Origin of the sequence: Paenibacillus sp. IHBB 3054 (assembly GCF_051594305.1) — a bacterium.
Classification (GTDB): domain Bacteria; phylum Bacillota; class Bacilli; order Paenibacillales; family Paenibacillaceae; genus Paenibacillus_AQ.
In genome coordinates, this window is sequence record NZ_JBOFBG010000004.1 from 173014 (window position 1) to 230684 (window position 57671).

Annotated in this window: 49 protein-coding genes (2 of these 49 only partly in view); 12 read left to right on the forward strand and 37 right to left on the reverse strand. The window is 48.6% G+C overall.

Features of this window, described 5'->3' with window-relative positions; all coding sequences use genetic code 11:
- Positions 1-804, reverse strand: partial view of a family 78 glycoside hydrolase catalytic domain gene (locus tag ACQ76X_RS07555; RefSeq protein ID WP_438492698.1) — the start only. The gene continues 1869 nt to the left of window position 1, outside the view; only the first 804 of its 2673 coding nucleotides appear in the window; the start codon lies at positions 802-804; the stop codon falls past the left edge of the window.
- Positions 805-938: 134 nt separating this feature from the next.
- On the opposite strand from ACQ76X_RS07555, the gene ACQ76X_RS07560 reads away from it, so the two are divergent.
- Complete coding sequence (locus tag ACQ76X_RS07560; RefSeq protein WP_438492700.1) at positions 939-1811, forward strand: helix-turn-helix domain-containing protein; 873 nt, start codon at positions 939-941, stop codon at positions 1809-1811.
- A 1001-nt stretch (positions 1812-2812) separates the two neighbouring features.
- Here ACQ76X_RS07560 and ACQ76X_RS07565 read toward each other — a convergent pair.
- The 6 genes from ACQ76X_RS07565 to ACQ76X_RS07590 form a co-directional block, all read right to left on the reverse strand.
- Positions 2813-5074: an amylo-alpha-1,6-glucosidase gene (locus ACQ76X_RS07565; RefSeq protein ID WP_438492702.1), complete on the reverse strand. Its 2262-nt coding sequence runs from the start codon at positions 5072-5074 to the stop codon at positions 2813-2815.
- A gap of 33 nt (positions 5075-5107) precedes the next feature.
- Entirely contained in the window at positions 5108-6955 is a 1848-nt protein-coding gene (locus tag ACQ76X_RS07570; RefSeq protein ID WP_438492704.1) for a glycoside hydrolase family 13 protein, read from the reverse strand.
- Positions 6956-6987: 32 nt separating this feature from the next.
- On the reverse strand, positions 6988-8181 hold the full coding sequence (locus tag ACQ76X_RS07575; RefSeq protein WP_438492706.1) for an MFS transporter: 1194 nt from the start codon (positions 8179-8181) through the stop codon (positions 6988-6990).
- Between the two features lie 152 nt (positions 8182-8333).
- Positions 8334-8636: an ArsR/SmtB family transcription factor gene (locus ACQ76X_RS07580; protein WP_438492707.1), complete on the reverse strand. Its 303-nt coding sequence runs from the start codon at positions 8634-8636 to the stop codon at positions 8334-8336.
- Between the two features lie 30 nt (positions 8637-8666).
- Positions 8667-9866: a PdaC/SigV domain-containing protein gene (locus ACQ76X_RS07585; protein WP_438492709.1), complete on the reverse strand. Its 1200-nt coding sequence runs from the start codon at positions 9864-9866 to the stop codon at positions 8667-8669.
- Positions 9867-9946: 80 nt separating this feature from the next.
- On the reverse strand, positions 9947-10852 hold the full coding sequence (locus ACQ76X_RS07590) for an NAD(P)/FAD-dependent oxidoreductase (RefSeq protein WP_438492710.1): 906 nt from the start codon (positions 10850-10852) through the stop codon (positions 9947-9949).
- Between the two features lie 235 nt (positions 10853-11087).
- Here ACQ76X_RS07590 and ACQ76X_RS07595 point away from each other — a divergent pair, with 235 nt between their 5' ends.
- Both ACQ76X_RS07595 and ACQ76X_RS07600 read left to right on the forward strand, forming a co-directional pair.
- On the forward strand, positions 11088-12137 hold the full coding sequence (locus ACQ76X_RS07595) for an ArsR/SmtB family transcription factor (RefSeq protein ID WP_438492712.1): 1050 nt from the start codon (positions 11088-11090) through the stop codon (positions 12135-12137).
- A 148-nt stretch (positions 12138-12285) separates the two neighbouring features.
- Positions 12286-13998 carry an ABC transporter ATP-binding protein gene (locus tag ACQ76X_RS07600; protein ID WP_438492714.1) on the forward strand — a complete coding sequence of 571 codons (1713 nt, stop codon included), beginning with the start codon at positions 12286-12288 and terminating at the stop codon, positions 13996-13998.
- Positions 13999-14133: 135 nt separating this feature from the next.
- Here the strand turns inward: ACQ76X_RS07600 and ACQ76X_RS07605 are convergent, their stop codons facing one another.
- Together ACQ76X_RS07605 and ACQ76X_RS07610 are read right to left on the reverse strand one after the other, a co-directional pair.
- On the reverse strand, positions 14134-14949 hold the full coding sequence (locus tag ACQ76X_RS07605; RefSeq protein WP_438492716.1) for a GNAT family N-acetyltransferase: 816 nt from the start codon (positions 14947-14949) through the stop codon (positions 14134-14136).
- Positions 14946-17138 (reverse strand): PEP/pyruvate-binding domain-containing protein, encoded by a 2193-nt coding sequence (locus ACQ76X_RS07610; RefSeq protein WP_438492718.1) that lies wholly within the window; start codon positions 17136-17138, stop codon positions 14946-14948. Before ACQ76X_RS07610 ends, ACQ76X_RS07605 begins: the two co-directional genes overlap by 4 nt.
- Positions 17139-17535: 397 nt before the next feature.
- On the opposite strand from ACQ76X_RS07610, the gene ACQ76X_RS07615 reads away from it, so the two are divergent.
- Together ACQ76X_RS07615 and ACQ76X_RS07620 are read left to right on the forward strand one after the other, a co-directional pair.
- Positions 17536-18333 (forward strand): YheC/YheD family protein, encoded by a 798-nt coding sequence (locus ACQ76X_RS07615; protein ID WP_341093042.1) that lies wholly within the window; start codon positions 17536-17538, stop codon positions 18331-18333.
- Positions 18334-18472: 139 nt separating this feature from the next.
- Positions 18473-19063: an AAA family ATPase gene (locus ACQ76X_RS07620; RefSeq protein ID WP_341378542.1), complete on the forward strand. Its 591-nt coding sequence runs from the start codon at positions 18473-18475 to the stop codon at positions 19061-19063.
- An 83-nt stretch (positions 19064-19146) separates the two neighbouring features.
- On the opposite strand, the gene ACQ76X_RS07625 is transcribed toward ACQ76X_RS07620, so the two are convergent.
- A complete protein-coding gene (locus tag ACQ76X_RS07625) occupies positions 19147-19968 on the reverse strand; it encodes an AraC family transcriptional regulator (protein WP_438492720.1) in 822 nt (273 codons plus the stop codon).
- Positions 19969-20133: 165 nt separating this feature from the next.
- Between ACQ76X_RS07625 and ACQ76X_RS07630 the strand changes: the two genes are divergently transcribed.
- A complete protein-coding gene (locus tag ACQ76X_RS07630) occupies positions 20134-23247 on the forward strand; it encodes a glycoside hydrolase family 2 TIM barrel-domain containing protein (RefSeq protein WP_438492722.1) in 3114 nt (1037 codons plus the stop codon).
- Between the two features lie 159 nt (positions 23248-23406).
- Positions 23407-24042, forward strand: coding sequence for an acetylglutamate kinase (locus ACQ76X_RS07635; protein WP_438492724.1), 636 nt, complete (start codon positions 23407-23409; stop codon positions 24040-24042).
- A gap of 76 nt (positions 24043-24118) precedes the next feature.
- Here the strand turns inward: ACQ76X_RS07635 and ACQ76X_RS07640 are convergent, their stop codons facing one another.
- The 9 genes from ACQ76X_RS07640 to ACQ76X_RS07680 all read right to left on the reverse strand — a co-directional run bounded on the left by ACQ76X_RS07640 (position 24119) and on the right by ACQ76X_RS07680 (position 34813).
- Entirely contained in the window at positions 24119-25897 is a 1779-nt protein-coding gene (locus tag ACQ76X_RS07640) for an ABC transporter ATP-binding protein (protein WP_438492726.1), read from the reverse strand.
- A complete protein-coding gene (locus ACQ76X_RS07645; RefSeq protein ID WP_438492728.1) occupies positions 25878-27650 on the reverse strand; it encodes an ABC transporter ATP-binding protein in 1773 nt (590 codons plus the stop codon). Before ACQ76X_RS07645 ends, ACQ76X_RS07640 begins: the two co-directional genes overlap by 20 nt.
- A complete protein-coding gene (locus ACQ76X_RS07650; RefSeq protein ID WP_438492730.1) occupies positions 27647-28099 on the reverse strand; it encodes a hypothetical protein in 453 nt (150 codons plus the stop codon). Before ACQ76X_RS07650 ends, ACQ76X_RS07645 begins: the two co-directional genes overlap by 4 nt.
- A 222-nt stretch (positions 28100-28321) precedes the next feature.
- Positions 28322-29200 (reverse strand): metal ABC transporter permease, encoded by an 879-nt coding sequence (locus ACQ76X_RS07655; RefSeq protein WP_076109369.1) that lies wholly within the window; start codon positions 29198-29200, stop codon positions 28322-28324.
- Positions 29197-30120 carry a metal ABC transporter permease gene (locus ACQ76X_RS07660; RefSeq protein WP_342440174.1) on the reverse strand — a complete coding sequence of 308 codons (924 nt, stop codon included), beginning with the start codon at positions 30118-30120 and terminating at the stop codon, positions 29197-29199. The genes ACQ76X_RS07655 and ACQ76X_RS07660 overlap by 4 nt, the downstream gene beginning before the upstream one ends.
- Complete coding sequence (locus tag ACQ76X_RS07665; protein WP_342440173.1) at positions 30120-30848, reverse strand: metal ABC transporter ATP-binding protein; 729 nt, start codon at positions 30846-30848, stop codon at positions 30120-30122. Before ACQ76X_RS07665 ends, ACQ76X_RS07660 begins: the two co-directional genes overlap by 1 nt.
- A gap of 1 nt (position 30849) precedes the next feature.
- Positions 30850-31815: a metal ABC transporter solute-binding protein, Zn/Mn family gene (locus tag ACQ76X_RS07670; RefSeq protein WP_438492732.1), complete on the reverse strand. Its 966-nt coding sequence runs from the start codon at positions 31813-31815 to the stop codon at positions 30850-30852.
- A gap of 292 nt (positions 31816-32107) precedes the next feature.
- Complete coding sequence (locus tag ACQ76X_RS07675; RefSeq protein WP_438492734.1) at positions 32108-32881, reverse strand: DUF817 domain-containing protein; 774 nt, start codon at positions 32879-32881, stop codon at positions 32108-32110.
- Positions 32882-33025: 144 nt separating this feature from the next.
- Positions 33026-34813, reverse strand: a complete 1788-nt coding sequence (locus ACQ76X_RS07680; protein ID WP_438492736.1) for an ABC transporter substrate-binding protein — start codon at positions 34811-34813, stop codon at positions 33026-33028.
- A 112-nt stretch (positions 34814-34925) separates the two neighbouring features.
- Here ACQ76X_RS07680 and ACQ76X_RS07685 point away from each other — a divergent pair, with 112 nt between their 5' ends.
- Positions 34926-36170, forward strand: a complete 1245-nt coding sequence (locus ACQ76X_RS07685) for an MFS transporter (RefSeq protein WP_438492737.1) — start codon at positions 34926-34928, stop codon at positions 36168-36170.
- A gap of 7 nt (positions 36171-36177) precedes the next feature.
- Here ACQ76X_RS07685 and ACQ76X_RS07690 read toward each other — a convergent pair whose 3' ends face one another.
- Positions 36178-36786 (reverse strand): hypothetical protein, encoded by a 609-nt coding sequence (locus tag ACQ76X_RS07690; protein WP_438492739.1) that lies wholly within the window; start codon positions 36784-36786, stop codon positions 36178-36180.
- 15 nt (positions 36787-36801) lie between these two features.
- Entirely contained in the window at positions 36802-38781 is a 1980-nt protein-coding gene (locus tag ACQ76X_RS07695; protein WP_438492741.1) for a sedoheptulokinase, read from the reverse strand.
- A gap of 179 nt (positions 38782-38960) precedes the next feature.
- On the opposite strand from ACQ76X_RS07695, the gene ACQ76X_RS07700 reads away from it, so the two are divergent.
- Positions 38961-39719: an SDR family oxidoreductase gene (locus tag ACQ76X_RS07700; RefSeq protein WP_438492743.1), complete on the forward strand. Its 759-nt coding sequence runs from the start codon at positions 38961-38963 to the stop codon at positions 39717-39719.
- 258 nt (positions 39720-39977) lie between these two features.
- Here the strand turns inward: ACQ76X_RS07700 and ACQ76X_RS07705 are convergent, their stop codons facing one another.
- On the reverse strand, positions 39978-40760 hold the full coding sequence (locus ACQ76X_RS07705; protein ID WP_438492744.1) for a SagB/ThcOx family dehydrogenase: 783 nt from the start codon (positions 40758-40760) through the stop codon (positions 39978-39980).
- Between the two features lie 128 nt (positions 40761-40888).
- Between ACQ76X_RS07705 and ACQ76X_RS07710 the strand changes: the two genes are divergently transcribed.
- Complete coding sequence (locus tag ACQ76X_RS07710) at positions 40889-41764, forward strand: LysR family transcriptional regulator (protein WP_438492746.1); 876 nt, start codon at positions 40889-40891, stop codon at positions 41762-41764.
- Positions 41765-41942: 178 nt separating this feature from the next.
- Here ACQ76X_RS07710 and ACQ76X_RS07715 read toward each other — a convergent pair whose 3' ends face one another.
- The 5 genes from ACQ76X_RS07715 to nirB form a co-directional block, all read right to left on the reverse strand.
- On the reverse strand, positions 41943-42263 hold the full coding sequence (locus tag ACQ76X_RS07715; protein WP_038591606.1) for an iron-sulfur cluster biosynthesis family protein: 321 nt from the start codon (positions 42261-42263) through the stop codon (positions 41943-41945).
- 132 nt (positions 42264-42395) lie between these two features.
- Positions 42396-43163, reverse strand: coding sequence for a uroporphyrinogen-III C-methyltransferase (gene cobA / locus ACQ76X_RS07720; RefSeq protein WP_438492748.1), 768 nt, complete (start codon positions 43161-43163; stop codon positions 42396-42398).
- Positions 43160-44032, reverse strand: coding sequence for a formate/nitrite transporter family protein (locus ACQ76X_RS07725; RefSeq protein WP_438492750.1), 873 nt, complete (start codon positions 44030-44032; stop codon positions 43160-43162). Before ACQ76X_RS07725 ends, cobA begins: the two co-directional genes overlap by 4 nt.
- A 29-nt stretch (positions 44033-44061) precedes the next feature.
- Entirely contained in the window at positions 44062-44373 is a 312-nt protein-coding gene (gene nirD, locus ACQ76X_RS07730) for a nitrite reductase small subunit NirD (RefSeq protein ID WP_076109413.1), read from the reverse strand.
- 19 nt (positions 44374-44392) lie between these two features.
- Positions 44393-46822, reverse strand: a complete 2430-nt coding sequence (gene nirB, locus ACQ76X_RS07735; RefSeq protein WP_438492752.1) for a nitrite reductase large subunit NirB — start codon at positions 46820-46822, stop codon at positions 44393-44395.
- Positions 46823-47154: 332 nt separating this feature from the next.
- Here nirB and ACQ76X_RS07740 point away from each other — a divergent pair, with 332 nt between their 5' ends.
- Together ACQ76X_RS07740 and ACQ76X_RS07745 are read left to right on the forward strand one after the other, a co-directional pair.
- A complete protein-coding gene (locus ACQ76X_RS07740; protein ID WP_438492754.1) occupies positions 47155-47751 on the forward strand; it encodes an ANTAR domain-containing response regulator in 597 nt (198 codons plus the stop codon).
- A 12-nt stretch (positions 47752-47763) separates the two neighbouring features.
- The gene (locus tag ACQ76X_RS07745; protein ID WP_438492756.1) at positions 47764-48798 is read left to right on the forward strand and encodes an anthranilate phosphoribosyltransferase; all 1035 of its coding nucleotides are present in this window, start codon (positions 47764-47766) and stop codon (positions 48796-48798) included.
- Positions 48799-48884: 86 nt separating this feature from the next.
- Here ACQ76X_RS07745 and ACQ76X_RS07750 read toward each other — a convergent pair whose 3' ends face one another.
- The 10 genes from ACQ76X_RS07750 to ACQ76X_RS07795 all read right to left on the reverse strand — a co-directional run.
- Entirely contained in the window at positions 48885-49379 is a 495-nt protein-coding gene (locus ACQ76X_RS07750; RefSeq protein ID WP_438492757.1) for a DMT family transporter, read from the reverse strand.
- Positions 49380-49430: 51 nt separating this feature from the next.
- Entirely contained in the window at positions 49431-50129 is a 699-nt protein-coding gene (locus ACQ76X_RS07755; RefSeq protein WP_438492759.1) for a Crp/Fnr family transcriptional regulator, read from the reverse strand.
- Between the two features lie 20 nt (positions 50130-50149).
- Positions 50150-50575 (reverse strand): DMT family transporter, encoded by a 426-nt coding sequence (locus ACQ76X_RS07760; protein WP_438492761.1) that lies wholly within the window; start codon positions 50573-50575, stop codon positions 50150-50152.
- 173 nt (positions 50576-50748) lie between these two features.
- On the reverse strand, positions 50749-51150 hold the full coding sequence (locus tag ACQ76X_RS07765; protein ID WP_438492763.1) for an NUDIX hydrolase: 402 nt from the start codon (positions 51148-51150) through the stop codon (positions 50749-50751).
- 103 nt (positions 51151-51253) lie between these two features.
- Positions 51254-53218 carry a GTP-binding protein gene (locus tag ACQ76X_RS07770; protein WP_438492765.1) on the reverse strand — a complete coding sequence of 655 codons (1965 nt, stop codon included), beginning with the start codon at positions 53216-53218 and terminating at the stop codon, positions 51254-51256.
- A gap of 9 nt (positions 53219-53227) precedes the next feature.
- Positions 53228-54211 carry an aldo/keto reductase gene (locus ACQ76X_RS07775; protein ID WP_438492767.1) on the reverse strand — a complete coding sequence of 328 codons (984 nt, stop codon included), beginning with the start codon at positions 54209-54211 and terminating at the stop codon, positions 53228-53230.
- Between the two features lie 99 nt (positions 54212-54310).
- Entirely contained in the window at positions 54311-55129 is an 819-nt protein-coding gene (locus ACQ76X_RS07780) for a GNAT family N-acetyltransferase (protein ID WP_438492769.1), read from the reverse strand.
- 21 nt (positions 55130-55150) lie between these two features.
- Positions 55151-56440, reverse strand: a complete 1290-nt coding sequence (locus ACQ76X_RS07785) for a sensor histidine kinase (RefSeq protein ID WP_438492770.1) — start codon at positions 56438-56440, stop codon at positions 55151-55153.
- Complete coding sequence (locus ACQ76X_RS07790; protein WP_438492772.1) at positions 56427-57188, reverse strand: response regulator transcription factor; 762 nt, start codon at positions 57186-57188, stop codon at positions 56427-56429. Before ACQ76X_RS07790 ends, ACQ76X_RS07785 begins: the two co-directional genes overlap by 14 nt.
- Positions 57160-57671: the 3' portion of an ABC transporter ATP-binding protein gene (locus tag ACQ76X_RS07795; RefSeq protein ID WP_438492773.1), read on the reverse strand. 265 nt of this gene lie beyond the right edge of the window; only the last 512 of its 777 coding nucleotides appear in the window; its start codon lies off the right edge, out of view; it ends in the stop codon at positions 57160-57162. Before ACQ76X_RS07795 ends, ACQ76X_RS07790 begins: the two co-directional genes overlap by 29 nt.

Below are 57671 nucleotides of genomic sequence, written 5' to 3' on the forward strand. Positions count from 1 at the left end.
AGTCTCACCCATATAGATATCCGACATGCGGATCGCGCTTTCTGCCGCCTCCCAGCCTTGCCCGGTATGGATGCGCTGCGTACTGCCATCCGTGTATTTTATATGAAGTTCCAGTAAAAGCGCTGTTGTTGATCCATAGATTTTTTTCTCCTTTTTCCATCCCAGATATCCCTTGTACCAGCCATTCCCCAGCAGTGCGCCTAGCACATTTGTCCCCCCGGACAGGAGATTGGTTACGTCATACGTTTGATACTGTAAGCGTTTGCCGTAACTCGTCCAACCAGGAGTGAAATAGTGATTTCCGACACGCCGGCCGTTCAACTGCAGCTCGTACAGACCCAATGCGGTAACATAAATTCTTGCACTTGCAACCGTCCCTTTAAGCTCAACGAATGTACGAAGCTGCGGGCAAACCTCGGAATCTTCAGTGAAATACTCGGTTGGAGCACTGATCCACTCTCCCTCCCATGGCTCACCCATTAGCCCGGTTTCAAAAAATGCAGTCTCCGACCAGCCGGAGCACACTCCGCTTTGATCCCATGCCCTAACTTGGTAATAGTAACGTGTGCGCGCGTCCGGCTTCACCTGATCCAGCTCGACATGAATGGACTGCGATGACTTCACTCTGCCGGAATCCCAGCTCATTTCACGGTAGCCGCTATCCACCGCAACCTGAATTTGGTAAGCAGCCTGTTTGCAATCTCTGCGATCCGTTACCAGCTGCCAGCTGATTCGCGGTGCAGCGAGATCGATGCCGAGCGGGTTTTGTTTGTACTCACAGCGAAGTTTTACTATTGCGAACATATCGGTGTGATCCTCCCTCTATAGCTATAATTTAATCATTGCTCTATAATTATAGCTTCGGCACCGCTTTCATTACCCGTTAATAAGGTCAATATATCCCTGAAATCATGCCATTTTTGATGGGAGGAGATTACATGCAACGATCCGCACAATTGTACAAAAGCGAGAGTTTGTTGCAGAGCAATCTGCACTTGCTGGTCAACCGCTACGCGGAAAACTTCTTCGCTCCTTATCACTCCCATGACTTTATTGAATATTGCTATGTCGCTGAAGGGCGGGGGGTTCATCACATTGATCAAGCTGTTATTCCGGTCCGCAAAGGCATGCTGTTCGTGATTCCAGTGGGCGTGTCCCACGTGTTCCGGCCGGCCACATCTCATCCAGAACAGGACCGTTTGATAGTCTACAACTGTCTTTTTGATGATCATATGGTGGACCGTTTGTCCGTCCTGCTGCAAGAAGAATCACCAATTATAGAACATCTGCAGTCACTCGGCAGCAGCGGCTCAGCTTATTTTTCCGTCTCGGATTGGGACGGCTCAATAGAGAAACTAATGCTGAATCTACACCGCGAAATGTCTGTGCCTGGCATCGGCTCCGTAACTATGCTGCAAACACTGCTGAGCCAGCTGATAGTCACCGTATACAGACAACTATATGCGGATCAAGACAGGTCCACAATCGAGGCTTCCGATTTCGCCCAGGTCATTCTATTTATGGAGCAGAAGCTTTCCGAGGGAATCACTCTTGCCTATCTGGCACAGATGTCCCGCTGGAGCAGCCGGCATCTCCAACGCATGTTTCTCAAACATACCGGCCAGTCCTTTGGCTCCTATCTGCAGCATCTGCGGATTCAAAAAAGCTGCGAACGGCTGCGCACCTCTGATCTCAAGATCAGTATGATTGCCGAGTCGGTAGGATACCGGGATATTGACACTTTTAACTCCGTATTCAAGAAAATTGTCGGTGAGCCGCCAATGGCGTACCGAGAGCGAAATCGAACGTAACCTTTCCTCTGTCACAAGTGGAAATGGCTTCGCCGTCCTCATATAAATTATGTTTTAAAAAAACCGCCCAAAGGGCGGCTGCAACATTCTTTTGTTCTAAGGCGTGTCTTCAAACCGCTTCCCCGCCAAAACCTGCTGCTGTAGGCCCTAAGGAATCATGGGTACAGTACCAATTTCTGATCACACGCGGAGAAAGGCGTTTCGCCACTATATAGATTGAACTTGTGGTTTTAGAGTACAGGATTAGTCGCAACTACGGTGAATATTTGGACTTCCGGCCGCTGTTGTCTTCAGATTTCTTGATTTTAACCGACATTTAGCGGTAGAAATCTGAAGACAAAGGCGGACACTACCGCTCCTCCAGTTCCAAAATCCCCCTCCGTTGCTCCTTTCCTTATCTCAAGTTTTTAAGTTCAATCTATATAGGTAGTTTTTTCGGTGGAGGCTTACATCTCGGGGTTTCAAAGACTTCGCTCTTTTTCCGAAGGCGTGTGTGCGTCCGGAAAGTATATTCCTGGATCTGAGCACGAACAGACCGAGTTGCACTTATTTGGGGCTTTTAGCCTGTTACAGTAGGAAAACGGACTCCAGCGCAGTTATTTCTCCTGATGGCCGTTTTTAGATAGAATGCAGAGCAGATAGGAGTAAGTACCGGAAAGCACACCAAAAAAGTATCGGAGAACGTAACCCGAAAAAACACCGGTATACGCACTTAGCAGATCATCCCCGCAAGCTGCGGACTGTATAGCCTCTAATTATACTGGTTAGCTCTTTTTACTAGGTTCGCGGACCGTATAGCCTTTATTCGCCTTCAGTTACTCATAAATAGGAGAGATTGGAGCAAATAGCTGCATCTGGGTCCGCAAAAGAGAATAAACAGGGATTTTACTCTCCATAGCGCCTCCTGAGTCCGTCCCTCGTAAACGAACCCGCTGCGGGCTTTTTGGGCCTCTACACTAAATCACTGCTTCCCAGAGCTCTTCCCAGTTTGAAGACATGCTCTAGTCACTCGGGCTTTCTGCTGAAACATTGTACCGCCGCATCACCGGATGAGTATTCAGAGGCAATGGCTCTGCAAATTTGACATCCTTAAAGATCTGATCGCTTTGCGCCTGCCACCGGGTTCTCTCTTCTGATTGTGGGATGACAGTGCTTGTAATGATCTTACCCTCCGCATCACGCTGAGTAATCTTTAATGTATGCTCAGTCCGGTTAATCTCCAGCATGGTATTGGATTCAACCTCTATTCTCGCGATCTCAAAAGGCAAAATATCAATAATTACAGTCAGCCCAATTCCATTAAAGCTGTATTGATAGCTCTGTCCTGAAGCTTCCGCGGAATATGCTGCATTAATACTGCCGTCACCTACTTTGACCTGATAGTGCAACTCTTTGATCTCTTCAGGGATTCTGGGTGCAAGCCTAAGCGTGCGGCGGATCATATCCGGCCGGATGCCAAGAAAATATTGGTACCAGACCCGCAGCTGCTCCGCATTGGACCAGGCCTGCAAATAAGCTCCAGTTAGCTTCGCCCAGTCCTCACCCTCCTGAGGGTAAGCATCCAGATTCTCACTCAGTCCTCCGACTACACCGAGATTCAGCGCTTGCCAGTTCATATTTCGGAACAGCTTGTATGCTGTTTCTGGCTGGCCTGCTTCAATCATCCGCTGCATGGCGATGCCGTTTAACCAGGTCCATACCGCGCCGTTGTGATAAGCTTCATCTTTGTGATAAAGCTCCGTTAGGTGAAAGGGATGGAACAACGGATGCTGACGGTCGAGTGAGGCAACTCCCCAAGGATAAGCCAGTTCCTCCCATGCTGTGCGGATAACTTTGCTCTTAAATTCACTGTCTTCGAGTATATCCAGAGCAAACAGCTGGTTCGGACGCAAGGAGAATTCCGCTTCGCCCTCCGCAGTCAACCGGTCTGCCAAATAAGGATGTGTCTGATCACGGAAGTCCAGCTCGAAATTGCCCTTTAACTTCTCAGCAATGGCATCCCATTTGGCTGCATTTTCTTGATCTTTCATAACCTCCGCAAAATATACTCCCGCCCGAAGCTGATTGTACCAAAGTGCTTGTATATCATTGGCCCGGGTATCCCTTGGCGAATAAGAGTTCAGATCCGCATCGCGGGCATCCATCCACGTTTCATTATCTTTATGTGTAAGATATCCTTTATCATCCACCCAGTTGCGGATCGATCCTTCTATACTGTTCTGCACCGCCGGGTACAACTGCGTGATGATTGCAGTGTCACCGGAGTATTTTACATAATCCTGCAGCTGGATAATAAAACGTGGTGTACCGTCAGTGGTATGGTAATCAATGTTCTGGGGAGCGAGAATATTCGGCACTCTGCCGAAAGTTCTGGACGACTCCTCCGTATCCTGAAATTCCGCAAAAGATAACAGGATGTGCTTGGCCGTCTCGAATTGTCCGCTTACGAGCGCTGCACCCGGAAGAGCAATAAATTGATCGCGCCCCCAGTACTCATTAAACCAGGGCAGACCGGCGTAAATCCCCTCTCCCTGCTGCCTTGTCACCAATTGATCCATCGTGAGATTCAGCCAATTCAGCGCAAGGGTGAGCGACTCTGAGCTGGAATCCACATATACATTATGGTTCAAAAAGTCTTCCATCCGCTTCACACGATTCGCTTTCCAGCGGACAGCATGTTTCTGGGCTTCCTGAATCAAGGCAGTTGCCTCAGCGGCCGATTTGCCAACCGCAATGTAAAAGCCGTCTGAGTTGCCAGAGCTGGTTACAATCCCGTTGTCCATAGAGAGCGGCTGGATGTTTTTGGAGCTTACAGCAATAATCCAGTCTCCCTCCATGGAGGCAAACAGAGCAATCTGATGATTTAGTGCTATACATTCAACATTCTCACCGTTTAAGACAATTCCGGCAGCCTGCCCGGAGCCGCCTTCCAGACTAACTTCTATTACATTCTTATAATCAAACACCCAGAGCTCTTCGGTCAGCTCCCCGTGTTTGCGAATCATTTTATAGGGGTACACCCAGACATCCGACTTTTGATTATCTAGCTTTTGCTTATCTATAAATAGAGAATATCCGCCGAAAATTCTGTTCTTGGCCACATTGAAACCTTCAAAATAGGCATGCTCCGGATGATTCGTCAGGTGCGATTGAGTGAAGTAAAAGGCCGCTTCCTTATTAGTAAAAGAAATGCCGCGATTGGCGTCTTGTGGAACAAACATCGTCATCGATTCCAGAATAGCTGGGTTTTCCTGTGCATTCATCAACATTAACCTCCAAAATAATTACGTTTTACTTTATTGAACCAGCAACCGGAAGGAGTAAGGTTCCATGCTGATTTCATCTGACAGACGAACGGATTCTCCGGCAAAAATGTCCTGCAGCACCTGATCCTTCAGTTCAACGGGAAGGTTGAGGCTTGCCGCCACCGGTGAATTATGAATCAGCACATGCAGTGTGCTGCCTTGTGATTCTTTTGAATAAATCAAGCTTCCGGTCTCGTCATCAATGGACAGCCATCGGATATCAGTTTCTTTGAACACATTGTATTGCTTTCTTAATTCAATCAACCGGCGGATGGTCTGATAGAGATCCTGGTTTTGCTTCGCAGTATCCCACGGCATACATTGCCGGTTGTGGTGCTCATCCCCGCCCAGCCCCACTTCGCCACCATAATAAATGCTTGGGGAACCGCCGTACGTAAGCTGGAAGACATAAGCCAGTTTCACCAGTTCTGCATTGTCTCCGCAGCTGTGGAGAATTCGTGCGGTATCATGGCTGTCCAGCAGGTTGAACATATTTTGCATCACAGGTTTGGGATAGCTGACTAGCAGCCCGTTAATCGCATACACAAAATCTGCTGCTGTAAAGCGTTCCTGATTCTGAAGATGGACCCCGAAGAAGCGGGTAACTGCTGCCGTAAACTCATAGTTCATAACCGCATCGAACTGGTCGCCCTGTAGCCAAGGGTTGGAGTAAAACCAGTTTTCACCGAGAATATAGATCTCTTTGTTAATGCCTTTGATTTTTTTGCGGAATTCCCGCCAGAAATCATGAGGCACTTCATTGGCAACATCCAGCCGCCAGCCGTCTATATTATATCGCTCAGTCCAATACACAGCTACACTCAGCAGGTACTCTCTTGCTTCTGCATTTTCTGTATTCCATTTTGGCATATTTTCGGTAAATCCAAAAGTCCTGTAGTTCAGATGTGCTCCCAAATCATCGCCATCCGCCGTAGCCGCCATAGAATTTAGTACCACAGGTTTGTCCGGGTCCATAATATAAAAGTAATCAAAGTAGCGCGAGTCTCTTCCATTCTTCAATACATCCTGCCAGAAGGGATGCTCCTGCCCGCAGTGGTTGAACACGGCATCCAGCATCACTTTAATGCCCCGTTTATGCGCCTCCTCCACCAGCAGTCCAAAGCTCTCATTGTCGCCAAACTGGGGGTCGATCCGGAAATAATCTTTGGTGTCGTATTTATGCGAGCTTGGTGACTCAAAGATAGGCGTAAAGTAAATCCCATCACACCCAAGACCTCGGATATAATCCAGCTTCTCTGTCACGCCCTGCAGATCCCCGCCGAATTTCTTCTCAGGGCCGTCCAGTTCATCGCTGCCCCAAGCGAGCAGATTGTCCTGTTCCCCGGCAGCTCCCCTGTTGAACCGGTCCGGAAAAATCTGATACCACACGGTATCCTTTACCCAAGCAGGTGCCCTGTATAGATCATCTTCGAGAATATAGGGATAGTTGAAATAATTCGTATGGTCGGCAGGCGGCGTCGAGTCTTCCTGCAGCGGGATGAAGCTATGTGATCCGGCAAAACACAGCTCCTGCCCGTCATCCAATACAAAGCCATAGCGGATTCTGCTCCATTTGAACCCCGGAACCTCTGCAAACCAGCAATCATGCAGACGGGTGACATATTCCTTCTTCATCTCCACAGGCTGTATGGTTTTTACTGCAAACTCATACACATGTGAACCTTTGCTTACAGGCTTCCAATTGAACGGGTCAATAGGAAGTAGCTTAACGGCTTGAATATCATCTCTTTTGGTCTTGATACGAATATGAAGGGTTTCCTGATTAACCGCATAGGAAAATGCCCCCTTCGGTTCGTGGATAAATGCTGCCAGCTCCATAATAATCACTCCTTATAAATTAACTTATACGTTTAAGTTAATTCATTATAAGATTCTAATGAGCAGGCTGTCAATTGATGTGCGGAATCCAGACGGTAAAGCGTAAAAGCAGCAATAATCGCCAGGGCAACGCCGGCAGCTCCAAACCATGTAATGGAGGACAAAGCAACTTGATTGATGGCTACGCCGCCGAGTCCCGCTCCGGCAGCCATTGCGAGCTGCATCATGGACTGATTCAGGCCTAGCATAACCCCTGATGCTTCAGGCTCAATCGTTGTTAAATAATATTGCTGTGTCGGTCCGGACGACCAGGCAGCAAATGACCATAATACCAATACGGCCAATACTCCGGCCAAAGAGTCCTTAACTACAGCTAACAAGAGCAGCATTACGATATGAAGCGCCATTCCGCTGAATAAGGTACGGTGTACTCCCCAGCGGTCTGTACTGTAGCCGCCAACCTTTGAGCCAATCATACTGGCGATCCCAAAAGCCAGCAAAGCCCCGCTGATATAACCGCTGCTTATACCCGATACTTTGAGCAGGTACGGCGACAGATACGTATAAGCGATAGAATAACCGCCAAGCCAGAAGAAAGAAATGGACAACCCGAGTGCTACTTTTGGCTTTTTCAGCAGTTCTAATTGCTTACGCAGGGGTACAGGTGAATCTCCTTTAATATTCGGTATGGTGAACGATAGAATGATCATTGCCAAGATGCCCAGCAGGGCAATTCCGCCAAACACAAACTTCCAACCCAGGATATCCGCCGTCATCCGCCCCAGAGGAACTCCGATAATAAGCGATGCCGTAAATCCCATGACGACCGTTGCGATCGAGCTGGCCTGTTTGCCTTCAGGAGCGATTTTGGCAGCAATATTTAAGGCCGTAACCACGACTACTCCGGCTCCAAGCGCCATCAGGATGCGTGCAGCCACGAATAGTCCATACCCAGGCAGCACGAAAGCAAGAATGTTGGATACAACAAATACACCGAGTGCAGAGACGATTAATTTGCGGCGGTCCATGCTTGCCGTCAAAGCCATTAGCACAGGTGTGCAAAGTGCATATACCAGTGAGAAAATCGTAATCAGTTGACCTGCAGATGCTAGCGATACACCAAACGAAAGTGATACCTTATCTAAAATCCCGGATAAAATGTATTCCGAGGTTCCGACTAAAAAACTGATGATGGCGAGTGTGTATATCTTCCAGCTCGTAGACATATGTAATGATCAGCTCCTAAGTTGTAGTTGTATATAAAGATATATCGCGAATCATAGATATGATTAATCAAAAAAAATCTATATATTACGAATTATCGAATTGTTAACTTAAAACAAAACCGAATTCTTAGATCAAGAACTCAGTTTGTGCCTTACATTTCTTGCTTCATGTATTCAGCCATATTGAGAATCGCTTCTTCATCCCTTTGGTAATACGTAAATTTGCCAATACGTTTGGTAGAAATAAGCCCTGCTCTCTGCAGTATCGAAAGATACTGGGAGGCTGTTGATTGGGTCATATTCAGCTTATCGGTAATTTGACTGACACATACCCCGGTTTCCGTCATATCAATCCCTTCATGGGGTGTAAAATGAAGATCAGGCTCCTTGAGCCACTGCAGGATCTGAATCCGCGATTCATTGGACAACGCTTTAAATACATCTATAGGTTTCATGAATTTATTATATCGATAATTTGCGATATGTCAATCCTCAGCTTGTGTAATTCGGGAGAGCGGAATCCGTATTTCAAAAATTCCATCGTGGATGAACTTGGCGGCGTTTTGCTGAACATATACAACAATCCGTCCATCCAGCAGATACCAGCCAGTACTGGAGGTTTCGATTCCCGGAAACTGAAGTGGTGCGAATGGGCCTGCTTCCCCGGAAGCAATCTTCAGGTTAATATACTGATTAATCTGTGTCTGATAATTCGGATTATTCCCTGCAATCTGCTGCAATGACAGCTCCTCTCCTGTTGCGAGATCGAAGGTCCAGCTGTACCGGATACTTTTGTCCTGCTTGGATTCGCCCATATATTGATAAGTATCCGCGTACAGACTGAGCAGGCCCTTTTCATTGTATGCGATCGTCCACTCCACTTGGAGCCCGTAGGGTAAGATATGCGCGTAGTCTATAATTTTGTCCTTGTTGGGATGTGCTGCCCAAGCTTGCGCAAGCTCTTTCTCGGCCTGTGTTTTCCAGCCTTCTGCCTTGTTCTGGAGGAAGTGATTGATCTTATCAATACCCTCTTTGTGCGCAGAACCGGAAAGAACGGGATAACGGATAGAAAATGAATAAGGCTCTGTAGTTACCGCGAGCTCACCGGAAGCGGAAATCGTCAGCTCATTTTCCGGACGTGAATGGAGGAGATAGCTGTTTTTGCCCTTCAGCACAATATCATAACCTGACATTGTAGCCAGCTGGCGGAGCGGCACATAGGTGGAACCCTCTCTGACAAACGGTGTTTTGGCTGAAGAAGTTAGGCCGTTGACACTATAAGAACTGTTGTAAAGAGTCAGCTTGATCACGCGCCGCGGTTTGCTGAGTGTTAGATCACCGGTCCCGGCCTGATCTTCCACCGTATATCCCATGGCCCGGGCAATCGGCATCAGCTGGACCAACAGGGTTCCATCCGCACTGTACGCCAGTGCTTTCAGCTGTTTACCCTCAATGTTGAATGTTGTGAGAACCGGTGCATAAGGTGAGACGGTAGCGGCGACCTGAGGTTTGATTGCAGAACCTGAAATTTCCTTAGCTGCTTGCCCGCCACTCATTCGGGAAACTGCTCCGACGTCGGCAGATACCCGGGCAGGTGTGGCAAGACACATACTCAATAACACGCATACAGCGGTAAGTCTGAAAATACGGACTTGCATTTGTGACTTTTGAACAGGCAGTGACATGGTAAACCCTCCGTTTCCATTACTTACCTATAGACGAAAAATTGCTTGTTTTGTTTCGGTAACTAACCGGAAAGAGGATTTCAATTGTTGAAATCTTCCTCTGTCAGATCCATATTTACGTTCATGCCAATTCGGCTGCCGTCGGCTGCGGCAAAAATCAATTGGGAAGGCGCGAAATACGACGCATCACCTGCGGCATATACACCGGAGACAGAAGCTTGTCCCTTGTCATCTGTCCGAATCCCTCCAAGCTCCGTTATTTCACAGCCTAATTGCTCTCCTAACGTTGAGCTTTGCACAAGTTTCGGAGCTACAAAGCCGCCGGTTCTGGCCACACTAGTTCCATCTGCAAAACGAATGTGCTCAAGCCGGCCGTTCTGGCCGTGGAAAGCCGCAACCGGTTGTTCAATCACGACGATTCCTTTAGATTCAAGCTGCTGTTTTTGCTCCTCGGTCAAGGACGCCTGGCCATGTGTACACACAAGCAAATCCTTGCTCCAATTGAGGAGCAGCTTAGCCATATGGAATACGGTCGGATACTCAGAGACAATGGCCAATGGTTGATCCCTCAGCTCCCATCCGTCACAATAAGGGCAGTTAAACAGGCTTTTACCGTATAAAGGCCGCAAGCCTTCGATCTCCGGAAAGATCTCCTTTAGACCCGTCGCCAGGATCAGCTTCCGGGCTTGAACACGGACTCCCCCCAAATCCTGTATCTCAAATCCACCTTGCGCTTGAGAGACCGAGACCACCTCGAATGGTAAATGGTCTACAGAAGGATAACGCTGCAATTCCTCATTTGCCACGCGCCTGAACTCAGCCGGTGTTACTCCATCCCTTGTAATAAAACCGTGAGACGCATGCGTAACAGCATTTCTAGGCCGGTTATTGTCGATCAGAGCCACACTTCTCCTTGCTCTGCCTAGCACTAGGGCTGCATTCAGCCCGGCAGGTCCCCCACCAATAATCGCGCAATCATAAATCATAAATCTCATCCTCCTTAATGGTTATTAAAGATTTTTTATATCTAGGAATACAACAACATTTTTACCCTTGAAGTGCTAACCTAGACTTTCAGATCGTAAGTTTTTATATTCAAGGACTTACTATATCTATAATATCCTTATATTTGTGACTGTCAAGTTGAAACTTGATAATCCTATTTAATGAAAATATAATGAATTAGATAAGCACCAAACTAAAAAAACCTATGGAGGACCTATGAACCTCAACATTCATGAACGGCTGGATCCCGTCTTTGAGACCTTGGGTTTGCTCTACGTCAGTTGCCATGTGGAGACTTACAAGAAAGGGACGATTGAAGACCTGAACAAATTTGGGCTGGACGGAGAAGCCTTTTACAGCAAGCACTTGAAAATAGTAGACAAGTACATCCATACCTTTCTTAAATATCGTGTGCTTGATAAGGAAGCAGACTTCTTTTTCGGGGATGAAAATGACTCCTTCTTCTCCGTTCTCCATCTGCTGCTCAGTGAAAATACGGCTTGGCTAAACTCGCTTGCAGAAGTGCCGGATGAGGTGCTTCATGAAGAAATATGGAAGATCCTGCTCGATATGGAAGTCATGCAAAATTACCAACTGCAGAAAACCTCACCGTCCGGAATTCTATCTTTGGTTGATATTATCACCTTCCTGAGCGACAGTCCTCTTGAAGAAGGGATGAAATGGAAAATGTTGAGGCTGCTGCAGCAGCCGCGCACACAAATCCAGGCGCTTGCCCGGATCATCAACAATAACTTGTCTGCATTTGAGCAGGTGTGCCAGGAACTGGAGAAGCCGCTGAACAAGCTGATTTCCAAGTATGTTCAATCCGTGCAGAGGCAGGACGATGTACAATTTATTAAGCTGGTGGAGATGTTCAGCGATGCACCCTCTGTCCATCCATCCTTAATTGTTCCGCTTGGACAGGTGATGTTCGCCAAGCATTGCTACTATGGCCTGTTCGTCGATCTGCTTCCGGTAGCCAGCAAGGGCCATGCCGATTCTAAAGATTTTCTGCTGCTTCGGATGAAGGCACTCGGGGACAACAGCAAACTGCAAATCCTGGCGTCGCTCAAGGTCAGTCCGAAATACAATCTGGAAATTGCAGATCAGATGGGCTTAACAGCTGCTACCATGTCTCATCATATGAATGTGCTGCTGGCCTGCGGTATGGTCGGAATAGAGAAAAAAAACGGCAAGGTGTATTATCATCTGGACTCAGACAACTTGCGGCAGTTAATTACTGACCTTGAACATTTTCTGCTATAGCATTGACAGACTTCCCGAGAGTTTTAGCGGGAAGTTTTTTTGCGTACGAATAAGATTAACATCTAATATGTTTGACATATTTATTATTCATATGATACTGTAATCTTATTAATTTAATGATAATCTAATTCTAGGAGTTGGCTATTTGATGAAACAGTCCATCCGTCAAAACAAAATGCTGCTTGCAGTCACCCTGTTGTTCAGCATCATTACCTCAGCAGCAGGCGTACTGATTGCGATCATTCTGCAAAAGGTAATCGATGCCGCCATGCAGGGTGACATGTTACTTTTCAAAAAAATCCTGATCCTGTCGGTTGCTTATTTGCTGCTGTTAAGCTTGTTCGGTTTCATATATGCCATTTGCAGCAAAGCCTTGATCCGCAATCTGACCCTGTCACTGAGGGAGCGGGTATTCCGTGGAGTATTCCGCAGAAATGCAGAAGAATTCACTTCGTCCAATACGGCTGATTATTTGTCGGCACTCACCAATGACATCAAACTGCTGGAGGATAACTATATCCAACCCCTGCTGCTTACCCTGCAGAATGTTGTGGTTTTTGCAGCCTCCCTCATTGCACTCCTCTATCTGAGCCCGCTGGTTACCTTGATCCTGGTGGTATGCATGATTCTGATGTTTACCGTCCCTTCCCTTTTCGGCAAAGCTCTGCAGGACAAACAAAGCGCCGTATCTGCCCGGATGTCCATTTTTACCACTAGTGTTAAGGATTTATTGTCGGGTTATGAAGTGATCAAATCCTATGCCATGGGCAAACACACGGAGCAGAAATTCCAGCAGGAGAACACCGCGGCCGCAAACACCCGTTTTGCTGCTGACCGGCTGTTTGCCGCCAATGAGAGCCTCTCCGAAACGCTGGCCATTCTTACTCAATTTTCAGTAGTCTTTATTGCCGCTTATCTGATTATTTCCGGAGACTTCTCAGCGGGGAGCCTGGTTGCCCTTGTCCAGCTGAGCGGCGGTTTTGTAGGACCTGTACTGGTCGTGATGCAGAATCTGCCCAAAATTCAAGGTGTCAAACCTGTTGTGCAACGGATCAATGATCTGGCAAGCGAAGAGGCACAGCCGAAGTCAGGTTTGCTCGAACCTGTGTTCAACGAGAATCTTGAGATCAGCCGCTTACACTTTGCCTATCAGCAAGGAAATCAGGTGCTTTCGGACATCAATCTTTCCCTGCAAAAAGGAAAAAAATATGCACTGGTCGGACGAAGCGGCTGCGGTAAATCTACACTTGTTAAACTGCTTAGCGGGTATTATGACAGGTATGAAGGCTCCATCACCCTTGATGGTACCGACATCAAACAGCTTGACCCAGAGCGGCTGCAGCAAATGACAGCAACCATCCATCAGAATGTCTATATGTTCGATACAGACATTAAGCAGAATATTTGCTTGCATGAGGAATTCTCCGAGGAAGTTATGGAAACTGCCCTTCATACCAGCGGAGTCCATAAGTTTGTGGAAAAGATGCCCAGTGGACTGCTGACCACCGTTGGTGAGAACGGCTCACAGCTCTCCGGCGGCCAGCGGCAGCGGATTGCCGTTGCCCGGGCGCTGATCCGCAGCAAGCCGATCCTGATTCTGGATGAAGGAACTTCCGCGATTGATATGCAGACCGCTTATGAAATCGAAAGCAGACTGCTCACGCTTAAAGAGCTGACCTTAATGACGATAACCCATAATATGAATGAGGAATTGTTGGGATTATATGATGAAATTATCTATATGGAGAACGGACGAATCGCCGAGGTTGGCAGCTTCCAGGAGCTTCGCGCGCGCGGTGGCGGATTTGCAGCCTTTTGCTCATTGCACAAGGGGGATGTTGCGGAGGCGCTTCAAGCATAATCAGGTGAGATCATAGAAACAGCCAGCTCTCCATAAACCGGAGACTGGCTGTTTTCCCTGCTAAGAAATGCTGTTAATAATAACATGCTGAACCCTGAACATCTTCACAACGGCTAATCAATTTGATCCTACAAATTAAAGCCGGGCTGTCCAAACCGCTCTTGTCCATGCCAGTTGAAATCCGGCCCGTTCCATATTGTTCTGGCTTGTAGAACCAAAACCCGCCTGAGCCGTTATGAGCCGACAACCTGCCAAGTGGGCCTCGTGCATCCTCTTGTGCAATAATGCAGTCTGGATCCCCCGGTTTCTGTATTCCGGAATTGTTGCGGCGAGTGTGCAGGAGGCGATACCGCCGTTTATATGCATCGCAGCCACTCCTGCCGGAATCCCCTCCCAATAACCTGCAAAAAGCTTCCACCCCGGCCTATTCAGCAGTCCTATGTTATTATTCACGAAATGAATCTTATCGGACAACGGCATGCCGGAAGCTAGGCAATGGATTTCTGCATAAGTGTCAAAGGAATTTACGTTATCAATTTCGACAATTGTTATCTTGGATGGAAGTTCAGACGGCGCTTGACGCGGCAGCCCATACAGTACAGCATGAAAACCACTCTGGTAAAGTCCATGATCGGCTAACCCTGTAAAAAGCTTGGAGCTGCAATGAACAGGATCCACATCGATCTGGAAAGCTCTGTCTTTGGCCGTGTAAAATCGGATGATCTCCTCCAGCTTGTCCACGTCCTGATCAGAGAACCCTTTAACGGAATTAAACAGGCTCCATGGCATGGTCCTGATATAGAAACCAGTGGTGTGGCCGAAACGGACAATCTCAACACCCTCCGGGTTACCTTCGCGTTCGCGGATGGAGTTAATTCTTGAGGTTAAATAGTCAAATTCTGACTGCTGGATTTGTTCAGCAAGGCCTTGGTTCAAGACTGGCAGCTTCATGAAAGATCACTTCCTATGTTTGAGTTTCTCTTTATTATTTCAATTACTCCCCGGTTTGCATCTACCTGTACTTCATCGCCATTCTGGAGAAGACTTGTCGCAGCTTCAACCTGAACAATCGCCGGAATGCCCATCTCCCGGGCAAAAATAGCTCCGTGCGATAAGAAACCGCCCACTTCGGTTACGATAGCTTCACAGGCCAAGATCGCATAAGTCAGATTGGGCGTCAGGATTGGAGCTACGATGACCGCATTTTCCGGAATCTGGTTGTAGCTTTCCCGGTCCAGCGGATTCATTAATTTAAAGACCTTTCCACTTCTGCATCCTTGCGCCACAGCTACCCCCTGCAGCTTTTGGTCTTCGGACACCTTCCGCGCATTTCCGGGCTTCAGAAGTAATGGAGGGTTAATTGCTGTTGCTGCGGCAAAGCTTTTTTCCCGTTGAAGGAGTTCCGTTTCTTCCACACTTTGGCGGGCACCGGAGATCAGTTCATGTATTTCAGCGGGATAGAGCAAAAATATAGACTCCCTGCTTTCTATTTTGCCGCAGTCTACTAATCGCTGAGCGATTTCGAGCAAGATTCTTCTAATGGAGGATGCACCTTTCTGGAGCAGATAATCGTCATCTTCTGTTCGGATCACGTAGGATCTATACTCTGTTAACAGCCTATGAAATTCCGTTTTCTCGTCATGCTCCATCCGTTGCCCAATCATGGCAGCAACTTCTTTCCAGCTTTCCTGACCTTTCCCCTCACGAGAAACCTTGCGGGTATGGAGTTCAGCAGCGATTCTGGACAACAACGTTTCCGGACTCTCGGCCAAGGTCTTCAGGTGCAGTGCCAAGGGATGCGGAAGCTCGTAGCCGTACTGGGAAATGAAAGCAGCAAATTGGTCTGCCCATGGATGAGGTTCACTGCTTCTAACCTTGTTGCACAGTTCTCCAAAGTCAGGATATTTCCGGGCAGAGTTTACCAATTGGTTAAGCTGCAACGTTTTTTGATACGTGATCGTGTTCACTTCTCCAGTCAGCGAGGACAATAAAAGCGGTACGTCTGCATTCTCTCCAGCATAGCGGCTGACGAGCAGTTCCAGCTCCTTCCCTATGATTCGTCGTGCCCTGAACCAGTCCCGGTTCAAATACTCACTTACATAAGCCCGGTTGATCTCTACCCGAACAGTTGTCATCTCCCATAAGTCTTCAAGTGAGGCTTGCGTAATATTTTCGTTCAGCTGTTGATCGAAGATCGGCTCGTATCTGTTTCTAAGCGCCTGCCATCTAAGCAGAATGCTTGTCCCGTCGTCCGGTTGTGAAGGCGCAGCGACACCAACGTTCTTTTTCATACTGATGTAAGGGTAATGCTGAACGAACCGTATATCCCAATAAGGCATTTGAAAATAATTGCCCGGATCCAGCTTCTTTACTAACGGAGTAACGGGTTCCGTGCACTGATCAAGCAGAAACCAGTCCTCTTCAAGGAAGGAGTCAGGGATATGTGCAAAATCGTAGTCCCGCGAATCGGTATGGACTCCGGTTGTTACAGGACGAACCTGAAGCCAGTAAAGCGATTTGTTCTTGATGCAAAACTCCATGTCCACCTGCTGCTGCATTAGCTCCTTTGCTTTCATAATCCATGGTTCCATATGCAGCAGGAGCTGTTCGAGCAATGGGCTGGAATCGCTCCATTTGCCTTCCCGGTAATGGACCATTGGATTGGTGTCCCCGCCCACGAGAGCTTCTCCTCTTCCTTCTACAAGTTCAATGATTATTTCGGATTCTCCCGTAAGCGGGTTGCAGGAGAATAGAACACCGGAATAATCCGGTTCAATAAATGTCTGAATGATCACAGGAATTGACCCCTCATGCACTTCAGCAACTGCAGCCGGCAGCTGAGAGGAATGCTGAATAATTACGGTCTTGTATTGACCAGCCATGGACTTCGTTCCGCCGTCTTCGTCGATTGCCGTGGAGCGGATGGCCCAGCCGTCAGCGGAAGGAAGCATTCTCTCCAGACGCTCAGACAGTCGATTCAACTTCTGCTGCAGCTCAGCTTCTGAACATGCGAAATAAGTTTGGGAAAGCACTACACCATCGGGCACGCTGAATTGATCGTTTATTAGCTTGGACAAATTCAAGGCTTTGTTGCCAACTTCCGCTGCTTTTAAATCCAGAGATTTCAATGATAACTCCAAGCCGCAATCCTCCTTTTATAGCTAATTTTCAAGTTCCCTAATATACCAGGCCCACAGGCAAAATGCTCCGAACCGGCAAATGGGGCAATTCAGCATCCGCCCGCAACCTCTCCCTCATCTTCTACAATCCAGTAGGCGCAATCGTTACGGTTATTGTAAAAATGAAATAAATCACGGAGACTGTCATCTGCACATTGCCTCCAAACCCTTCTACATATTCTCTTAATTATACATGAAACTTCCGCGCATCCCCCCGTCTTTTTGCCTGTGGTTGATGACCGGTGACTTACATACGATATCCTATGTGCTGAAGGCTGCGGAATGATCCATTCCCGTAAGACAGGCAATATAAGTGTGTAAAGCTATACTTCCACTATTAGAACGAGGTGACCTGCTGATGCTGTCCAAGAAAGCCGCAACCACCAAAAAACCAATTACCATTGCAAGCAAATGGTCCAAAACAAAAATGCTGCTTAACCATTCACGGCTCCGCCAATTCGTGCCCGATAGCCGGATCTATTCGTATGAAGCCCTGCAGTCCATGCTTAACAAGCATAAGATGGTATATGTAAAGCCTGTCAAAGGAACCGGAGGAAATGGTGTCATTAAAGTTATTAAGTATAGTGAACATAAATATGCCTATCACGTAGGCGAGACTCCCCGTTATTTTAAAACTTACGGCGCTCTGTTCACTTCGCTAGGCAGCAGTAAATTAAAGCGTGAATATTTGGTTCAGCAAGGGATAAATCTGCTAACCTATCAGAATCGTATCTTTGATGTGCGCATTATGACGCAAATGAACAGCACGAACCATTGGGAATGTACCGGATATATCGGGCGAATGGCACATCCTAAGAAAATCGTTACGAATTTCCACAACAGCGGAAAACCGCTTCCTCTGGAAACGCTGCTTAGTCCTTACTTGCAAGGAGACAAGAAAAAAGACTATATCAAAGGATTAAAAGCTTTAGGGGATCAGGTGGCGAAAGAATTCCATAAAAACCACAGCGGATTTAAGGAAATAGGCCTGGATATTGGATTGGATTCTGCTTTGAAGCCATGGATTATTGAGGTAAATACCCGGCCGGATGCTTATATCTTTAATCAACTGAAGGATAAAACGATGTTCCGCAGAGTGATCTACCTTAAGAAGTGGCATAAATTATTGAATTCTGGCAAGAAAGTTGTCAAATAAGGTGAACACTACCGGGTATAAAAAAGGTTGAACTTGAGTGCTCTCTTTGGCTCTGTTCAACCTTTTTTTGGATTGCAAAAAATGATAGGATATACTGGTTGAGGTGTGAAATGAATCGGGATTTGAGGAGAGCAGAATGATGAATAAACTGGTTTTTTTTCTGGGACCGGCAGGTGCGGGCAAAACGACGCTGGCCAAAGCGGTAGCCTCGCGCCGCAAAGCCGCCTTCTTCGATATGGATATTCTGCTGCGGCCGGCGGCGGACGCCATCATGACCATGCATGGTCTGGACCCGACAGACAGAGATTCCGCAGAATATAAAAGACTTTGCCGCGACCTTGGTTACCGCATTACGATGGACGCCGCGCTTGATAATATCGGCCTGAATAGCGATGTATTCGTAGTTGGACCCTTTACCAAGGAAGCCGCCGACCCAGACTGGATTAGCAATGAGCTGTCCCGGATCGGTCTTACGCTGCCCGAGGTTGAGGTCAAGGTTGTCCTGGTCGGACTGGCCAACGAGGATTTATACCGGGAACGCATTCAAGGCAGGCACTCGTCTTTGGATGACTGGAAATTTCAGCATTGGCAGGAATTCCGGTCTTCGCTTGGCAGCCGCACTGTCGCGTGGCCGCTGCCCGCGTCGAATGTCGCAATGATCGACAACTCAAATCCGGAGATCGAAGATACAGTAAGGACAGTTGAGCATTTTATTTATGCAGCACAATGAGCAGACGAAAGGCAGCCGTGGGCTGCCTTTTTTTGTTATGCAGTATTCATGAAAGGTCCGATTATATTCACCTGCATTCACCTTTAATCCAAACCATGCAATCGTTTAAACTCCTCAGGCTTCATCCCTGTCACCCGTTTAAACACCGCACAAAAGTAGCTGGCATTCTCAAAACCGACATCCCGGGCAATTTCGTAGATTTTTTTACCGCGAACGTTAAACATTAATTGCTTGCTCCGGTTAATCCGCTGTTTATTAATGTACGTTACCGGCCGCTCATGAACCGTGTGCTGAAACAGCCGGCACAAATACTGCGGCGATACTGCGGCTACTTCTGCCAGTTCTTTTAACTGCAGCGGCCGGTGCAGATGGAGTTCTATATGCCGCAGGACGGGCTTAATCCGTTCCATTTCATCTTCCTCGTTGGAAGAAGGCAGCAGTTTGCGTTTCAGATCCAGCAGCAATGCGTAGAGCAGCTTGGAGCATTCCAGATCATCTTCAAGCGGATGTTCATTAGACAATAGAAGCATCTCCCGCAAAGGCTCCAAAAGTGCTTCGTCTCTTAATCTCCCGGGTCCAGACTCGCGTATTCCCGCGTACATCAGCATCTGGGCAGCTTCCCTGCCGCTAAATGAAATCCACGCCAGCTTCCACGCCCTGCTAATCGGAGTATAGAAATGCGGAATTTCAGGATATAGAAAAAACACTTCCCCGGGGCCTACGATGTAACTTTTGTCATTAATATTCAGTTCACCTTTGCCTTCAAGCACCTGATGCATCTGATAATCCGGAAAACCGGCCGGACGCAAAGTTTCGGCCTGATGCTCCCAATATCCGATGGTTGTGGCATATAAGGGCAGCAGCATCGTCTCATCAGTCTGGCAAAAAATCATTTTGCTTTTCACAAGGATTCTCCGTTTCTAATTGTTGCTTCTATATTAGCCTTCATTTCTAGCGAAAGAAAGCCCTATTTAGTTTCATATTGTGTTATTCGATAAGAATATCATTATATATACTCAGACTCTTTCTCATTCTATAATACGAATATAACAATATAAGGAGATGTTAAAGTGCGTAAGAAGCTAGTCTATCAGCCACCTGCCAACGGATATCCCGAATGGAATAACAATCCGGAGATTTTTCAATTGAACCGAATGGAAGCGCATGCTTCCATGATGTCTTTCCCGACTGCTGAGCAAGCACTCCAAGGAAATAAACAATCCTCCACTCGTTATCAATCGTTGAACGGCAATTGGAAATTTGCCTTTGCCGAAACTCCTGAGAAACGCAGCAAGGATTTCTATAAATCAGATTATGACAGCAGCAGTTGGGCGGATATTCCCGTTCCTTCCCATTGGCAATTTCAGGGCTATGACTACCCGCAATATACCAATGTGCGGTATCCTTGGGCAGAGTCAGAACCGGATTTGAAGCCCCCTTTTGCCCCTACTTTATATAATCCAGTAGGTTCCTATGTACGTACATTTGATGTACCGCAAGCTTGGGACGGCCAGCCTGTATTCCTCAGCTTCCAAGGTGTGGAGTCTGCTTTTTATGTATGGGTGAATGGAGAACTGGTCGGCTATGGTGAAGATACCTTTACCCCGTCGGACTTCGATATTACAGCTTATCTGCAAGCAGGAGAGAATAAGCTGGCCATTGAGGTGTACCGCTGGTGTGATGCGAGTTGGCTGGAAGATCAGGATTTCTGGCGGCTTAGCGGCATTTTCCGCGACGTTTATTTGTATACCGCACCTCCCGTACGTGTTGCCGACTTTTGGGCCCGGACCGATCTGGACAACGAGTTTGTGCATGCGGAGCTGAACGTGGACATCAAAGTGGAAGATTACTTTAGCCGCAAAGCTGGAGAATACTCGCTGCAAATGCAGCTTTATGACAACAATGGCCAAGGGGTCTGGGCTGCTCCGGTTGCTGCTGCAGTATCTTTTCAGGAAGGAGATTTGCAGCAGCTTAAACTGTCGGCACCTGTAGCTCAGCCTCATAAATGGAGTGCGGAGAAGCCATACCTTTACACCTTGGTGATCTCGCTAGTGGATGGTCAGGAGGCCGTTCAAGAGGCAGTCAGCACAAAGGTTGGCTTCCGCTCCTTCGAGATTAAAGACGGCTTAATGAAGATTAACGGGAAACGAATCGTACTGAAAGGCACTAACCGGCATGAGTTCTCTTGTGACACTGGGCGCGCATTGTCCGTAGAGGATATGATCCGCGATATTCATCTGATGAAATCCCATAACATTAATGCGGTACGGACCTCTCATTATCCCAATCAGTCAGTTTGGTATGAGTTGTGTGACGAATACGGTCTCTACGTAATCGACGAAACCAACCTGGAGACACACGGCAGTTGGCAATATGGACAACAAGAGCTGCATGAGGGGAATGTTCCCGCCAGCAAGCCGGAATGGCGCGCCAATGTCATCGACCGCTGTAATTCCATGATGCAACGGGACAAAAATCATCCATCCGTTATCATCTGGTCACTCGGCAATGAGTCCTTTGGCGGCGATAATTTTATTGCCATGCATGACTATCTGCGGGCAGCCGATCCTACCCGTCCTGTTCATTATGAAGGGATTTTTCATTACAGACCTTCGGAAGCGGCAAGCGATATCGAGTCTACGATGTATATTAAGCCTGCCGGCGTTGAACAATATGCGACAAACAATCCGCTGAAGCCTTATATCCTCTGTGAATACAGCCATGCAATGGGCAATTCCTGCGGCGGACTGCATCTCTACACCGATATGTTCGACAAATATGATGTGTTCCAAGGCGCATTCATCTGGGACTGGGTGGATCAGGCCATCCGTACTACAACTCCAGAGGGGATTGAATATCTGGCGTACGGCGGCGATTTCGGTGAATCCCCACATGACGGGAACTTTAGCGGCAACGGCCTGCTGTTTGCGGACCGGACTGTAACTCCTAAGCTGCTTGAGGTCAAAAAATGTTATCAGAATATAAAAGTCACCGCCCAGGATCTTCAGAAAGGTCTTTATGAAGTCCGCAATAACTTCTTATTTACGGATATCGAAGAATATGATTTACATTGGAAGATTGAATTGGAAGGCGTAATTTCGCAAGAGGGCTCTCTGCGGATTGCCGCTGCACCGGGAGAGACTGTCGATTGTGTCATTCCGTATGAGCTTAGTTCCATCGCCGATGATAAAGAAGCAGTGCTGACCTTGTCCTTCATTCAACCCGCTGCAGCAGCATGGGCAGATGCCAACCATGAGATTGCATGGGAGCAGTTCATTCTAGTTCCAAGAGTTGCAGGAAATCTTCCCGTTTCAGCAGGAGATCCCCTTCACATCACTGAGCAAGAGGAAGCATTGATCATTGCAGGAGCTGACTTTTCACTTTCTTTCAATTCGGCAACCGGAGATTTGTTCTCTTATCAAGTCCTGGGCAAAGAACGCCTGATTGAGCCTGCAAGACCGAATTTCTGGAGAGCCGTCACCGATAATGATCTTGGCAACCATCTGCAGGAACGTTCCGCAGTCTGGAGAAAGGCTTCCTATGAACGTAGCCTTGTTCAATTCACTACCCGGACTCAAGAGAATCTTTGTTTCGTATCGGCAACCTACTTGCTGCCCACCAATCCCGTATCCACTCTACTGGTCACCTATGAAATCCGTCCTGACGGATCAGTGGAGATTTCGCAGGAACTGAACCCGGGTAGCAGCTCGCTGCCGGAAATTCCCGAGTTCGGAATGCTGTTCGTGCTGAATGGAAGCCTGGACACTGTGTCATGGTACGGACGCGGACCACATGAGAACTATTGGGACCGGCAAACTGGAGCCCGTCTGGGACGCTTTAGCGGCAAAGTCAGTAAACAGTTCACTCCTTACCTCAAGCCACAGGAATGCGGGAACAAGACAGATGTCAGATATGCTTCAGTTACAGAAGGCAGCGATGGATCAGGGATCCATATCGAAAATGCAACATCGCTGGAAATCAATGTACTCCCTTGGAAACCAGAAGAACTGGAAGCCAGCGATCACGTCTATAAATTGCCGGCTTCGGATAAAACCGTGCTGAGGGTCAATTACAAGCAAATGGGTGTCGGCGGGGACGACAGCTGGGGTGCACCGACGCATGAACAGTTCACTCTGCTTGCAAACCGGCCGTACAGCTTCCGCTTTACGCTCGCTCGAATTTAATCTGCCATTGCAACAAAAAAGCGAGATTCCGCTCAGCGGATATCTCGTTTTTTTGTTTAGGGAAAACGTAAAAACCACCTTCTTTTGAAGCCGTTGGTGAACACATAGGCGGAATCCCCATACTATGGGGATATAAGTATTCAGGGGAGGTTAGATTGTATGTACTCTTATGGGGGCTTTGGCCCCTCCGGAAATAGAACGTCTTACGCATGGCCCAATTTGGCTCCTGCAAATGCAGGTCCACAGGTGATCTGCTTGACCAAAGCTCAGATTGAATTCAAAAACCATATGCGCTTATTATGGGAGCAGCATGTGGCTTGGACACGAATGGCTATCACCAGTCTTGTTTTCGGATTGCCCGATACCGTTGTGGTACTGGCGCGCCTCCTGCAGAATGCGCCGGATATGGGGAACGCGCTCAAACCATTTTACGGACAAAATATAGCAGACACATATGGTGCTCTTATCAAAGAGCATTTGGTGATCGCAGCCGATCTAGTAAAAGCTGCAAAGGCAGGCGATACAGCAGCAGCTGACGCGGCAGAGAAAAAATGGTACACGAATGGCGATCAAATTGTTGAATTCCTTGCCCGTATTAATCCATATTTTCCAAAAGAGGCGTTCAGGCAAATGTTCTATTCGCACCTGGCTCTAGTTAAAGCAGAAGCAGTATCGATGTTGAACAAGGACTACAAGATGAGTGTTCAGCTGTATGACCGTATCGAGCGTGAAGCGTTGATGATGGCGGATATGATAAGAAATTCCATACTCATCCAATTCCCGCAGAGGGTATAAACCGGATTATTGCTTCTTATGCTTAACAAAAGCCCTCAATGCTCCGCTTCAAGGCGGAAACCTGAGGGCTTCTTGGTTATACAGACTCCTGCATATTATGCTGAAAAAGTGTCCGATACAGCTCGTTGCGGCTCCATAATTCGCTGTGGCTTCCACGGTCCGCAATACATCCGTCTTCAAGCAGAATAATATGGTCTGCCCGCATCACAGAGGAAAGGCGGTGTGCGACGATAATCATCGTCCGCTCGCCAGATAGATTATCAAGCGTGCGGTTAATCTCGGTCTCGGATTCATGGTCCAGCATAGAGGTCGCTTCATCCAATAGGATGATCTCTGCTTTCGAAAGCAGAACTCGTGCCATAGCCAACCGCTGCTTCTGTCCGCCGGAGAGCTGGACGCCTTTTTCACCGATAACCGTGTCATAATTCTGCGGCAGCTTCGTGATGAATTCGTCCATATTTGCCAGACGGCAGGCAGCCCGTATCTCTTCTACCGTTGCCTTCGGCCGGGCAAGCCTTACATTGTCCTGTATCGACATATTGAATATGGCCGGGTCCTGCATCACTACGCCAAGGGTCCGGTGCAGCACCGTTTCATCCACGTCACGAAGCTCTTTGCCGGACAGCTGAATGTTCCCCTGCTCAGGTTCGTACATCCCTAACAATAGCTTCACAATAGTACTTTTCCCCGAACCGCTTCTGCCTACGATTGCTACTTTTGTACCGGCTTCAATATCAAAGGATACCCCTCGCAGAACCGTCTTCGTCATATCGCTGTATTTGAAAGATACATTGTTGAAGCTTAGGATACCCGACTTAGCTTGATTAGCTTCCTTTGAGCTGGTTGTGCTTGTTCTGCTGCGCTTGACAGGCGATTCTTCTAGAATATCCTGCACTTTCTCCAGACCTGGCAGTTCGGCAGTGAATTTCATATCAAGATCATTGATGATGCCGAGCTGCGTGAACATTTGCTCATAATACTTCATGAACACCAGCAGGCTTCCGATCGTCATCTCGCCATGCAGTATGAGCAGCCCCCCGATGAAATACAGGTTCATCCGCGTAATGAAGAAATCCTTAAAGGCTTGAAGCGCGCGGTTTCCGAACCAATACATATGCTGCTGGAAAAATGATTTACTGATGGCATGCCAATACTCGGTAAATTTCAGCGACATCCGCTTCTCCATATGATTGGCTTTGATCTCACGCCAGCCCTGAATGGCGGTCTGCAGCCAGCCTTCATACTGCCCATAGATATTCCGGTTGGTTTCAGCAGCTTTCCGGGCACCTTTGCCAAGTTTCCTGGTGATCCAGAAGGAGACCGGAACCATCAGCAGACCGAATAAAGCAAGCTTCCAGCTGAACCAGATCATCAGCCCTGCACCGACCAGTATCATTGCACAGCTATAAGCGTATTCCAGCGCCTGAACCTTGAACAAACGATTTACGGACTCTACATCCTGATCCATTCGGGCTTTCAGATCCCCCGTATTCATCTGTTCATATTTCCTGAACGGCAAACGCATATAACTGCTCCATACCGCAAGACGTACGGCGAAGGTCAGCCTGTTGGAAAGCTTGTTCCCGATTGCCGTTTGCCCCCCAAGAATAACTGTCTCTGCAATATAAATTGCGGCGTATCCCCCGCAGACATACCATAGCTTACTAAGGTTCTGCCCGACCATTACCTCATCCACGAGCAGCTTGAACAACAATGGCGTGATCATCCCCAGAGCAAGCAGCAGCACCTTAAAGACGATAAGGGACAGCCACTCCTTACGTTGGTTCGCCCATTGATCTTTAAACGCAAGGACCCACTGCAGCCTGATTCTGATGTTATGAAAAGACTTGTTCATCCGCTGTCCCCGCCCCGCTTTCCGAATATTGCTCATAAAAAAGCTGACGATACACGGCACTCTCCGCAAGCAGCTTGCGGTGATGATCGAAGGCGACGATGTGTCCATGATCGAGGACCGCCACCTTATCTGCGGCGATAATTGTTGAAAGCCGATGTGCAATAATTATCGTAGTTGCGTGTTCACCAAGATTTCCCCAGCTGGATTTGATGACATTCTCCGCTTCCCCGTCCAGTGCAGAAGTGGCCTCGTCAAAAACAAAGATGGGGTGCTGCTTCAAAAACGTCCGGGCGAGTGCAATCCGCTGTTTTTGTCCTCCGGACATGAAGATACCTGAACTTCCCCCTATGGTTGTATGCAGTCCCTGCGGAAGCTCACGCACATATTCGGCAATAAAAGCTTGCTCACAAGCATCCCATAATTCATGGTCAGTCCGGAATGAGCTTCCCCATAGCAAATTCTCCCGAACGGTCCCCTCAAAGAGAAAGGGCTCTTGAAAAGATACGCTGACAGCCTTGCGCAGCGATTTCAAATCACAGTCAAGAATGGAGGTGCCGTCAATGAGAATGTCTCCCCCGGAAGGCTTGTATAATCCGAGCAGCAGTGAAATAAGCGTGCTTTTGCCCCCGCCGCTTTTTCCTACAATGGCTACCGTTTGCCCGCCTTCTATCAGCAGGTTCACATTCTGCAGCACAGGTGTTTCCGGGCGGTAACCAAACAAAACATCCTTAAATTCGATCAAGCCCTTCGTTACCACAATCTTTGGTCCGCCCGGATTCTGATCCTCTTCCTCCTCTTGCAGCAGCTGGAACACGCGCTCAATCGAGACCTTGTTCTGCTGGATCCGGCTGTTGGCTCCGCTCATATTTTTCAGCAGCCCGCTGCCCTTGGAGAAATATTCAATAATGGCAATAAAAGCGCCAATCGTTAAGTGGCCGTTTACGATCATGAAGCTGGCAGTTATGTATAAGGTCAGATCGGAGCCCAGGGTGATTAGACTGACGGCTCGTTCTGAAACGAAATCGATCCGGCTGGATTGATTCTTGAGACGCATATATTTAATTAGATGACCCACAAAAACTCGTGTGCTGTATTTCCCGGCACCAAGCAGCCGGATATCGCGCAGCCCCGCCAGCATCTCGACACACCAGCTCATGAACTGGCCATACTGTTCACGCTGATTGGTGAGCCGGGATTTCATCGCCCGGCTGAAGCTCATGATGGTAAACACAACAACCGGAATTACAACAAGCATCAATAACCCCAAATACACATTGGCAATCATTACAAAAGCGATTGCCGTCACCATACGGATGCTGTTGGCCGTCAGGTAAAAAATATTCCAATGAATCAGATTCATGACTTCGTCAGCATCGCGGTTGATCACCGCCATAAGTTCGCCGGATTTACTCCGGGTGAAAAAGGCAGGCCGCAACGACATCAGCTTGTCATACAGCTTCTTCCGGATATCGAATGAAAATCTAGTAACCAGATACGACCACACACTGTTTAGAACGGTATGCAGCAGCTGCTCGGACAAAAAGATCATCCCATAACCGATGACGATAAAGATTAAGAATTGAAGATTCCGGTGATAGAATACCTCATCCACCAGCAATCCAAAGATAAAGGGATACACCATACCGATTACGGATGTTACCAGGATACAAATAAACAGATTGATAAAACTCCATTTATAATTGCGGATAATCGGCCAGAGAGTCTGAAGCTGGCTGCGCATCGAACGGTTCATTCCACCGCTCCCTTCTTAAACAGCTTGGCGAATACAGTTTCTTGGCCCTGGGGAAGCTCTACATAAACGGGCGGTTCAGCAGACTCCGCATCCGACTCCTTCTTGGCCCGTGTCCAATCTGAAGCAGTCACTTCAATTTCAAGCCTGTCTGCATCTGTTGATGAATCAATATTTAGAACGGTTCCTTCGTAACGATCTCCACTTTCCTTTATGTACCAGGTAATCTTGTCTTGCCTATGCAGTTCAGTATAATTGTTGTTCCCCTGCACAGTAATTAACGTTGACTCCCCTCTCTCCACAGGGGCACCAGTAACCGCCCAATAGCTCTGGATACGAATGCTGTTCATCAGAAGATACATCCCCACAGCCAATCCGACAATAATGAAGAGTGCCGCAATTGGCGTTTTGATAAACGTGAATGTATAGAGCTTCCATAGCCGTTTCTGCATAATCCACCTTCCAATTTAATTGATTTAATGAGAAAAATGTGGCCTAAATCCATATATTAGTGTAATGCTTGACAATCATTTTTGATAGTTATAATTCTGTGATAACCTTGTGAATTCGGTAGATTCGGTTGCTTCAACCTAAAAATCCCCGTTTTATCGCTCTTGAGCAATAAATGGGGATCTTCATATTCGTATGATACAAGCACGCAGTGCTGGCTTTTGTTATTCCTCGATCACTGCTGGAGCCCGGAAAAACCGGGACAACACGCCGCTTGACGGAGAACCCAGGAAGCTTGCTATAAATACAAGTCCGGTAGCAAAGGCCATGGAGCCTGAAATTGAGGTGTCCAGCCACACTGCAATATAGTAACCCGCGACTGCAGAGAGGACGCCAAAACCGGCGCTGAGCATCAGCATGACCGAAAGACGGTCTGTCCACAGATAAGCGGACGCAGCCGGGGTAATCAGCATGGCCACGACCATAATTGCGCCGACAGCATCAAATGAGGCCACCGTTGTTACCGATACAAGCGTCATGAACAGATAGTGCATCAATACGACCGGAAGTCCAAGACTGGCCGCAAGCGCCGGATCAAACGATGTAATCTTCCATTCTTTATACAATGCAAGAATAACAGCGAGTACAATAATGAGTACGATGAACAGCATTAGCGTTGCTTGAGGAACGGCACCTATCCAAGGCAGCTCCACTGTATTCCACGGAACAAATGTAATTTCACCCATCAATGCGTGTTTTACATCCAGATGCGCATTCCCTACCTTTGTTGCAATCAGAACAACACCGACTGCGAACAATGTGGTGAAGACTACACCAATGGAAGCATCCTGGGCTACGCCGCGGGAGTGCAGGAATTGGACCAGCATGGCTGTCAGCAGACCGGCGATGATGGAGCCGATCAGCATATGTCCGCCGCTCAGCTGCTTAGTGATCAGGAAGGCAACGACGATCCCCAGCAGCACACTATGGCTGATGGCATCCGCCATCATTGCCATTCGTCTAAGGATGAGGAACGTTCCAATTATCCCGCAGGTTAGGCCGACAAGTGAAGCTGTAAGCAATATCCAGGCTGTGTAGCTCATACCGCTTTCCCCTCCTCAGGCGTATGCAGATGGGCTGATTCCGCCGATTTTTTCTTTTGCGCCCGCAGGTGAAGAAGCTTCGCCAGCCAGCCTTTCTGAAAGCCAAAGACAAGCGACACAAGGAACAGCGAAGACGAGACCAGAACGATAAAGGGTCCTGTCGGCCAGCCTTTTCCCAGTGTGCTGACCCATGTTCCTGCGGCCCCGGCACCCCCGCCGAATACAGCGGAAATGATAAGCATCCGCTTGAAGGACTGGGTCCAGTATCGCGCACTTACCGGGGGAATAATCAGGAGAGCCGACATCAGAATGACGCCAACCGCCTGAATCCCGATGACAATAACAAGAATCAGCATGCTCATATACATCCCGTTCATCACCCGCCCGGACAAGCCCAGCCCCTTGGCAAAATCCGCATCGAACAGAAACAGCTTCCACTCCTTGAAACCGATCCATATGAACGCGATCACAATAAATGCCAGCACCAGCATGATCTTAACATCTTTACCGGTCATGGAAGCTGCCTGGCCAAATATGAAGGAATCCAGACCGCTCTGGCCTCCGCCTGCCGTCCGGTTCACAATGGACAATAGCATGATTCCAAGTCCGAAAAAGATCGACAGCACGATTCCCATCGCCGTATCCTCTTTAATTTTGGTGGACGATTGAATCCACTGGATAAAGAGGAAACCGAGCACTGCGCTTAGTGCCGCTCCGGCGATCATCGCCGGAACGCTTTTGACACCAACGATCGTAAAAGCAATCACAATTCCCGGCAAAGCCGCATGGGAAAGGGCGTCGCTCATCAGGCTTTGGCGCTTCCAGTACGCCAGACAACCGATCAACCCTGAGGCGATCCCAAGAATTAAAGTACTGAATAATACCCAGAGCGTGTTGGGTGAGATGCCGGTTATATCCATTAGGTGCCTCCGATCCAGCGAAGCGAACCTCCATAGGCACGGTACACTTGCTCTTGGGTAAACGCCTCACGGGTACTTCCGTGGGCCACAATCGTACGGTTCAACAGCAGCACGTGGTCGAAATACTCCTCTACCGTATGTAGATCATGATGCACGACCATCACTGTTTTGCCCTGCTCCTTCAATAGCTGGAGTGTCGTCATAATCGCCTTCTCCGTCGCGGCATCTACCCCGGCCAAGGGCTCATCCAGAAAATAAAGGTCAGAATCCTGTACCAGGGCCCTGGCCAGAAACACCCGCTGCTGCTGCCCGCCGGACAGCTGGCTGATCTGGCGGTGCGCGTAATCAGCCATCCCCATCTGGTCCAGGGCGTGTAATGCCTGCTGCCGGTGACTGGCTTTGGGCCATTTCAACCACCCGACTTTGCCATACAGCCCCATCATGACTACATCCAGCGCATCCGTCGGAAAATCCCAATCCACGGAGCCCCGCTGCGGCACATAACCGATACGTGATTTCACCTTGGAGAAGGCGGAGCCGTAAAAAGATACGCTGCCCGACAGCTTGGGATGCAGGCCCAGCATCACTTTGAGCAGGGTCGATTTCCCGGCACCGTTCGGGCCGATGATCGCCGTAAGCGTGCCGGGCTGCACCTTGAAGGAAACATCGTGCAGTACTTTATTTTGCCGGTAAGAGGCATTTAAGCCTTCTACTAGAACATCGCTCATCTTATTTCCCTCCCCCGCTGAGTGCAGTATAGATCGTTTCCACATTATGTTTATACATTCCCAGATAAGTACCCTCAGCGGTATCCGCATTGCCCATGGCATCGGAGAACAGTTCGCCGCCGAGCTTGACCTCCAGCCCCTTGCTCTTGGCTCCTTCAATCACAGCCTCTATGGATTTCGGGTTAATACTGCTTTCTACGAATACGGCAGGAATTTTGTTCTGAATCAGCAAGTCAATGGTATCGTTAATATCAGAGACGCCAAATTCATCCTCTGTACTCAGTCCCTGCAAGCCTATTACCTCAATACCATTTGCCCGGCCAAAATAGCTGAATGCATCATGCGCGGTAACCAGTGTCCGCTGGGCTTCAGGAATCTGTGCTAATTTGGCTTTTGAATCCGTGTTCAGCGCATCCAGCTCTGCGAAGTATTTCGCTTTATTGCTCTCAAAATATTCTGCATGCTCCGGAGCCAGCTTCTTCAGCTCCTCTGCTGCATTGCCGAGAGCCTGCTTCCAGAGGTCAATATCAAACCACACATGGGGGTCCGTGTCTCCCAGTTCATTTTTGAGCAGCTGGTCTTCCGGGATACTCTCAGCTATCGCTACCGTCGGCCTCGTTTTGCCGATCTCTTGGAACACCTCATGCATTTGGCCCTCCAGATGCAAGCCGCTGTATAGGACCAGATCTGCACCGCCCAGCTTGGCTATATCTCCTTGAGTGGCATTATACAGATGGGGATCCACACCCGGTCCCATAAGACTCTGTACCTGTACTTTATCTCCGCCAATAATCGTTATAGGCTCTGCAATCTGTGAAATGGTCGTAACCACAGCAATGGTGTCTCTGTCTGTCCCTTCTGCTGCGTTCCCGCTCTCCTTCTCATTACAGGCCGTGATTACAAGTGTCAAAGACAGCAATGCACCCACACCTAATTTTCTCGTTCTCTCCGCCCACAGGTTCCTCATTTGTTTCTCCTCCTGGTTCATAGAATAGATAAGATTCAATAATGTGCATTAAGGAAAATATGTTTCCCTGATGAAACTTATTTATATATATAAAAATAAAGGCATTTGTTTCTAATGTCAAACTAATTTTCACTAGGGAAAGAATTATGTAATAATAATCCAGCTTGTACTCATGCACTGCGTTACCTGAACACAACAAAAAACAGCGGCAGCCATGGACGAGAATATTGTCCTGGACTGCCACTGTTTTATTGTACTATCGTGTCCCGTTTGCTTAATCTTAGCTGGACCCTTACCCTTTTGTAATACGGTTCGCTTTAACATGTTTTAATTGGGCCACAATAATAACGCTGATGATCACCAGTAGGAACCACGAGCTGATCTTACTGAAGCTAACCACTTGCCAGGCTTGGTACTGGTCAGGATATTTCCAGGCATTAAAGAAAGTAGCTATATTTTCGGCTAACCAGATAAAAAAACCTACGATGAAAAAAGCCAGTGTCAAGGGCATTCGATAAGTAACGGTCCGTACCCGATAGATGATCCAGGTTTTCCAAAAAACAATGAGCACAAGCGCCGTCAGCCACCAGCGAAAATCAGGAATAAAATGATGTGTGAAAAAGTTCAGATAGATGGCTACTCCCAGTAATCCCGCAGAAGTAAGCCCCGGCCAGCCGGTCATGTCCATCTTCAGTCTACGCCATACCTGGCACATAAAACTTGCAACACTTGCATACATAAAACCGCTATAGAGCGGTACACCGAATATTTTCGTAAGCCCGGGCTCCGGGTATGACCATGATCCCATACTCACCTTATATATTTCCAGCAACAGTCCAATACAGTGAAATATACAGATCACTTTAATCTCATCCCATGTCTCTAATCCACTGCGGTACATGAGGTACTGCACAGTAAGCAACACGAAAAGAATGGCATCATAACGGTAAACGAAAGGCACATCTATTACACCGGAAAGAGCTAAGGTCCCAAAGATCGCAATAGGAAAAATGCAGCTCATCGCCTGATGATAGCCAAAATGCAGAAGTTGTGTTATTGGTTTCAATGATGTTATCTCCTCACCGGCAGCTTTAGCCTTCCTTTTTTATTGAAGTATTACCGTTTTGAATTTAACATATAATTTATCGTTTTACAATATATTTTGAATGTTTTATGATAGAATAAACCTTCCTGAACCTATTATATATTCTTACTCAATCCATATTTCCTTGTAGTTGATTTTGCCCCAGGCATTCATCTCGATCCCGTGCAGCGACTTCTCATGCCCGACTGTCTGCACACTATGATACATAAAAAGCACACTGCACTGCCGCTTCAGCTCCGCCTCGATCCTACGCAAAATCTGCATTCTCTGCTCCGGATCGGCAGTTTCCAGAGCTTCCCGGATTCGTCCATCGACTTTTGCCAACGTGGCAGCATCTAAATGGTTGCGGATATAACCGTTAGGAGACCGGTACATCTCAATTAATGCAATCGAGGGCTGCCCGCCCAGCACTTCGCCAACGAAGATCATATCTGCCTGCACAATCACCCCGGCTTGCGACAGTTCCAGAATAGGCAGCACATTTATTTCCACCTTAACGCCCAGCTTGCCGCACTCCTGCCGGATCCAGCGCACATCCTCTTCATTGCTGAAGTACTCATAGGTGTACAGCTGCAAGACTTCTCCGGCATAAGTAGAGGATCGCAGCAGTTCTTTGGCTGCATCCAAATCAGTGCCATTCCCATATGCGGGGTCATTCCACCCGGGATCAAAACCTGAAGAAGTCACGGCTCTTTTCCCCTGCAGCTCCCGAATCATTTGCTTCCGGTCCAGCGCAAGATGAATCGCCTCCCGTAATCGCCTGTCTTGCACTACTCCGTCTTTGGACAAATTGAACGTTAGCAAAGTACTGCCCAGCTCATATTGGTTCAATGTCCGGTCAGAATCCCCCTTGCTAAGCGCTTCAAAATACAGCAGCTGTGTTTGATCCGAAGACCGCTCCCTGCTCCGCAGCTGTTCTTCGTAATTAGGCCACACCCACATTTCAATCCTGTCCAAGAAAGGCCGTCCATTAAAATAACGTTCATTGGCTTCCAGCACCAGGATGGATTCGTTATTCTCCGTCATTTGAAATGGGCCGGTGCCCACTGGCAGCCTGGCGAAGTCATGTCTCGCAGCTATCTGCTCCAAATCATTCGGGATGATTGAAAATCTTTCGGTGGCTATAAAATGCGCAAACAGCGCATTCGGCTCAGACAGCTGGAAACAAACACAATACGTACTCTTCATCTCCACCTGCAGCACACTTTGTGCCAGAAAATCGCCGGCACTCCAGTTCCTGATACGCTCGAAAGTAAACCTCACATCCTCCGCCGTCAGCCTTTTACCATGATGGAACGTCACGCCCTTGCGCAAATAAAAGGTCCAGCGGCTTTTCGTTTCGTCACACTCCCAGTGATGGGCAAGTCCAGGCTTCAGGGTCTGCTGCTGCGGATCGTATTCCACCAATGTATCAAACAACTGGCGGATCATATGTGCCTCCGTTCTCCGGACAACTGTCAGCGGATCAAGATCAGGCACGGGCCTGTAAAAGGGAAACCGCAGCACATCCTCATCACTCCGCTGTTTATGCATGCCAAACTGGTCACCAAGCCAGCTGTGGAACTGCGTATGCAGAGATTCGCTACTACTGGCCTGCAGACATTCGAAGGCTTCACGAATCCGGCCTTGCTGCGCCCGTCTGCGCGCTTTTTCCAGTATCAGCTCTTCTTTGTCCCGGAGAAGTACAAGCTGTGAAGTATTCCCCCTGCCCAGTCCCGATTTCCAGTCAATATAGCCATGCTCCTTCAACTTCTGGACGAGAAATTGCGTATTGCGGCGCGTGCAGTCAAAGATAACCGACAGCTCATCCATTGACACGGGAAACCAGGTTTTATCCGGTTTTAACTCATATTGTTTATGCAGCGTTAAGTAATGATCTTCAATATCCATCATCGTCACTCCTCTAAAAGGCGAAATCAATAAATTAACTTTTCTATTTTACTACCACTTTTGTAAAAGTATAATTTGAGTCATTACATCCGTAAAGAGGAGCGTGTATGAACTAATGTCATCCAACATAACGCAAGCACAGCCGGAGATATCCATTTGGCGCAGTCCGGCTTTTATGATTTTACTTGGGACAGGTGCGATCATGGCGCTGGGGAACAAGATCTATGAGCTGGCCCTACCGCTCATTTTGTATGATCTCACGAAGTCCTCCGTGGTTATGTCGACGATGCGGGGCATTGAATTCCTGCCGAATTTGCTGCTCGCGATGTTCATTGGCGTCCTGGTAGACAGGGTACATAAGAAAAGGTGGTCTTTAACGGCTATTCTGCTGCAGATCGTAATTCTTGCGGGGTTGTACGCGGCTATCGAAATGGGGAGTCATTCTCTTTGGCTGTTGTACATTGCGGGTTTTCTGCTGATGACCTTTGGGTATGCCTATTCTAACGCCCGGGTTGCCATGGTGAAGCAGTCGCTTCCCAAGTCCATGCTCACCCCGGCAAATGCTTCCTACAATTTCGTGACGACCTTTGTCGGGATCACCGGACCCGTATTAAGCGGCTTATTGCTCATCCTACCCAATCTCCATCTATCTCTGCTGATTACGGCGGTTGCTTTCACCTTGGCCTTCATTACACTTTCCTGTATTCGAACCCATGAAGAGACCGCATCGCCTTCTTCGAAGCGAGACGGGTTCTGGAAAGAGCTGCATGCAGGCTGGATTGAATTACGCACGAACCGGTTATTATGGACGATGACGATCGCCGTTATTTTTCTGAACAGCACTTCCGGGATGGTGGATACGACAATTATCTTTTTTGCAAAAGATGAACTGAAGCTCGGGAATGCGCTACTTGGCCTCGTTTTCTCGGCTGCTGGAATCGGAGGACTGGCAGGAAGCCTGCTGATCAGTAAATTGCGGGGTTATTTCACAGTTGGACAGCTGATTACGTTATCCAGTTTATGCGTCGGGTTGACGAGTATCATCTTTTATTGGTCGCACTCTGCTTATGTACTTGCCTTCGGTCTGTTTCTATACGGTTTGTTTGAGACGATAAGCACGGTAAGCATCTGGACGTTCCGCCAGGAGACAACACCTTATCAGCTAATTGGCCGGGTCAGCGGAATTACGGGATCAATCTTCAAGCTGGGGATGCCCTTCGCCATTATAGCGTCGGGCTGGATCTCCGAGCTGTCGGGGCCACGCACGGTGTTCCTGATTACGATAGGCATAAATATGCTTATATTCGCAGTTTGTCTGTTTAGTCCATTATGGAAACATCGCGGGGCGATAAAGGGATAAATCAGCATCATTTCACGCTAAAAACAATTTCAGTACCTGTCTCTTTGTTCTTGAATGGTCCGATGTATTCCTTAAATGCAAGGTCTATCCCTGATAAATCGTCAGGCAGCGGAGGGGAGACCACATAATTATAAGCGGCATGCCCCGTTGAACTACCGCCATCTGACATTCGGCAGTCATAAGCTTCACCCAGATCAAGTTCAAAATGTTTGTGATGTTTGTAGGAATGTCTGATCAGATCATCTACAGTGACATCCCAATCTATATTGAATGTAATTACGCTGGCATTGCTGTATTGCCGCATGGAAGTCAGTGTATAGAAATACTCACCCTGCTCAATGGACTGAAGCACAGGAATATGTTTTCTGAATCCGGAAGGCTCAATCAAGGGTTTAAAATGCTCTTCACTTAACAAGGTTCCGAATACTGATTTTAACAAATCCTCGTAGAGTTCGAAATCCGCCGCCCATCTAGAGATTTGCTCTAAGGGCGGAAACCCCGGATTATTGCCGGAGATATCTTTCCGCTGCTTGATTAGTGCACACATTTTCTCGTCAATATCAGTGATCCGCGTATCATAATGTTCGGTTGGACGTTCAAATGGCATCCGTCTCATCGTTAGCCTCCCTTTTTATAGAACAAATACTGACACCGATTCAAAATACAGCAGCCGTTTCTCATCCTCATAAATATCGGGAGGAAGCGACAAATACTCTTCTGTAAGCAGGTCCGCTTCGCTAAGGGCATTGGACCGCCATAACGTCAGACCAAGCTGCGGAAAAGTATAGGTGCATCCGGTATCCGCAGGATTCCGTTCATAGGGAGATAATTGATCCAGAATAACTGCCAGCTTCTCAGCCATGGTAGCAAATAGATCAATCCCGGCAAAACTGCAGGTCCACTCTTCCCCAGAATTGGCGATTTCGATGAATACCGCCGATCCGGCGTCGTTGTATTCTACTTTATAAAATATCGGGAAGTCCGCCGCGGCTTTCGCGATCTCCGCCTCGGTCATTCCCAATCGCAGCGGGCCAATGGATTGCCCGGGTAGTACAGGGATTAGCCCGGGAGCTGATTCCATTGAATCTGCACTCTGCGTGAACGAAATTTGTGCACGCCCTGCTTGTTCGGCATCACTAATTAGCGGTGTAACTGATTCGTGTGGCTCTGGAGCAGACAAACCATATTTGTCCATCAGGCGAAGTTTATCCTTGCTGCTTATCTCTACCTCGCAGGTTTGATTGCTTTGTTCCAACGTAATGTATTCTCCGGCTTCTCTGAAGCTGCTTAGGTAACCTGATCCTACCGCTGCGCATAATGCCGCACCCACTGCCGCTTCTTCCTGTGAGCTACTCAGACTAAAAGGAAGCCTGAACGCCGACCGGACTTTGGCACATAATACTGTGTTGGCACGCAGTGCGTTACCAGAGCCGACTATATAATCGTAGGTTCTGCCGGTTTTCATCCCAAGAGCCGTATAGAATACGTGCAACTCATCAACCATCCCCTCCAGAAAGGCATGGGCAAGTTTGCCGGGAGTGAAATTGTCCAGCGAAATGCCTTCCATGCTTCCGCGCGTACTAGGGTTTGATCGGGTTCCAAGGAATTGTGAGTGTACCGTTAACCCCTGGCTACCCGCCGGATTATCCTTCAACAGCCGATCCATTATACTGTAAACCTCTTCCGCTGGTTCTCCGGTATAAGCTTCGATGATTTGCCGGAAAAAATGCTCCAAAAGAGCGTAGGATTTGCCTCCGCTGAGTGCAACACCTACCATGAGCACACCACCGCCGGGATAAGGCCGCATTTCCATTCCATCTAATTGCTCCATACCCTCCGGCAGCAGCACCGACAACTGGCTACCTGTTCCAATGTTCAGCAACAGCGATCGGTCGGGAGCCGGAACACTTCCCAGAAAGCTTGCCTGATTATCTCCGAGCGAGGTGTATACAGGAATTCCGTGAGACGTGAGTCCTACTACCGTTCCTGAGGGTACAACCGGTGGCAGCACCTTCGGATCAATTCCTGCCTCAGCAAGGGCTGTCCGGTCAAAATCATTTAGAAGGAAGCTGTAGCAGCCAATCGCAGCAGCTTGTGTTGCGTCGATTTTTGGCACATCGCACCCTGCTAACCTTAATGCCACATAATCGGCAATCGTACAGAAGCTGGAGGCATCATTCGGAACAAGATCATGCAGCAGGTTATAATAGTGTGTTGCCATCCCGTAGCCTGGAGCGACCGGGTAGCCGGTCGATTCACTCAGCTTCTGCACATAAGAAAGCGAAGCATCGTAAGGAAGCCCCCCTCTGCCATCTTGCCAAGTATAAAGCGGACTGACATGTTGCCCATTTCTATTTATATATAGGATACCGTGCATTTGTCCAGTCAGGCCTATCCCGGACACATCCGGTTCCCATGATACCAGTTGCTCCAGAATATCTTCCACTTGCAGGAGAATTCTTTCAGGGTCCTGCAGCCTTTCCCACTCTGCCGAGCCAGTAGGGGTATTTCCTCCCTCATCCGAAAGGGTATGAAGCACTGTTCGCTGCTCCAGATCATACACCAATCCGGAAATTGAAGTCGTTCCGATATCCAGTCCGATATACTTCACAATTGCTCTCTTCCTTCCCTGTAAACTCCATAATTATTTCCAGAATAACATAAAGCAGATAACATGCAAATAAACCTGAGGAAGTGATCCACAGGTACAGCACAGTGATTCTGCATAAACTGGATACCTTTAAAAGATACTAGCGTTTGGAAGATATTCGCGACATTGGAGGAAATCAGATGAGACTTCAGGACAAGGTAGCTGTGGTTACGGGTGCAGCTTCAGGAATGGGTAAGGCAATCGCCATTCTTTATGCAAAAGAAGGTGCCAAGGTAGTAGTCTCAGATATTCATGAAGAAGCTGCCCAAAGAACTGTGGACGAAATCAAGTCAGCCGGAGGCCAGGCTATTGCAGTAAAGGCGAATGTAGCGTCCGAAGGAGATATTCAGAATTTGATAGATACTACAGTGAATACCTATGGCACATTGGATATTCTGGTGAACAATGCCGGAATTATGGATAATTTCGAACCGGCCGGAGATATTGAAGATGACAAATGGGACCGTGTCTTCTCAATCAATACGAACTCCGTGATGCTCTCAACGCGCAAAGCTCTCCCTATCTTTCTTGCCAAACAAAAGGGGGTAATCATCAACGTCGCCTCGGCCGGCGGATTAAACGGTGCCCGGGCCGGCGCTACCTATACCGCTTCCAAACATGCCGTTGTGGGTTTCACCAAGAACACCGGCTTTATGTATGCTCAGCAGGGAATCCGCTGCAATGCCATTGCACCAGGAGCAGTTGAGACTAATATTGGCTCTACGATGACAAACATTAATCAATTTGGCATGGGGCGTACCCAGCCAGGATTGGCCCTGAACCCGCGGGTCGGCAAACCTGAAGAAATTGCTCAAGTAGCGCTGTTCCTTGCTTCCGAAGAATCCAGTTTCGTGAACGGAACCGTCATCGTAGCAGATGGCGGCTGGACGGCTTATTAAACATCACGAATGAACATGCCAAAAACCCACCTATGCTGAGATGCTGAGACAGGTGGGTTTTTGGCATACAGATGATATTTTACTCCATCTCACTCAGTATCTGCTTGAGGATTTCGATCTTCTTGGTATAATTTTCGTACCCATCCGTTTTCACTTTTTCCTGTGCTAATCCATGTGCTTCGTTTGGTTGTTTGGACACCAATGTTACCATATTTTCTGCCATGCTATCATATCCATGATCTCCTTCTCTTACGCTACTTAAGTAGGCCGTCTATCATGCTTCCAGCCTTTTCCCGTTGTTTTGCCGACGGATGCCATCAGAACAGAAAGATGACTGCTCCCGTCGATGCCCAGATATTCGTTCATGTTTTTGTCGAACCAGTGGCCTATGGTGGCTACCCCCAACCCCAACCCGTTCCCGACAGTATGAAGATTCTGTGAGACATGGCCTGCATCCCACCATATGTACCGATATGCCCGTTCGTTGTACTTGTCTTCCGTACGTCCAACCATAGCAGTCCAAACAAAGTTAACGGCCGCCCGGCGGGTCATCTCCTGCTCCTCCGTAAACAGATAGGCAACCTGCGCTACGTCCTCCAGTTTTAACCCTTCCAAGGTCCATCTCTCCACATCCAGGTGATATAGTCCTTTTTCCAATCCTACCACGTTATTCACCAGCAGATAAGTTTCAATCGGATAAAGTGCTCCTGCGGAAGGCGTTGTCCGAAGTTGATACCCGTCCATATTCGCAGTGATTCCCTGTGTTCCCCAGAGCAATAGGTTTAATTCGTTCAATGAAAGTGGCACATTAGTGAAATTACGCTTGGTACGGCGGTTGTTCAGCAGCTCCCACAAGGCTGGAGCTTCCGGTAAGTCAGGATTTCCCAATGGGATATGCACAATAGCGTCTTCATACCGCAAATACGTAGGCGGAGCTTTAGAAAAGTCGTACTTTGCCGCCCAACCTTTTTCCAAATCGCCGACAGCGTAAGATGTTGCCTGGATAAAATCATTACAGATGCTCTTCCACTCAGGATGCATGAAATATTCCTCCCTTTTTACAGTTGATTCACTGCCCACAAGGTAGAGTATACGACGCAGTATACCATTAGTGAAATTATGCTTTATTATATTGTTAATAAGTCTTTACTAATGTCAAAGGAGGAAACATGACACTTACACAACTACAAGTTCTAATTGCAGTATCAGAGCACAAAAATTTTACCAGAGCGGCAGATGCATTGGGGTTTACGCAATCGGCGGTATCGCAAATGATCAACAGTCTGGAAAAGGAATTGGGAATCTTGTTGTTTCACCGCAACCGGCGCGGCATCTCCACGAGCTACATCGGTGAACGGATGATTCAGCATGCCCGAGAAATTTTGCGTATTACATCATGCATGAGAGAGGAATCCTCTGCTTCCTTGGGATTGGAAGCGGGAACACTTCGCATCGGAGTCATTCCCAGTGTATCCGCTAAGGTGCTTCCCGGCTTAATCGGTTCGTTCCGGGAGCTGTTTCCTCAGATTGATATTGTCTTGTTTGAGGGGAGTTACGAAGAGATTCACAGCTGGATCTCCGGCTCCGTAGTAGATGTCGGCTTTACCACCACGCCTGACAAAGAGCTACAGACGTTTCCGTTGCTTCAGGATCAAATGAAAGTGTTTGTTTCTAACGATAGTCCGCTGAAAGATGAACCGTTTCTCACTTTCGACCAACTGAGGGGCAAATGCTTTATTATGGTTAAAGACTATGGCATCCAAAAACTGTTACAAGAGCATGGCAATGTACCGAATGTCACCTTCGAGGTGAGGGATCCGGCCACAATCCTCTCCATGGTGCAGGAAAGGGTCGGAGTCACTATCCTGCCCGAACTGTTCATGCCTGAGGTATTGCCAAAAGTGACGGCAGTCCCGCTTCGACCAGCCATAACTCGCGAGGTCGTACTTGCCGTACGTGACTTTCAGTACGTTTCTCCGGTGGCCGCAGAGTTTATTGTACACAGTCAAAATTATATGAAGAAAGTGGAAACAGCTGGACTCTGAGAGATTGAGCCTGCCTGGTTTAATAAGGAATACACTTTACATAAATTCCAGGAGTACATCGCCGGCAAAGGGACCCAGTTCTTGTCCCGAAGAAAGGATAATAACCGGACCCCTTACAACAGAAAAACCGCGCAGAGCGCGGATTCTTAAAGGACTATGTTCTTGTCTTCTGACAAATTTATTGCCGTGCATCTCTGACTCTGATATTACTTCCGAACAAAGTGGAATCGCTTGTCAGCTTGTAGGATGGATAATGTTCGTCGGCCTCCAGAGTCATCACCTCATCAAATAATGATTCCTGCTGGCGGTCGCAGAGAAAGACGAACGGTTGCTGCTGGAAGACGATATCCGTTGTATTAGGTTCATTTACGATCAACAAGACCAAAACACCGTTGCAGCCGCAATCTTCCGTGTCATAGAATAATTTGAAGGATCCGGGTTTATCATTAAGACTTTCTTCAAGACGACCGGAAGTTAATGGATCCAGTTGAATTTGCATATACTCCACTCTCCTTTAGAGCAGGTTGCCCCTAAATTGATTATGGAATAAGTATAGATTTGAAATTCAACAAGGGCCTGTGACTGCACTCACTTACATATTGACAGTTCCTAAAAATTAAAATTCGTGCAATTATCCAATTTGCGAACGTGCGGCATTCTCCAGAGCCAGCAGTTCTTCCCTCACTTTCACCGCTTCACCGATGATAATAAGTGCCGGATTGCTGATCTTCATAGCTGCGGCCAGCTTGTCGATGTTGCCAAGCGTACCGGTCACCGTCCGCTCACGGGCTGTAGTCCCATTCTCGATCAGCGCTACAGGAGTTGCAGCATCCTTCCCATGCTTCAGCAGCTGTTCGCGGATCGTGCTCAAATGGCTTACCCCCATGTAAATGACAAGGGTGTCCACGCTGTGAGCAAGCGCATCCCAGCGGACAGGAGCAGCATGATCGTGACAGCGGCTGCCGGTTACGATGGCAAATGAAGCGGCCAGACCGCGATGAGTCAAAGGAATTCCAGCGGAAGCCGCTGCACCGATGGCCGAAGTAATGCCGGGAATGACCTCGTAGGGAATTCCCGCAGCAGCAGAGGCAAGCGCTTCTTCCCCGCCCCGTCCGAAGACGAAGGGATCGCCGCCTTTTAAGCGGACGACATGGCTGCCGGCGGAAGCATGTTTAATCATCAGCCTTTCAATGCCTTCCTGTGGCATAGAATGCTGGCCCGGCGCTTTGCCGCAATAGATGCGCAGCGCCTCCTTCCTGCCATAAGCGAGCAATTCTTCATTCACCAGCCGGTCATAGAGAATAACATCCGCAGTCTGAATGCGCCGCAGCGCTTTAACTGTAATCAGCTCCGGGTCCCCCGGTCCTGCTCCAACAATACTTATACTCCCCTGTTTCATAGGCCTTTCTCCAATGCTGCCGTGCTTGAGATAACAGCTTCTCTCCGTCCGGACTGCTGCTCCGCTGTGGAAGAAGCTCCGGACTTAAAGCTTTTTTGCGAAAGATAGAACAGCAGGCCCGTAAACAGCACCCCGCCGAGAAAATTTCCGAGCAGAACGGGGATACCGTTCCAGATCCACCAGTCTCCAAAGCTGACTTTTGCCCCTAGCAGCATTCCTGCAGGAATCACGAACATATTGACCACCGTGTGCTCAAAGCCTTGACCGAAGAACGTTAGGATCGGCAGCCACATCGCCAGTATTTTTCCGGCTGTGGATTTAGAGGTCATTGCCATCACTGCCCCGAGCGTAACCATCCAGTTGCAGAGCATCGCCTTGATAAAGGCGAGCGTCATCCCCTCTGCCCCCATACTCTTATAGGCTGTTGTTTTGCCTTCACTTGTTGTGATCAACGTCTGAATTAGCGGATTTGACATATCGGTCCCCATCTTTGTAATGGTGAGGCCATATAAGGCTGCATATACTGCACAGCCGATTAAGTGCCCGATAATGACCCAGAAGAAATTGTTCAGCATCCGGCCTGTTGACGTCTTTTTCTCCAGCACCGCCAGCGGAATCAAAGCAAAGCTGCCGGTAACGAGCTCCAGTCCAAGCAGAATAATCATTACAAAGCCGACAGGGAATAAAAGTGCTCCGATCATAGGTATCTTAGTTTGGGCTGTTGCTGTAAAAGCTAAGGTAGTCGCACACGCCAGTATCGCTCCGCCGAGGCTGCCGCGTACAATAAGCTGCGTGATGCTCAGCTCCGCTTTGGCCTTGCCGGCTTCGATCATTGAGGACAACACTTCGCTAGGCTTCACATAATCCATAATTATCCCCCCTGTAATTTTTATCTGTACTAGATGGTCAGATAGATATGCCCGCTGCCGGGATCTATCTCGACCTCATAGGTTGTCACATGACCGGAATCGGGTGCCTGCACGGCACCGCTATGAAGGTCGATCCGCCAGTCGTGGAGCGGACAATGAACCTTTGAACCGCAGACCATACCTTCCGATAAGACGCCGCCTTTGTGCGGGCATTTATTCTCAACAGCCAGCACCTCACCACCAGAGAGACGGAACAAGGCTATCTCCTTGTCTCCCACCTTGAACTTGCGCGAGCCTCTGATGTCGATATCCGTCAAATTGCCAACAAGCATTTTGGTCATAGTCATAGCAGTGGCCTCCTTATACCGTCTCGGATTGTGAGAGTTCTTCGAAATTTTTGCGCAGCTCCGGCTCATTAACAATTTGTTTCCACGGGTCGGTGGTGAGACTGAGCGTCTTCTGAATTCTTTCCTGCAGCGCCAGCCGTTCTTCCTTAAGCTCTAAGGCCTGCTTAATGCTGTCCAGACCTACACGTTCGACCCACTGGGCTGTCCGCTCGTTCCAGCCGGCATTCTCCCGGTAATATTGCAGAAATGCACTGGCCCACTCCAGCACTTCATCATCGGTCTTCACTACGCAGAGGAGATCTGTTGCCCGTACATGCACACCCCCGTTGCCCCCGATATGCAGCTCCCAGCCGCCATCAATGGCGACAACGCCGAAATCCTTAATCGTCGCTTCTGCACAGTTTCGCGGACAGCCGGAGACCGCAAGCTTCACCTTGCCCGGCGTATTCAGCCGTTCGAAAGCTTTCTCTAAGCGAATGCCCATACCAAGGGCATCTTGCGTACCGAACCGGCAGTAGGTGGAGCCGACACAGGTTTTGACCGTCCGGAGTGTCTTGCCGTAGGCATGCCCGGAAGCCATATCCAGCTCTTCCCACATCTTCGGCAGATCCTCCTTCTTGACGCCGAGCAAATCAAGTCTTTGCCCGCCGGTGAACTTCACCAGTGGAACCTCGAACTTCGCGGCAACCTCTGCGATCTTGATCAGCTCAGCCGGTGAGGTCACGCCTCCATAAATTCGCGGTACCACCGAGTAAGTGCCATCTTTCTGGATATTGGCATGGTAGCGTTCATTCGTGTACCGGGATTCCTTCTCATCCACATATTCTTCAGGCCAGAGCATCCCCAGATAGTAATTCAATGAAGGACGGCATTTGGCACAGCCCTCTTCATTACTCCAATCCAGTACATTGATGACTTCCTTGACCGTCTTCAGTTCCATCCGCTTGATCTCGGCGACAATTTCGTCGCGTCCAAGCGTAGTGCAGCCGCAGATGCCTTCCTTGACCGTGACCACATGATCACCGGCATAGAGCTGCAGCAATCCCTCTACCAGCGGTTTGCAGCCGCCGCAAGAGGCGGAAGCTTTCGTGCAGGCTTTGATCTGGCCTACGCTGGTGCAGCCCCCGGTTTGAATAGCCTCGGCTATCGCCCCTTTAGAGACACCGTTGCAGCCGCAGATGATCTCGTCATCGGCCATGCCCTCCAGCCGGTTTCCTTTGGGCGAGGCAAGCGCATCGCCGGAAATCCCAAGCAGCAGTTCTTTTTCCTTCCCCTTAATATTCTCGCCTTTCTTAATCATGGAGAATAGCTGTGCCCCGTCATTCGTATCGCCGAACAATACGGCACCGATCAGCTTGTCGTCCTGAATGACCAGCTTTTTGTAGACTCCGTCAATCTCATCCTGATAGCGCAAAGCTCTTGACCCCGGCTGCTCCGTGAACTGCCCTGCGGAGAATACATCGACCCCGGATACTTTCAGCTTGGTCGAGGTAATAGAGCCTGTGTAACCTTCAGTCGGAACACCCGCCAGTCTCTTGGCGAGCACAGCCCCCTGCTCATATAACGGAGCTACGAGTCCATAAGCAATACCCCGGTGCTCTGCACATTCTCCGACTGCATAGATTCCGGGAATATTGGTTTCCAGATAATCATTCACAATGATGCCGCGGTTAATCTTAATAGAGCTCTTGCGTGCCAGCTCAATATTCGGCTTGATGCCGACCGCCATCACGATCAGATCGGTTTCGGCCACTTCACCATCAGTGAACAGCAGCCCTTTAACTCTTTTTTTACCGAGAATTGCCTCTGACTGCTTCTTCAGCAGAAACTTCATCCCCTGTTCTTCCAGCTCTTTGCGGAGCATCACCGAAGCAGCTTCATCCAGTTGGCGTTCCATAATATAATCATGGATGTGTACAACCGAAACCTCCATCCCCAGGTGCAGCAGTCCTCTTGCCGCCTCCAGACCAAGCAGTCCTCCGCCGATGACCAGCGCTTTTTTATACTTTTGCGAAGTTTCCTGCATAATCCGGGTGTCCTTAATATCGCGGAATGCGATGACCCCTTCCTTCTCTGCTCCGGGCAGCGGCAACATGAACGGGTTAGAGCCGGTGGCCAGAATCAGCTCATCATAGCGGGCTTCTATCCCTTTATCCGTATATACTTTACGCTCCACAGTATCTATGGAAGTGACAGTGTGGCCCGTATACAGCGTAATATTGAAACTTCGGTACCATTCAAGGTCATTGATAATAATCTCATCCATGCTGGCTCCGCCTGCGAGGACAGAAGATAACATAATCCGGTTATAGTTCGGATGCGGCTCGGAACCAAAAATCGTAATCTCGTAAGCCTCAGGAGCCAATTTGAGCAAATGTTCGATCGCCCTTACCCCCGCCATCCCGTTTCCGACCAGTATCAGTTTTTTGCGTATTGCTGACATATGTCTCTCTCCTCTCCATGTAGACAACAGAAATAGCCCGCTTCACTCCGGCCGGAAACTTACGATTCCAGGTAACAGATGTGAGAGCAGGCGCCATTGCCGCTTCGACCGAATACATCGTTGTATTCGTAGATTTGATGAATTTGTTAAAATGACTATACTACATGAATTCGTATTACGTCAACAATTATGACATATAAATTTTTATATATTTAATTTGTCGACAACAAGACTCAATGTGTGTTATATAATATAACATTATAACTTATATAAGTACGTTCAAGAGTAGATCTATGACGTCGATCATTACGATGTAAAAGGAGCGTCAAACTATGCATTCCCTGCTCGTCATTCATAATGGTACAACAGCGAACGATACAGAAGCGCTCTCGTCCCGGAGCCCGGACGTCATTCTTCGCTCCTGCGGTTATGTGGTCGAGGTAGCTGATACTCCGGAACAGGCCTTGGCCCTGATCAGCGATGCCGATGCCTCCATTCTTCATCTGCCTATCACCGAAATCAATGAATGGAGCACCCCGCTGATCCAGCACAAAATTGCGCCAATGGTCTGGTGGTGCACTTCCCTGACCGCGACATTATCTGTCTCGGCCTGTGAAGACAATATTAGGGTCGACGGGATATTATCCCCCTTTATGCACCCGCAGGAGATTCACTGGATTCTTCATTTCAGCGCCAAGCAGTGCTTCGAACGCCATCAATGGCTAAAGGAACGGGAACAGCTGCTGTCCCGGATCGAAGAGCGCAAATGGATTGATATGGCTAAAGGCATTCTCTCCAAGGCGAAGAACATCAGTGAATCCGAAGCCTATGACCTTCTTCGCAAGCAGGCGATGAATGAACGCAAGCGTATGGTTGATGTCGCCACGTCGATTGTTAAAGTATATCAGCTGCTGCAGGATCAAACTTAAGGAGAATCCCATATGATCAATATTCTAAAAGAAGTTGCCAGAGGCAAACGGGGTGCCAGGGATTTAAGCTATGATGAAGCTTATTATGCTGCGGAATCCATTCTGGGCCAGACGGCCTCTCCCGTGCAGATTGGCGCCTTTCTAATTGCGGAGCGTATCAAGCTGGAAAGCATCGAGGAGCTGGAAGCCTTCGTAACGGTCTGCCGCAAGGTTGCCCTTCGGGAGCCGGTTCAGCAGGGCCTGGATTGTGCCGGGCCTTATGACGGCAGAACGAATTCTTTTGTCGCCACCTTCCCTACCGCCTTCTTGCTGTCTGCTGCGGGAGTGCCGGTCACACTGCATGGTTCACCTTCCTTGCCGCCCAAGTGGGGGGTTACACTGCAGGACATAATTCAAGCCTCCGGTATTGAGATTGCCAGGCTGTCCCGGACAGACGCGATCGAAGCTGCAGAAGAAAGCGGCGTCCTCTTCGCCAAGGCTGAGCAGTGGTGTCCTCCGCTTGGGGCCATCCGCAGCCTCCGGGAAGACATTGGCATGAGAACGATCCTGAATACAGCAGAGAAATTGATCGACTATTCTTGTTCTCCTTACATCGTATTCGGGATCTATCATAATACTGTATTCGACCGGATTTCCAGGCTGATTGTGAAGCTCGGCTATCAAAAGGGATTGGTTGTTCAAGGGGTGGAAGGCTCTGAGGATCTCTATATCGACCGCCCGAACCGTGTATACTCCATTGCGAACGGCATAGCGCAGCTGGATATCATTGATCCTGATGCCCTGGGACTTGAAACCGTTGTGCCTGAAATGGACTGGACTCCCCAACGGCAGCTGCTGACGGCTGAAGCAGTACTTCAGGGAGGCGGGCATATGGCCTTCTACAATCAGACGCTGTTGAACGGCGCAGCCCGGCTTCATGTGGCTGGAAAGGTCAATTCCATAGAAGAAGGCGTGTATACTTGCAAGCATTTACTGGACAATGGAGACGCCTGGACTGTCTACAGTAAGTGGAAAAACGCACTTCTCGGCAGTAAAGCACTCCACTAGAGCTGTTACAAAAAAAGCGCGCAACCGTAACCATACGGTGCGCGCTTTTTGCTGCAAAAAAGACCTAAGGCTAAGAATAACCGCTATTAATCGGTATGCAATGCTTGCCGCTGCTTGCGAGGTTCAGCAGACTTTTGCGGCTCGCGGCCCCCTCCTAATTTGAAAACCAGAATCCCCCCAACAATCACTACAACACCTATGAACTGATTCAACGTGAACGGAACCTTGGCCAGACCGAGCCAGCCCAGTGAATCCCACAACAGGGCGAAGCCGAGCTGAGACGTCAGTACAATCGAAATCGCATATGTTGCTCCAAGTAGCCTTGTGGCCTGCACCAGACAGATGACAACACCGACACCGATCATTCCGCTGATCCAGTACCATGGCTGCATATGCTGAAGAGTGAACATATTTTTGCCTTCCACGATCAGCCCCATTACCAGTGAAGCAATAAAGCCCATCCCCAGTACCAATGTTGTAGTGGACCAAGAACCAGTATGTTCATTTACTTTGCTGTTGAATATGTTCTGCAGGCTTACAAGCGCCCCGGCAAACATAGCCAGTAGTAGTCCCAGTATCATTATCTATTACTCCTTTTTTTATCTTCTTTATGTTCATAAGTATGGTGTGGTTTACTCGTAAATATTACGGTGCGCCAGTCTGCTAAGCCCTTCCCGGTCCTTCACCAGAATGTAGCCTTTGCTGCGCTCGGTCAGCCCCTGCTGGCAGAACTTCTGGATTACCCTGTTCAAATGCCTGTAGCTGGTGCTAATAAAATTCGCCGTATCCACCAGATTAATTGTGCTTAACTGCCCCGTAAATTGAGGATCGGATTCATCATAGGTAATGGATAAAAGATAACTCGCCAGCCGTACCTCAACGGGGTGCATCAGGTTCAAGCTGAGGAAATTGGATTTTCTGTAGAATTTCTGAGTAATAATCTCCAGCAAAAATTGCAGCAAGGGCGGATGGTTCTGCCCGTATTTTTTCAGCCACCTGTACGGAATGCAAATCATATGAACCGGCGATACGGCTTCAACTGTGTTCAGCAATTCTGTTCCCTGGATGTATTCAACATCCCCGATAAGCTCAAGCGGTGTCTTGAAGCAGATAATCAGCGTCTTGCCCTCGGCCGTCGTCGTATAAATCTTGAGTTTACCTTTAACCAGCACGTACAGCGACTCGGAAGGATCTCCTTTGAAGCAAATCGTTTCCCCCTGCGCAAAGCTGTACAGCGACAGTTGCGCCCTCAGCGGTTCAATGAGAATATGCTCCAGCTGATGTTTCTGCAAATAGGTCTGCAGCAGACCTTGATCTTGAATTTCCTTCATGGCCGGCTTTCCCTCCAAGGCTAGAACTTAAGAATGACTACACCCAAGATCATCATGCCGATTCCGATAAATTGCGGCAGCCGCATCTTCTGCTTCGCAACACCGAACCATCCGTTACTATCTATCAGAAATGTAAGGAGCAGCTGCGCGATCAGTAGTGCAGATATGGTAAAGGTAACACCGATATTCTGAATTGCGGTCACTTCGCTAAAAATAATAAAAGCGGCGAATGCACCTCCTGTTAAATACAAGGGTTTGACCAGCTTGAAGCCTTGTTTCTTCCCGTCTCTAACGAACAGCAGGATGATAAAGGCCATAATAAAGCCCGTTAATTGGGTGATCGTTGCTGCCTGCCACGTGCCTATATCCAGGCTGATGCGGGCGTTGGCTACCCCTTGCAGCGTAATGCAGGCCCCGGCCAAGAATGCAAAAATAATTCCTCTCATTGCTTCTCTCTCCTCTATGTGATCTCTGCTTTAATTAAATGACATCTGGCGTTATCCGTGAAGGACATATGTCCTAAGTGGAGCAAAGAGTTGAATTGGAGGTGACAGGACAGTAAATCGAAAGCCCGTTTCAAGCCATGGGATTGGCTGAAACGGGCCTGGAAAAGCAAATATTAGGAGAGTAGCTTCATTTCATGTAATTGGTCAAAAATGATCTGGCTGACAGCGGAAACATGTTCCCTGTCTTTATAGCTAAGCCATGCCAGTTCTGCAATTTCCGCTGCCGGAGCAAGCTGCCCTATGTAATCTGCGGTGAGACAGGTCATCTGGACAAGCACACCTTCCTCTTTGCCATGGGCTGCTGCTTCATAAGTGCCAAAAGGCCGGATGCTGTCCGGCACAATCCGGACCGTTAATTCCTCTTCGATCTCCCGGATTAACGTCTCATTGTCGGTTTCACCCGGTTCCCGTTTCCCGCCGGGAAAATAATAGGTATCCTTTCCGTGGGAACGGGCAGCCAATACTTTACCTTCCACGATGTGAATCCAAGCGATCTTATCTATCGTTACTGTCATGTAAATCCCCCTCAAATCTTGGCCTTTGCTGTTATTAATTAAAAGCGAAATTCGTTGCTACGAAAAGGACATATGTCCTCGTTGCGATCTTGCCAGAGGGTTCTTACCATTGACGCTTCACATGCATATGTTCCTCCGCTTCATCCCAAGGTACGGAGAAAGCTTGCCCTTTCGCGCAAAAAATCGAAATAGAGGTGTAAGCCGGATCGGCATTTTTATTGTATTGTTTATTTAGGATAACGGTTTCCGGTTCATGGCAATCCTGATAACCGGCAACCCTTAGCGATAATGAGCCTTTGCCCTGCGTCATTGAGGCCAGTCTGACGGAATAGTTCATAAAGGTGGCGACAGGCGCCGTACCCGTGACGACTGCCACTTGATCCGTCATCTCGGGTGCGGCAAAGCTCCCGCTAGCCTGCTGGATATCCGCCATTACTTTGCCCACATGATCGATATTTATCCTGATCTTGAGCGCATACACCGGCTCCAGCAAAATATTCTCCGCCTGCTCCAGTCCTTGACGCAAAGCCCGGAATGCGGCTTCCCGGAAATCCCCGCCATGGGTGTGCTTATTATGCGCTCTTCCACTTAGCAAGGTGATACGCAGATCCGTCAGCGGTGAGCCGGTAAGCAGGCCACGATGCCCGCTTTCCAGCAAATATTGCTCAATCTGGTGCTGGTAGCCGGCAGCTAAATCGTCGGGGTGGCACTCATTCTGAACAGAGATGCCGCTGCCGCGCGCGCCGGGCTCAAGCTTAAGATGCACCTCGGCGTAATGGCCGAGCGGTTCAAAATGGCCGCAACCGTAGACTGTGTTTTGGATCGTCTCCATATACAGAATCTCCGGATCGCCAAATGTCACCGGGATACTGAAGCGTTCGCGCATAATCTGCTCCAGAATCTCCAACTGAATTTGCCCCATCACCTGAATATGCAGTTCCTGCAATTCCTCATCCCAGCTCACATTCAGCGACGGGTCTTCCGCACCCAGCTGCTGGAAGGCAGTATGCACTTCCTTAAGATGCACGGGCGGTTCAAACCCCACCTTTGATTTCAATGTCGGGACAAGCCCGCTGCTGAGGTGATCCTGCAACAACCCGACGCCTTCTCCAGGCTTAGCGGATGTTAATCCCGTGACCGCAAACAGCTCTCCCGCAGCGCCCCATTCCGCTGCTGTTGTCTTAGCCCCGTAAATTTTGCGGATACCGGTAATCCGTTCCGCTATCCGTTCCTGAGCAGGACCGTAAGCCAGTTCCTCTCTTGATTTAAGCACGCCTTGCAGTGCTTTAATGTAGGTGATCCGTGTTCCCTTTTCATCATGGCGGATCTTATATACTCTTCCTGAAAAAGGCTGCTGGTAATCATATTCAGTATGTACCAAAGCATCCAGGTTGCGGAGAAAGCTGTCGATGCCCTCGTCCAGCAAGGCAGAGCCAGACATACACGGAAAGATTTTGCCGTGAAGAACTAAAGCGATGAGCGCTTCGTGCCAGGAAGAATCACTTTGGCTTCCGTCCATATAAGCCTCAAACAGCCGCTCATCGCGTTCAGCCATAAATGACTTGAGTTCTTCGTCTACTCCGGTTTCCTGAAGTTCCGGCAGCATGAAGGCATCCCTGCTGAGCTGTAGGCGGATTTCATTCAATACACGCTGCGAGTCAGCGCCGGCCCGGTCGGTTTTATTGATGAAAAAAAAGGTCGGAATTCCATGCCGGCGCAGCAGCTGCCATACGGTCTCTGTGTGGCCTTCCACACCTTCAACAGCACTTACAATGACTACCGCATAGTCGAGAATCTGCAGCGCGCGCTCCATCTCCGGTGAGAAATCGACATGCCCGGGCGTGTCCAGCAGAAAGTAGCGCGAATCTCCGATGCTGAATTCCGCCTGGTCGGCAAACACCGTGATTCCACGCGCTTTTTCAATCTCATGCGTATCTAAAAACGTATCTTTATGATCCACTCTGCCCCGGCTGCGGATTGCCTCCGTATGATAGAGCAGCTGCTCGGCGAAGGTCGTTTTCCCGGCATCGACATGGGCAAGCAGACCGATGGTTGTGTTTCTTGTCATAGAGTCGGCTTATACACCCCCACGGATGTGCGGAGCAACATCGTTGCTGTAAAACTGTCTTAACCGCTGCATCTCTTCTGCCGTAAATGAAGGGACTTCGCGAGACGCGAGGTTGTCGGCTACCTGCGCTTCATTCTTAAATCCTGGAATGATACAGCTGACGGCAGGATGATCCAGAATCCAGCGCATCGCTGCTCTTGCCATGTTCCCCCGGCCTTCGCTGATCCAATCCAGCTTGCGGGCCAGCTCTACACCTTTGACAAAAGGCAGACCGGCAAAGGTCTCGCCCACATTAAACTGCTCACCGTTGGCATTGAAGCTGCGGTGATCGTCAGGCTGGAAGTTGCTGTCCTCCTTGAACTTCCCAGTGAGCAGGCCGCTGGCCAGCGGCAGCCGCACCAGGATTCCCGCACCTTGCGCTTCGGCACGCGGCAGCAGTTCCAGTGCGGGCTGCTGGCGGAACAGATTGAAGATGACCTGAAGCGCTTGCACGCCAGCATACTCAAGACATAGAAGTCCCTCTTCAATCGTTTCCACGCTGACTCCGTAATGGCGGATTTTACCCTCGGCTTTTAATTGATCCAGAACGGCAAATACACTACCGTCACGCAAAATCTCAATTGGCGGACAATGAATCTGATACAGGTCAATGGCTTCACGCTGTAGGCGGCGCAGGCTTTGTTCCGCGTATTCACTTACTCTCCGTGCTGAATAATTCTCAGGATCATGAATGTCACCGGCACGGCAAAATTTCGTGGCAATATGTATTTGATCTTCTTTGCCTTTGGTGGCTTTGGCAAGCAGCTCTTCGGCATGTCCGGAACCGTAGACATCAGCGGTGTCGAAGAAATTAACGCCTTGCTCAATAGCCAGCACCAGCCCCTTCAGTCCGTCCTCATCCCGGCTTGTACCCCAGTCGCCGCCAATGGCCCAAGTGCCAAAGCTGACTTCGCTGATCGATAGTCCTGTATTTCCAAGCTTGCGGTAATTCATATGATATCCTCCCGGAATATTAGATTGTTAACGACACTTGCACAGCAAACCATCCATTTCTATTATGAACGGTTCGCTGTGCAAGACACAAGTAGCACCTTACTCCCTCACAAAAGAAAATACCGGGTATTGCTCAACAGGGGCAAATCCCAGTTTGGAAGCTAGTCTGTGAGAAGGGTGGTTGTCATGCGTGGTTTCCCAAAGTGGAATCATCCCACTTATCAGATAATAGTCGATTAAAGCAGTTGCAGCTTGTTCTGCATAGCCCTTGTTCCGCTCGGCTGCTTCGAAAGTATCCACGTCAATAAAATATTCACGTCCGGCTGTGAACCCGTTATTTTTGCAGATCGAAAGGGTACGTTCTCCAAGCTTTACCGCCGCACCGCAGGTTCTCTGCTCCGCAAACTTTGTATGTACATAAGGCAGGTGATGATAAGCATCAGGCAAAACAGGATACTCAGAGAGTTCGATCCGCAGGTTACTGGTTATATCCGGTTTCGCGTATTGTTGTCTCCGATTAAATTGCTCAGGATGGAACACATACACTGATTCGAGATGTTTATCCACGTTCCATTTGTTCAATTTGTCCATTCCGCCCAGAAACAACGTCTCCCACTCCCTGGAATCGTCCGTATAAATTTCAAACCAGCTGCGGTTCTGAGCTTTGCAATCGGGAATTACCACATCCTGCAAAAACAGCTTCATTGCCTCTTTATTCTGCTCCGGGTTTATGTCGCCTGCGGCATACATCCATCTGCCGGTCGCCCACACTATTGCAAGAGTCGGCCTCTCCGTTACATCTGCAAATACCCGCCTCGGATAACTCCCCCGCAGCACAGATAGCGCCGGAATATGCTGCTTTTTCTGGTTAAACAAAGATTCGAGTATTTCATACTCTTCATAGTTCAGCTCTTTCATTACAATTCTCCTGAAGTCCGTTTAGTATCGAAGCACCAGTACGAAGCACATACCCCGTCCGCTTGCCTCAGCGAAAATATCGCCGCCCATTTTTTGCAACAGCTGCTTGCAGATAAATAAGCCTAGGCCGTTCCCTTGCTTATCCCCGGCATTCGAGCCGCGCCAGAAGCTTGTGAATATGTAGGGTAGCTCGTTAGCCATTACGGGAACACCTGAATTCTCAATCCGGATAAGCTGGCGGAAATCCTCTTCCTCAAACGTGATCCCTATACGGGTACCATCGCCATATTTAATTGCATTCTCTATAATGTTGTCCAGCACTTCCAGCAATTTATCCGGGTCGCCCAACAGAAGCTTATTCTGATAGTCCCCTATTTCCAGGCGAATCTTCAATAAATCAAGCCGTTCTTTATGGTTATGTACTGCCCTTTGGAGCCAATCACGGATGTAAAACTCAGAACTCCGAATCTCTACTTCCTGCAGTGATGATACTGAGGTCGTAATAATGCTGGCTATTAAATGTTCAATCTGCTCTGCTTTCTGCCCAATCAACCGGGCACAATCCCGCCGTCTGGTTTCGCTCTCATACAAGCCGTCGCTAAGGGCGCTGGAATACAGTTTGATCGCAGCTACTGGTGTTTTGAGCTCATGCGAAAGCGAAGCAACAAGCGTTTGCCTGTCTTTTTCAAGGCGATGATTGGTTTGTCTCTGGGTATCCAGCGTTTGTCTAAGCAGATCGAGTCCCCAGATGAACTTTCCAAAGAAGCGGCTCTTACTCTCCTTCATTCCAGGATTCAGATGCCCCTTGGACAGCTCATAGGGCAGTTCTTCGATCTTGTGAAACGGCCGGATAATCTGGGCTCTCACATAGAGGAGCAGACCGGCAACCGCAGCCAATATCAGGAGCAGTATGACAATGAGTACAACAGTCCCCCGGATGTAGCTGCTGCCATCTTCATAAGAGAAACGCAGGAATCCGGACAATCTCTCATCATGATAGATAGGCTTCACAATATATTCTTCACTGTCCTTAACCCCTGATCCGTCAAAAAAATGCTGAATCGCAAGCGGCTCCGCATCCTTGTCCATCCAGCTCATACTGCGGATATAGGAATAGTCCGAAGCGTTGAACATAAGCGGAAACGCTGGCCCTTCCTGCTGACTTGCCTGATGCAAGATACGGTTCACTTCAATCCGGTATGCCTTGCTGTGTTCCGTACGGAGAGGGGACAGCCCATAGCCTGCGAAGGCGGCAATTCCCGCGAGTCCGGCCAGAACGACCCATAGAATCAAACGGTTAAACCGTTTCATACTTATAGCCTACCCCCCAGACGGTAATGATCCGTTTCGGTTCTTTGGGGTTCTGCTCAATTTTGTCGCGCAATTTATTGATATGTACGGTCAGGGTCGACGGCTCACTGAAGCTGTCCGCTCCCCATACCTGTTGAAACAGCCAGTCTTTCCGCAAGGCTTTCCCTTTATTGTTCATCAGAAGCACTAGCAGTTCGTATTCCTTAGAGGTCATCGGCAGAGGTTGTTCGCCCCTGAAGACTTTCATGGATGTCCGGTTGATAACAATTTCACCATCGGCCAGCAATTGCTTGTCGTCCTTCATATCATAACTGCGGCGCAGGTGCGCTCTTACCTTGGCAATTAATAATTGGACGGTGAAGGGTTTCTCCAGATAATCATCGGCCCCGAGGTCCAGTCCAATAATCTTATTGTCGTCGCCATGCCGGGCGCTCATAATCAGGATGGGCAGATTATGCTGCTCTCTGACCATTCTGCATATGGCAAACCCGTCAAGCTCCGGCAGCATCACATCGAGCAGCAGCAGCTTCACCGTATGCTCAGCAAGATAAGCCAGCCCTTCCTCGCCGCTTGTTGTCACTATTACCGAATACCCTTCACCCTGCAAAAAATCCTTAATAATGTCCGCCAGTTCTTTATTATCCTCGATGATCAGAATCTCCGCCACCGGCATCGCCTCCCTGCTGTTCTTCCGCTTGGCCAGCTCAATCGAGACCGATTTACCAGCCCATGCCCATAAGCCATTCATTCAGCTTGCGTTCCCGTTCTCTTAATCTCTGGTCTTCGGAATAAGAGCCCAGACGAAGCTCCCCCTGTATATTACCATCTACCATGTACAATACTTTATCGGTCTGTGCCGCCACCTTCACATCATGCGTGACGATCATGATTGTGGTTCCCTCCCGGTTGATCCTGCACAGCTCCTCCATCACTTCCTTGGCTGCCTTCGAATTCAAAGCCCCGGTAGGCTCATCGGCGAACAGCATCTTCGGCTCGTTAATTAGCGCCCGGCAGATGCAGGCCCGCTGCAGCTGGCCACCTGATACTTCAGTAATATCATGGCCGGCAGTTTCTATAATGCCCAGCTGCTTCATCAGCTTATCGGCATAAAGATTCACATCACTCCGGCTTCGTGTTTCCTGTCTGTTCTTAAGCGCCTGATAGCCTGATAGAATGATATTATCATAAATGGACAAATTGCTCAGCATATGCATTTGTTGAAAGATAAATC

Coding starts and splice junctions, on each gene's coding strand:
- ACQ76X_RS07605 (WP_438492716.1), bottom strand. CDS start 14,949: ATGAAGCTGCCAGTCTTGAACCAAGGCCTTGCTGAACAAATCCAGCAG.
- cobA (WP_438492748.1), bottom strand. CDS start 43,163: ATGAAACAGGGGAGTATAAGTATTGTTGGAGCAGGACCGGGGGACCCG.
- nirB (WP_438492752.1), bottom strand. CDS start 46,822: ATGTCAGCAATACGCAAAAAACTGATACTGGTCGGAAACGGGATGGCG.
- ACQ76X_RS07770 (WP_438492765.1), bottom strand. CDS start 53,218: ATGACAAGAAACACAACCATCGGTCTGCTTGCCCATGTCGATGCCGGG.
- ACQ76X_RS07690 (WP_438492739.1), bottom strand. CDS start 36,786: ATGAGACGGATGCCATTTGAACGTCCAACCGAACATTATGATACGCGG.
- ACQ76X_RS07745 (WP_438492756.1), top strand. CDS start 47,764: ATGATCAATATTCTAAAAGAAGTTGCCAGAGGCAAACGGGGTGCCAGG.
- ACQ76X_RS07595 (WP_438492712.1), top strand. CDS start 11,088: ATGAACCTCAACATTCATGAACGGCTGGATCCCGTCTTTGAGACCTTG.
- ACQ76X_RS07740 (WP_438492754.1), top strand. CDS start 47,155: ATGCATTCCCTGCTCGTCATTCATAATGGTACAACAGCGAACGATACA.
- ACQ76X_RS07680 (WP_438492736.1), bottom strand. CDS start 34,813: ATGATGGATATTGAAGATCATTACTTAACGCTGCATAAACAATATGAG.
- ACQ76X_RS07565 (WP_438492702.1), bottom strand. CDS start 5,074: ATGAATGCACAGGAAAACCCAGCTATTCTGGAATCGATGACGATGTTT.
- ACQ76X_RS07650 (WP_438492730.1), bottom strand. CDS start 28,099: ATGCAGAAACGGCTATGGAAGCTCTATACATTCACGTTTATCAAAACG.
- ACQ76X_RS07785 (WP_438492770.1), bottom strand. CDS start 56,440: ATGAAACGGTTTAACCGTTTGATTCTATGGGTCGTTCTGGCCGGACTC.
- ACQ76X_RS07760 (WP_438492761.1), bottom strand. CDS start 50,575: ATGAGAGGAATTATTTTTGCATTCTTGGCCGGGGCCTGCATTACGCTG.
- ACQ76X_RS07780 (WP_438492769.1), bottom strand. CDS start 55,129: ATGAAAGAGCTGAACTATGAAGAGTATGAAATACTCGAATCTTTGTTT.
- ACQ76X_RS07665 (WP_342440173.1), bottom strand. CDS start 30,848: ATGAGCGATGTTCTAGTAGAAGGCTTAAATGCCTCTTACCGGCAAAAT.
- ACQ76X_RS07585 (WP_438492709.1), bottom strand. CDS start 9,866: ATGTCACTGCCTGTTCAAAAGTCACAAATGCAAGTCCGTATTTTCAGA.
- ACQ76X_RS07635 (WP_438492724.1), top strand. CDS start 23,407: ATGTACTCTTATGGGGGCTTTGGCCCCTCCGGAAATAGAACGTCTTAC.
- ACQ76X_RS07570 (WP_438492704.1), bottom strand. CDS start 6,955: ATGGAGCTGGCAGCATTTATCCACGAACCGAAGGGGGCATTTTCCTAT.
- ACQ76X_RS07705 (WP_438492744.1), bottom strand. CDS start 40,760: ATGCATCCTGAGTGGAAGAGCATCTGTAATGATTTTATCCAGGCAACA.
- ACQ76X_RS07575 (WP_438492706.1), bottom strand. CDS start 8,181: ATGTCTACGAGCTGGAAGATATACACACTCGCCATCATCAGTTTTTTA.
- ACQ76X_RS07640 (WP_438492726.1), bottom strand. CDS start 25,897: ATGAACAAGTCTTTTCATAACATCAGAATCAGGCTGCAGTGGGTCCTT.
- ACQ76X_RS07590 (WP_438492710.1), bottom strand. CDS start 10,852: ATGATTTATGATTGCGCGATTATTGGTGGGGGACCTGCCGGGCTGAAT.
- ACQ76X_RS07560 (WP_438492700.1), top strand. CDS start 939: ATGCAACGATCCGCACAATTGTACAAAAGCGAGAGTTTGTTGCAGAGC.
- ACQ76X_RS07715 (WP_038591606.1), bottom strand. CDS start 42,263: ATGCAAATTCAACTGGATCCATTAACTTCCGGTCGTCTTGAAGAAAGT.
- ACQ76X_RS07755 (WP_438492759.1), bottom strand. CDS start 50,129: ATGAAGGAAATTCAAGATCAAGGTCTGCTGCAGACCTATTTGCAGAAA.
- ACQ76X_RS07700 (WP_438492743.1), top strand. CDS start 38,961: ATGAGACTTCAGGACAAGGTAGCTGTGGTTACGGGTGCAGCTTCAGGA.
- ACQ76X_RS07790 (WP_438492772.1), bottom strand. CDS start 57,188: ATGAATGGCTTATGGGCATGGGCTGGTAAATCGGTCTCGATTGAGCTG.
- ACQ76X_RS07710 (WP_438492746.1), top strand. CDS start 40,889: ATGACACTTACACAACTACAAGTTCTAATTGCAGTATCAGAGCACAAA.
- ACQ76X_RS07775 (WP_438492767.1), bottom strand. CDS start 54,211: ATGAATTACCGCAAGCTTGGAAATACAGGACTATCGATCAGCGAAGTC.
- ACQ76X_RS07750 (WP_438492757.1), bottom strand. CDS start 49,379: ATGATACTGGGACTACTACTGGCTATGTTTGCCGGGGCGCTTGTAAGC.
- ACQ76X_RS07685 (WP_438492737.1), top strand. CDS start 34,926: ATGTCATCCAACATAACGCAAGCACAGCCGGAGATATCCATTTGGCGC.
- ACQ76X_RS07645 (WP_438492728.1), bottom strand. CDS start 27,650: ATGAACCGTTCGATGCGCAGCCAGCTTCAGACTCTCTGGCCGATTATC.
- ACQ76X_RS07725 (WP_438492750.1), bottom strand. CDS start 44,032: ATGGATTATGTGAAGCCTAGCGAAGTGTTGTCCTCAATGATCGAAGCC.
- ACQ76X_RS07660 (WP_342440174.1), bottom strand. CDS start 30,120: ATGGATATAACCGGCATCTCACCCAACACGCTCTGGGTATTATTCAGT.
- ACQ76X_RS07670 (WP_438492732.1), bottom strand. CDS start 31,815: ATGAGGAACCTGTGGGCGGAGAGAACGAGAAAATTAGGTGTGGGTGCA.
- ACQ76X_RS07620 (WP_341378542.1), top strand. CDS start 18,473: ATGAATAAACTGGTTTTTTTTCTGGGACCGGCAGGTGCGGGCAAAACG.
- ACQ76X_RS07600 (WP_438492714.1), top strand. CDS start 12,286: ATGAAACAGTCCATCCGTCAAAACAAAATGCTGCTTGCAGTCACCCTG.
- ACQ76X_RS07655 (WP_076109369.1), bottom strand. CDS start 29,200: ATGAGCTACACAGCCTGGATATTGCTTACAGCTTCACTTGTCGGCCTA.
- ACQ76X_RS07615 (WP_341093042.1), top strand. CDS start 17,536: ATGCTGTCCAAGAAAGCCGCAACCACCAAAAAACCAATTACCATTGCA.
- ACQ76X_RS07765 (WP_438492763.1), bottom strand. CDS start 51,150: ATGACAGTAACGATAGATAAGATCGCTTGGATTCACATCGTGGAAGGT.
- nirD (WP_076109413.1), bottom strand. CDS start 44,373: ATGACCAAAATGCTTGTTGGCAATTTGACGGATATCGACATCAGAGGC.
- ACQ76X_RS07580 (WP_438492707.1), bottom strand. CDS start 8,636: ATGAAACCTATAGATGTATTTAAAGCGTTGTCCAATGAATCGCGGATT.